At 43.4% G+C, this 55,279-nt stretch carries 62 protein-coding genes and 1 pseudogene (2 of these 63 only partly in view); 24 read left to right on the top strand and 39 right to left on the bottom strand.

The features are described from left to right. Positions 1 to 641 carry the 3' portion of a LytR/AlgR family response regulator transcription factor gene (locus tag Q3A68_RS17105; protein ID WP_302902336.1) on the top strand. The gene continues 55 nt to the left of window position 1, outside the view, so only the last 641 of its 696 coding nucleotides appear in the window; the start codon falls outside the window, past its left edge; the stop codon is at positions 639 to 641. 23 nt (positions 642 to 664) lie between these two features. Here Q3A68_RS17105 and Q3A68_RS17100 read toward each other — a convergent pair whose 3' ends face one another. After that, on the bottom strand, positions 665 to 1,261 hold the full coding sequence (locus Q3A68_RS17100; RefSeq protein ID WP_302902335.1) for a hypothetical protein: 597 nt from the start codon (positions 1,259 to 1,261) through the stop codon (positions 665 to 667). A 92-nt stretch (positions 1,262 to 1,353) separates the two neighbouring features. On the opposite strand from Q3A68_RS17100, the pseudogene Q3A68_RS17095 reads away from it, so the two are divergent. Then, positions 1,354 to 1,557 (top strand): annotated as a pseudogene (locus Q3A68_RS17095) (HigA family addiction module antitoxin); the annotation flags it as partial. A gap of 4 nt (positions 1,558 to 1,561) precedes the next feature. On the opposite strand, the gene Q3A68_RS17090 reads toward Q3A68_RS17095, so the two are convergent. From Q3A68_RS17090 to Q3A68_RS17080, 3 genes are all read right to left on the bottom strand, one after another. After that, positions 1,562 to 3,031 (bottom strand): rhamnogalacturonidase, encoded by a 1,470-nt coding sequence (locus Q3A68_RS17090; RefSeq protein ID WP_302902334.1) that lies wholly within the window; start codon positions 3,029 to 3,031, stop codon positions 1,562 to 1,564. A gap of 62 nt (positions 3,032 to 3,093) precedes the next feature. Further along, positions 3,094 to 3,423, bottom strand: a complete 330-nt coding sequence (locus tag Q3A68_RS17085; protein ID WP_302902333.1) for an MmcQ/YjbR family DNA-binding protein — start codon at positions 3,421 to 3,423, stop codon at positions 3,094 to 3,096. Positions 3,424 to 3,488: 65 nt separating this feature from the next. Then, positions 3,489 to 3,839 (bottom strand): response regulator, encoded by a 351-nt coding sequence (locus Q3A68_RS17080; protein WP_302902332.1) that lies wholly within the window; start codon positions 3,837 to 3,839, stop codon positions 3,489 to 3,491. A gap of 180 nt (positions 3,840 to 4,019) precedes the next feature. Here Q3A68_RS17080 and Q3A68_RS17075 point away from each other — a divergent pair, with 180 nt between their 5' ends. The 5 genes from Q3A68_RS17075 (at position 4,020) to Q3A68_RS17055 (ending at position 9,884) form a co-directional block, all read left to right on the top strand. Next, a complete protein-coding gene (locus tag Q3A68_RS17075) occupies positions 4,020 to 4,799 on the top strand; it encodes an enoyl-CoA hydratase/isomerase family protein (protein WP_302902331.1) in 780 nt (259 codons plus the stop codon). Positions 4,800 to 4,961: 162 nt separating this feature from the next. Beyond that, positions 4,962 to 7,238, top strand: a complete 2,277-nt coding sequence (locus tag Q3A68_RS17070; protein ID WP_302902330.1) for a PAS domain S-box protein — start codon at positions 4,962 to 4,964, stop codon at positions 7,236 to 7,238. A 123-nt stretch (positions 7,239 to 7,361) separates the two neighbouring features. Next, positions 7,362 to 7,808, top strand: a complete 447-nt coding sequence (locus Q3A68_RS17065; RefSeq protein ID WP_302902329.1) for a hypothetical protein — start codon at positions 7,362 to 7,364, stop codon at positions 7,806 to 7,808. Positions 7,809 to 8,446: 638 nt separating this feature from the next. Continuing rightward, positions 8,447 to 9,238, top strand: coding sequence for a sensor histidine kinase (locus tag Q3A68_RS17060; protein WP_302902328.1), 792 nt, complete (start codon positions 8,447 to 8,449; stop codon positions 9,236 to 9,238). Between the two features lie 4 nt (positions 9,239 to 9,242). Further along, a complete protein-coding gene (locus tag Q3A68_RS17055; RefSeq protein WP_302902327.1) occupies positions 9,243 to 9,884 on the top strand; it encodes a response regulator transcription factor in 642 nt (213 codons plus the stop codon). Here the strand turns inward: Q3A68_RS17055 and Q3A68_RS17050 are convergent. The 5 genes from Q3A68_RS17050 to Q3A68_RS23240 form a co-directional block, all read right to left on the bottom strand. Then, a complete protein-coding gene (locus Q3A68_RS17050; protein WP_302902326.1) occupies positions 9,874 to 10,959 on the bottom strand; it encodes a winged helix DNA-binding domain-containing protein in 1,086 nt (361 codons plus the stop codon). The genes Q3A68_RS17055 and Q3A68_RS17050 overlap by 11 nt on opposite strands. Positions 10,960 to 10,965: 6 nt before the next feature. After that, complete coding sequence (locus tag Q3A68_RS17045; RefSeq protein ID WP_302902325.1) at positions 10,966 to 11,262, bottom strand: chaperone modulator CbpM; 297 nt, start codon at positions 11,260 to 11,262, stop codon at positions 10,966 to 10,968. Between the two features lie 94 nt (positions 11,263 to 11,356). Further along, a complete protein-coding gene (locus Q3A68_RS17040) occupies positions 11,357 to 12,298 on the bottom strand; it encodes a DnaJ C-terminal domain-containing protein (RefSeq protein ID WP_302902324.1) in 942 nt (313 codons plus the stop codon). A gap of 416 nt (positions 12,299 to 12,714) precedes the next feature. Beyond that, entirely contained in the window at positions 12,715 to 13,431 is a 717-nt protein-coding gene (locus Q3A68_RS17035; protein WP_302902323.1) for a nucleotidyl transferase AbiEii/AbiGii toxin family protein, read from the bottom strand. Further along, a complete protein-coding gene (locus Q3A68_RS23240) occupies positions 13,386 to 13,703 on the bottom strand; it encodes a DUF6922 domain-containing protein (protein WP_489671736.1) in 318 nt (105 codons plus the stop codon). Before Q3A68_RS23240 ends, Q3A68_RS17035 begins: the two co-directional genes overlap by 46 nt. Before the next feature lie 229 nt (positions 13,704 to 13,932). On the opposite strand from Q3A68_RS23240, the gene Q3A68_RS17030 reads away from it, so the two are divergent. Continuing rightward, entirely contained in the window at positions 13,933 to 15,558 is a 1,626-nt protein-coding gene (locus Q3A68_RS17030) for a DUF3863 domain-containing protein (RefSeq protein WP_302902322.1), read from the top strand. On the opposite strand, the gene Q3A68_RS17025 is transcribed toward Q3A68_RS17030, so the two are convergent. Next, positions 15,555 to 15,923 carry a response regulator gene (locus Q3A68_RS17025; protein ID WP_302902321.1) on the bottom strand — a complete coding sequence of 123 codons (369 nt, stop codon included), beginning with the start codon at positions 15,921 to 15,923 and terminating at the stop codon, positions 15,555 to 15,557. The two genes, Q3A68_RS17030 and Q3A68_RS17025, sit on opposite strands and share 4 nt — an antisense overlap. A gap of 120 nt (positions 15,924 to 16,043) precedes the next feature. Here Q3A68_RS17025 and Q3A68_RS17020 point away from each other — a divergent pair, with 120 nt between their 5' ends. Further along, a complete protein-coding gene (locus Q3A68_RS17020; protein ID WP_302902320.1) occupies positions 16,044 to 16,226 on the top strand; it encodes a hypothetical protein in 183 nt (60 codons plus the stop codon). A 24-nt stretch (positions 16,227 to 16,250) separates the two neighbouring features. Next, the gene (locus Q3A68_RS17015; RefSeq protein WP_302902319.1) at positions 16,251 to 16,802 is read left to right on the top strand and encodes a PRC-barrel domain-containing protein; all 552 of its coding nucleotides are present in this window, start codon (positions 16,251 to 16,253) and stop codon (positions 16,800 to 16,802) included. 172 nt (positions 16,803 to 16,974) lie between these two features. Here the strand turns inward: Q3A68_RS17015 and Q3A68_RS17010 are convergent, their stop codons facing one another. From Q3A68_RS17010 to Q3A68_RS16980, 7 genes are all read right to left on the bottom strand, one after another. Further along, entirely contained in the window at positions 16,975 to 17,895 is a 921-nt protein-coding gene (locus Q3A68_RS17010) for an NADP-dependent oxidoreductase (RefSeq protein ID WP_302902318.1), read from the bottom strand. Positions 17,896 to 17,943: 48 nt separating this feature from the next. Continuing rightward, positions 17,944 to 18,444 carry a cupin domain-containing protein gene (locus Q3A68_RS17005; RefSeq protein WP_302902317.1) on the bottom strand — a complete coding sequence of 167 codons (501 nt, stop codon included), beginning with the start codon at positions 18,442 to 18,444 and terminating at the stop codon, positions 17,944 to 17,946. Between the two features lie 105 nt (positions 18,445 to 18,549). After that, a complete protein-coding gene (locus Q3A68_RS17000) occupies positions 18,550 to 19,239 on the bottom strand; it encodes a DUF2306 domain-containing protein (RefSeq protein ID WP_302902316.1) in 690 nt (229 codons plus the stop codon). 154 nt (positions 19,240 to 19,393) lie between these two features. Then, the gene (locus Q3A68_RS16995; protein ID WP_302902315.1) at positions 19,394 to 20,158 is read right to left on the bottom strand and encodes an SDR family NAD(P)-dependent oxidoreductase; all 765 of its coding nucleotides are present in this window, start codon (positions 20,156 to 20,158) and stop codon (positions 19,394 to 19,396) included. 101 nt (positions 20,159 to 20,259) lie between these two features. Continuing rightward, complete coding sequence (locus Q3A68_RS16990) at positions 20,260 to 21,165, bottom strand: helix-turn-helix domain-containing protein (RefSeq protein WP_302902314.1); 906 nt, start codon at positions 21,163 to 21,165, stop codon at positions 20,260 to 20,262. 95 nt (positions 21,166 to 21,260) lie between these two features. Next, positions 21,261 to 21,536, bottom strand: a complete 276-nt coding sequence (locus Q3A68_RS16985) for a DUF1905 domain-containing protein (protein ID WP_302902313.1) — start codon at positions 21,534 to 21,536, stop codon at positions 21,261 to 21,263. Between the two features lie 162 nt (positions 21,537 to 21,698). Next, on the bottom strand, positions 21,699 to 22,769 hold the full coding sequence (locus Q3A68_RS16980; protein ID WP_302902312.1) for a HAMP domain-containing protein: 1,071 nt from the start codon (positions 22,767 to 22,769) through the stop codon (positions 21,699 to 21,701). 361 nt (positions 22,770 to 23,130) lie between these two features. On the opposite strand from Q3A68_RS16980, the gene fabF reads away from it, so the two are divergent. From fabF to Q3A68_RS16960, 4 genes are all read left to right on the top strand, one after another. After that, on the top strand, positions 23,131 to 24,375 hold the full coding sequence (gene fabF, locus Q3A68_RS16975; RefSeq protein WP_302902311.1) for a beta-ketoacyl-ACP synthase II: 1,245 nt from the start codon (positions 23,131 to 23,133) through the stop codon (positions 24,373 to 24,375). A gap of 169 nt (positions 24,376 to 24,544) precedes the next feature. After that, positions 24,545 to 24,880, top strand: a complete 336-nt coding sequence (locus tag Q3A68_RS16970) for a cupin domain-containing protein (protein ID WP_302902310.1) — start codon at positions 24,545 to 24,547, stop codon at positions 24,878 to 24,880. A gap of 3 nt (positions 24,881 to 24,883) precedes the next feature. Continuing rightward, the gene (locus Q3A68_RS16965) at positions 24,884 to 25,528 is read left to right on the top strand and encodes a CPBP family intramembrane glutamic endopeptidase (RefSeq protein ID WP_302902309.1); all 645 of its coding nucleotides are present in this window, start codon (positions 24,884 to 24,886) and stop codon (positions 25,526 to 25,528) included. A gap of 43 nt (positions 25,529 to 25,571) precedes the next feature. Next, complete coding sequence (locus Q3A68_RS16960) at positions 25,572 to 26,447, top strand: AEC family transporter (protein WP_302902308.1); 876 nt, start codon at positions 25,572 to 25,574, stop codon at positions 26,445 to 26,447. Between the two features lie 2 nt (positions 26,448 to 26,449). On the opposite strand, the gene Q3A68_RS16955 is transcribed toward Q3A68_RS16960, so the two are convergent. Further along, positions 26,450 to 27,238: a LytR/AlgR family response regulator transcription factor gene (locus tag Q3A68_RS16955; RefSeq protein WP_302902307.1), complete on the bottom strand. Its 789-nt coding sequence runs from the start codon at positions 27,236 to 27,238 to the stop codon at positions 26,450 to 26,452. A gap of 210 nt (positions 27,239 to 27,448) precedes the next feature. Here Q3A68_RS16955 and Q3A68_RS16950 point away from each other — a divergent pair, with 210 nt between their 5' ends. Together Q3A68_RS16950 and Q3A68_RS16945 are read left to right on the top strand one after the other, a co-directional pair. Next, positions 27,449 to 28,072: a YceI family protein gene (locus Q3A68_RS16950; RefSeq protein WP_302902306.1), complete on the top strand. Its 624-nt coding sequence runs from the start codon at positions 27,449 to 27,451 to the stop codon at positions 28,070 to 28,072. 57 nt (positions 28,073 to 28,129) lie between these two features. Continuing rightward, positions 28,130 to 28,639 carry a GNAT family N-acetyltransferase gene (locus Q3A68_RS16945; protein ID WP_302902305.1) on the top strand — a complete coding sequence of 170 codons (510 nt, stop codon included), beginning with the start codon at positions 28,130 to 28,132 and terminating at the stop codon, positions 28,637 to 28,639. A 130-nt stretch (positions 28,640 to 28,769) separates the two neighbouring features. Here the strand turns inward: Q3A68_RS16945 and Q3A68_RS16940 are convergent, their stop codons facing one another. Beyond that, entirely contained in the window at positions 28,770 to 28,916 is a 147-nt protein-coding gene (locus Q3A68_RS16940) for a hypothetical protein (protein ID WP_302902304.1), read from the bottom strand. 295 nt (positions 28,917 to 29,211) lie between these two features. Beyond that, positions 29,212 to 29,910, bottom strand: coding sequence for an HAD family hydrolase (locus Q3A68_RS16935; RefSeq protein ID WP_302902303.1), 699 nt, complete (start codon positions 29,908 to 29,910; stop codon positions 29,212 to 29,214). Positions 29,911 to 30,060: 150 nt separating this feature from the next. Between Q3A68_RS16935 and Q3A68_RS16930 the strand changes: the two genes are divergently transcribed. Together Q3A68_RS16930 and Q3A68_RS16925 are read left to right on the top strand one after the other, a co-directional pair. Next, complete coding sequence (locus Q3A68_RS16930) at positions 30,061 to 31,314, top strand: hypothetical protein (protein WP_302902302.1); 1,254 nt, start codon at positions 30,061 to 30,063, stop codon at positions 31,312 to 31,314. A gap of 138 nt (positions 31,315 to 31,452) precedes the next feature. Continuing rightward, a complete protein-coding gene (locus Q3A68_RS16925) occupies positions 31,453 to 31,812 on the top strand; it encodes a DUF1493 family protein (RefSeq protein WP_302902301.1) in 360 nt (119 codons plus the stop codon). 107 nt (positions 31,813 to 31,919) lie between these two features. Here Q3A68_RS16925 and Q3A68_RS16920 read toward each other — a convergent pair whose 3' ends face one another. Then, positions 31,920 to 33,200, bottom strand: coding sequence for a hypothetical protein (locus Q3A68_RS16920; protein WP_302902300.1), 1,281 nt, complete (start codon positions 33,198 to 33,200; stop codon positions 31,920 to 31,922). A gap of 58 nt (positions 33,201 to 33,258) precedes the next feature. Then, the gene (locus Q3A68_RS16915) at positions 33,259 to 33,795 is read right to left on the bottom strand and encodes a GNAT family N-acetyltransferase (protein WP_302902299.1); all 537 of its coding nucleotides are present in this window, start codon (positions 33,793 to 33,795) and stop codon (positions 33,259 to 33,261) included. A gap of 126 nt (positions 33,796 to 33,921) precedes the next feature. On the opposite strand from Q3A68_RS16915, the gene Q3A68_RS16910 reads away from it, so the two are divergent. From Q3A68_RS16910 to Q3A68_RS16900, 3 genes are read left to right on the top strand one after another with little or no spacing between them, the layout of a single operon-like run. Continuing rightward, a complete protein-coding gene (locus Q3A68_RS16910; protein ID WP_302902298.1) occupies positions 33,922 to 34,848 on the top strand; it encodes a hypothetical protein in 927 nt (308 codons plus the stop codon). 4 nt (positions 34,849 to 34,852) lie between these two features. After that, on the top strand, positions 34,853 to 35,488 hold the full coding sequence (locus Q3A68_RS16905) for a LamG domain-containing protein (RefSeq protein ID WP_302902297.1): 636 nt from the start codon (positions 34,853 to 34,855) through the stop codon (positions 35,486 to 35,488). A gap of 12 nt (positions 35,489 to 35,500) precedes the next feature. Beyond that, positions 35,501 to 36,142 carry a hypothetical protein gene (locus Q3A68_RS16900; RefSeq protein ID WP_302902296.1) on the top strand — a complete coding sequence of 214 codons (642 nt, stop codon included), beginning with the start codon at positions 35,501 to 35,503 and terminating at the stop codon, positions 36,140 to 36,142. A 68-nt stretch (positions 36,143 to 36,210) separates the two neighbouring features. On the opposite strand, the gene Q3A68_RS16895 is transcribed toward Q3A68_RS16900, so the two are convergent. From Q3A68_RS16895 to Q3A68_RS16885, 3 genes are read right to left on the bottom strand one after another with little or no spacing between them, the layout of a single operon-like run. Next, positions 36,211 to 36,561, bottom strand: coding sequence for a YciI family protein (locus Q3A68_RS16895; protein ID WP_302902295.1), 351 nt, complete (start codon positions 36,559 to 36,561; stop codon positions 36,211 to 36,213). Positions 36,562 to 36,617: 56 nt separating this feature from the next. After that, positions 36,618 to 37,322, bottom strand: a complete 705-nt coding sequence (locus Q3A68_RS16890) for an endonuclease/exonuclease/phosphatase family protein (RefSeq protein ID WP_302902294.1) — start codon at positions 37,320 to 37,322, stop codon at positions 36,618 to 36,620. A 10-nt stretch (positions 37,323 to 37,332) separates the two neighbouring features. Next, positions 37,333 to 38,400, bottom strand: coding sequence for a Gfo/Idh/MocA family oxidoreductase (locus Q3A68_RS16885; protein WP_302902293.1), 1,068 nt, complete (start codon positions 38,398 to 38,400; stop codon positions 37,333 to 37,335). 105 nt (positions 38,401 to 38,505) lie between these two features. On the opposite strand from Q3A68_RS16885, the gene Q3A68_RS16880 reads away from it, so the two are divergent. Next, positions 38,506 to 39,489, top strand: coding sequence for an aldo/keto reductase (locus Q3A68_RS16880; protein ID WP_302902292.1), 984 nt, complete (start codon positions 38,506 to 38,508; stop codon positions 39,487 to 39,489). 102 nt (positions 39,490 to 39,591) lie between these two features. On the opposite strand, the gene Q3A68_RS16875 is transcribed toward Q3A68_RS16880, so the two are convergent. The 7 genes from Q3A68_RS16875 to Q3A68_RS16845 all read right to left on the bottom strand — a co-directional run bounded on the left by Q3A68_RS16875 (position 39,592) and on the right by Q3A68_RS16845 (position 48,234). Beyond that, positions 39,592 to 42,345, bottom strand: a complete 2,754-nt coding sequence (locus Q3A68_RS16875) for a DUF1080 domain-containing protein (RefSeq protein WP_302902291.1) — start codon at positions 42,343 to 42,345, stop codon at positions 39,592 to 39,594. Between the two features lie 21 nt (positions 42,346 to 42,366). Next, positions 42,367 to 43,635 carry a Gfo/Idh/MocA family oxidoreductase gene (locus Q3A68_RS16870; RefSeq protein WP_302902290.1) on the bottom strand — a complete coding sequence of 423 codons (1,269 nt, stop codon included), beginning with the start codon at positions 43,633 to 43,635 and terminating at the stop codon, positions 42,367 to 42,369. Positions 43,636 to 43,717: 82 nt separating this feature from the next. Further along, positions 43,718 to 44,434, bottom strand: coding sequence for a 3-keto-disaccharide hydrolase (locus Q3A68_RS16865; protein WP_302902289.1), 717 nt, complete (start codon positions 44,432 to 44,434; stop codon positions 43,718 to 43,720). Between the two features lie 97 nt (positions 44,435 to 44,531). Next, positions 44,532 to 46,721, bottom strand: coding sequence for a DUF5916 domain-containing protein (locus Q3A68_RS16860; protein WP_302902288.1), 2,190 nt, complete (start codon positions 46,719 to 46,721; stop codon positions 44,532 to 44,534). A 232-nt stretch (positions 46,722 to 46,953) separates the two neighbouring features. Continuing rightward, positions 46,954 to 47,181 carry a PspC domain-containing protein gene (locus tag Q3A68_RS16855; protein WP_302902287.1) on the bottom strand — a complete coding sequence of 76 codons (228 nt, stop codon included), beginning with the start codon at positions 47,179 to 47,181 and terminating at the stop codon, positions 46,954 to 46,956. 1 nt (position 47,182) lies between these two features. Next, positions 47,183 to 47,743, bottom strand: a complete 561-nt coding sequence (locus Q3A68_RS16850) for a DUF2851 family protein (protein WP_302902286.1) — start codon at positions 47,741 to 47,743, stop codon at positions 47,183 to 47,185. Beyond that, complete coding sequence (locus tag Q3A68_RS16845) at positions 47,740 to 48,234, bottom strand: DUF2851 family protein (protein ID WP_302902285.1); 495 nt, start codon at positions 48,232 to 48,234, stop codon at positions 47,740 to 47,742. The genes Q3A68_RS16850 and Q3A68_RS16845 overlap by 4 nt, the downstream gene beginning before the upstream one ends. A 181-nt stretch (positions 48,235 to 48,415) precedes the next feature. On the opposite strand from Q3A68_RS16845, the gene Q3A68_RS16840 reads away from it, so the two are divergent. Beyond that, on the top strand, positions 48,416 to 49,702 hold the full coding sequence (locus tag Q3A68_RS16840) for an MFS transporter (RefSeq protein ID WP_302902284.1): 1,287 nt from the start codon (positions 48,416 to 48,418) through the stop codon (positions 49,700 to 49,702). 1 nt (position 49,703) lies between these two features. Here Q3A68_RS16840 and Q3A68_RS16835 read toward each other — a convergent pair whose 3' ends face one another. The 7 genes from Q3A68_RS16835 to Q3A68_RS16805 form a co-directional block, all read right to left on the bottom strand. Beyond that, complete coding sequence (locus Q3A68_RS16835; protein ID WP_302902283.1) at positions 49,704 to 50,393, bottom strand: DUF1345 domain-containing protein; 690 nt, start codon at positions 50,391 to 50,393, stop codon at positions 49,704 to 49,706. 18 nt (positions 50,394 to 50,411) lie between these two features. Further along, a complete protein-coding gene (locus Q3A68_RS16830; protein WP_302902282.1) occupies positions 50,412 to 50,612 on the bottom strand; it encodes a YwbE family protein in 201 nt (66 codons plus the stop codon). Between the two features lie 25 nt (positions 50,613 to 50,637). Then, a complete protein-coding gene (locus Q3A68_RS16825; RefSeq protein WP_302902281.1) occupies positions 50,638 to 50,892 on the bottom strand; it encodes a hypothetical protein in 255 nt (84 codons plus the stop codon). A 4-nt stretch (positions 50,893 to 50,896) separates the two neighbouring features. Then, the gene (gene argH / locus Q3A68_RS16820; protein ID WP_302902280.1) at positions 50,897 to 52,234 is read right to left on the bottom strand and encodes an argininosuccinate lyase; all 1,338 of its coding nucleotides are present in this window, start codon (positions 52,232 to 52,234) and stop codon (positions 50,897 to 50,899) included. A 72-nt stretch (positions 52,235 to 52,306) separates the two neighbouring features. Further along, positions 52,307 to 52,846, bottom strand: coding sequence for a GNAT family N-acetyltransferase (locus Q3A68_RS16815; RefSeq protein WP_302902279.1), 540 nt, complete (start codon positions 52,844 to 52,846; stop codon positions 52,307 to 52,309). Further along, complete coding sequence (locus Q3A68_RS16810; protein ID WP_302902278.1) at positions 52,843 to 53,601, bottom strand: GNAT family N-acetyltransferase; 759 nt, start codon at positions 53,599 to 53,601, stop codon at positions 52,843 to 52,845. Before Q3A68_RS16810 ends, Q3A68_RS16815 begins: the two co-directional genes overlap by 4 nt. 29 nt (positions 53,602 to 53,630) lie before the next feature. Then, a complete protein-coding gene (locus Q3A68_RS16805; RefSeq protein ID WP_302902277.1) occupies positions 53,631 to 54,695 on the bottom strand; it encodes a M20 family metallo-hydrolase in 1,065 nt (354 codons plus the stop codon). A gap of 355 nt (positions 54,696 to 55,050) precedes the next feature. Between Q3A68_RS16805 and Q3A68_RS16800 the strand changes: the two genes are divergently transcribed. Further along, positions 55,051 to 55,279, top strand: partial view of an amidase gene (locus tag Q3A68_RS16800; RefSeq protein WP_302902276.1) — the 5' portion only. 1,391 nt of this gene lie beyond the right edge of the window; only the first 229 of its 1,620 coding nucleotides appear in the window; it begins with the start codon at positions 55,051 to 55,053; the stop codon falls past the right edge of the window.

Raw genomic sequence — 55,279 nt, 5'->3', positions numbered from 1 at the left:
GTTTGCAGGGTTATGTTGAAAAGATCGACTTCTTAGATCTGAAAGGTTCATGCGAAGATGCGTTGCAACTAAGCAATATGCTGCAGCAACAACCGGTTGATCTGCTATTCCTCGATATCCAGATGCCGCATATTACCGGAGTAGAGTTTTTAAGGGCATTACGCAATCCGCCTAAGGTAATATTTACTACGGCCTTTGAGCATTATGCTATCCAGGGCTTTGAGCTGGACGTGATGGATTACCTTTTAAAGCCGATCTCCTACGACCGTTTCCTGAAAGCGACCTGGAAAGCCAGGGATTATTTCGCATTGCGAGAACAGTCGACTAATAACGTTCCTTACCTGTTTGTCAAGTCGAACGGACGATTGGAGAAGATCGTCTTCAGCGATATACTGTTCATCGAGGGGATGGAAAACTATGTGGCCATCTATCTTGAAAATAAAAAGATCATCACACACTGCACTATCAAGGCGCTACTGGATAAATTGCCGTCAAAACAGTTTATTCAGAGCCACAGATCGTATGTGGTGGCTGTAGATAAAATCAGTTCGATTGAAGGAAATACGCTGCATGTTCAAACCTACCAGGTACCGGTAAGTAAGTATCTGCGCGAGGAAGTGTTGGGGCAGATTATCAGATAAGATCGATCTTTCCAGCGGCCATGTTATGCACTCGTTGTAAACAAGCGCAAGTTATTAGTTAACATTTGCCATGAAATATAAGCCAATGGAACGAGCATCATAAAATCAACCACATGGGCTATCCACTCAATTCTCGGAATTCGGGATGCAGGAAACAATGCCCCTGCAATAGCGATCAGGATTCCCACCCAAACCGGAACAGTACGGGTGCGTGCCAGTACGATGCCCAATATCAATAAGCTAATTGGGAATGCCGGTCCACCAATCCAGAAAATGATATTGGTAAGAACCGGGTATTGAGAAAGCGCAACCAACAGGGTATGATGAGGAATGTTGAACATCACTGTCAAAATATCCCGTAAAGCAAAAGCTACGCCGCCGCACAGACATCCATAAACGGCAAGTAAGAAGCCCCATGAAGCGTAATTGGGTGCCCGTTCGCGTAGCATATCAAATAATGCCAGGAATGCAGGTACCCAGAATATACTGCCGATGATCAGAAGCAAGCCAGACGTTGTGTCGTAAGTTCCATATTGACTTTGGGTTTTCCAAAAGAAGCTGGAAACTGCATAAAACAGCGGTGCCAGGAAGAGGGAAGCCGCGTTTAGTTTGATCCTCATCGTTTTAAGTTTGAGGATTTGACAACCGAAAATGAAAACAGGTTACATCCGTTTTATAGTATTGCCAAATCAAATGAAAATACTTATCTAAAGAGACAAGGATACCTCAGACCCGTATTTCTGAAATAGTAAAAGGAAAGCGTAGAATTGCAGCGGATACAGCCTTGAGATTAAGTCAGTTTTTTGGCAACACAGCAAAATTCTGGCTTGGGCTGCAAGATGATTTTGATATCGAAAATGAGATGATCGAAAAGCAAGGCGAATTTGAGCATATCAAACGTTTTGTTGCAGCATAGCTGATCAATGATCCGTATTTAAATATTCAATCTCCTGCACGCCCTTTACTGTTTGTCCTTTCACATTATGTGAATCCAGCCCCTTCACATCATCCATCACAAGAGCAGGACGAACCTCCTCATTCAGATAACTTACTTCGACATCACGTAACTTTAATCCATCCACATGGCGAATATAAAAGCCGTAGGCTGCTGTGGTGCCGAACATGGATGGCTCAGGATAATTCTTTTCCAGTTCGGGTACTTTTGCAGCATCCTGCACTTTGCCACCACCTTTAAAATAAATGCGGATATTATTCAGATCGAGGTCTTTGATAGGATGGCCAGGTATGCCGGTTATTATACAAGCTTGTTCCACATCCGCATTGTAAATGCGAACATTACTGATAGATACCCGACGGATTTCGCCAACCGGAGTCCCTTCCGGTCCGCGCATACGGGCACCGAGGCGTAAAAATATTGGTGCGTTCACGATGTCGCGCATCGTAATGTTGCTGATCTCCACATCTTCCAGCAAGGCTCCGTCTACGGCCTCCAGTGCCAGTCCACGGCAGTAGTCAAACACGCAGTTAGTAATGGCAATATTTTTAAAGCCACCGTTTGATTCAGTGCCGAACTTAATACGCCCTGTGGGATGCAAACCGTAATGTTGGTTTTCGGTGCGTTTATAGGTGCCCTCGAGAAAGCTGCCTTCGTCGTAACCACTAACCTGACAATTGGTTATCGTAACATTCTCGGTAGCCCGGGCAAAGCCCAATGCATAGGTGCTTTTCAGGCAAATACCGTCATCATAAGGTGAGTTGACACTGCAATTAGAGATACGTACATTGCGACAGCAATCAATATCCATTCCGTCGCGGTTGGTGTCCATTTTTAGATTATCGATGGTCAGATTATCAACTCCTGTTGCCAGAATAGCAAACCATCCTGCGTGCAGAAAAGTAACATCGCGGATGATGACATTCCGGCATTTATATAAAACCAGCGACTTGTTAGCCACCTTACTGTCTTTCTTATAATCATTTATTAGCCCTTTTCCCCAGATCATACCAGGCCCCAGGATAGAAACATCGTGCAGGCTCTCGCCCCAGATTAGGGAGTTGTGAAAATGACTATGCCCAAAATCCTGGTAGGTTGTGTTGACGGTTTGCTCCTCCTGGTCGTAAACCTCACCGGCGTTTTCACTGGTAGCAACAATAGTTGCACCCTGGTCGAGGTAAAGGGAAATATTACTTTTTAAATGGATCGACCCTGACAGATAATTTCCGGCAGGCAGATAAACCGTTCCGCCTCCCGCATCCGCCGCTACTTTGATTGCTTTATTGATGGCTTTTGAATCAAGATTGTTGCCATCTCCTTTAGCTCCGAACGATCTAACATTGTAAATTCCGTTTTGCCGCACAGGTTGGCTAAATACATTTGTGCAAACGACAGTTATTAATAAAGTCAATAAGAAAGCAGGCTTAGTATTCATATCAGGTTCATTAAGTAAACGGGGGTGACTTGCAGGCTTTGTACCGAAGATAGATTTAATATTTATCTTTTGGAAGTTTTTAAGCCAGCTGTTTCCCAGGCTGTGGTGATAACATCTTCAAGCATATCCAACCTCACTTTTGAAAGTTCGACATAAGTAGCGCCTTTCAATCCCCATTTATTGGGTATCGGATAAAATATATCAGGGTCAAATGAATGAAATACGGATTGATCTATTGGTGAAAGGATTGCCGTCATGCGATTATCAGCAGGCCATAATGTTACAAATGTCCGTTTGCTTTTAACCTTAAACGCCGGACGGCCAACATGAACATATTCTTCTACGTTTGGAAGCGATAATGCAATCTGTCGTGCGGTTTCAATATCAGCCATTTGCCTAAAAGATTTCAGTTAATAATAACTAAAATACATAACTGGTTTGAAAATAAAAGGAACTGTTATCTCACAAAATCTTTGATCAGCTGAATGACTGTTTCAATATTGAAAGGCTTTTCTAAGTAGGCGTCAGCAAGGCAATTTCGAGCTATTTCAGCAAGGTTAGGCATAGCTGACATCAGTATTACCGGGATATTTTTTGTGGTATTATCGTTTTTTAACCGGATACAAAGATCGCTTCCCCATACCGTCGCCAGTTTATCATCCAATAAAATAAGCTCAGGTTTGATCATGTCAAGATTGGTCAGCGAACTCCCGTCCAAACAAGAGATCATTTCGTGCCCCGCATCTTCCAAAACATAGCCTAATAATTCTTTGATATCGATATTATCCTCGACGACTAATATTTTCAAGATTAAATCTTAGTTAAATAATTAAATTAGTACAAAAATATTAGATTAGATGAAATTTAGATGAATTAGCTTGGGTTAGCAAAGTAAATTTATTTAATGGCGGTACTTCCGGCGAACCAGCGGATTGTTGTATAGTAACTAAAATGTGCCGACATTTACACGAATCTTTGAAATCCGACTATGCCTGAAACTCCAAACGGATATGTAACCGCCGATCTGAAAGACGGCATCAGTACGATTACTTTTTACCACCCTTCACAGAATTCGCTGCCCGCTGATCTTTTGAAACAACTTTGTACCGAAATAAAGAGTGCAGGAAAAAATCCGGAGACAAGAGTAATCCTATTGAAAAGCGAAGGCGACCGCACTTTCTGTGCCGGCGCCAGCTTTGCGGAACTTGTTCAAATAAAAGACAAAGACGCAGGTGCTGAATTTTTTTCGGGCTTTGCGCGGGTGATCAATGCCTGTCGAAAATCGCCAAAGATCATCATCGCAAGGATACAGGGCAAAGCGGTAGGCGGTGGGGTTGGACTGGCAGCAGCAGCTGATTATTGCCTGGCGACCGAAGCAGCTTCCATCAAGTTGAGTGAATTGGCAATCGGCATTGGCCCATTTGTCATATCGCCTGCTGTGATACGCAAAATAGGCTTACCTGCATTTTCACAGCTAACAGTTAGGGCGGTAGACTTTCAAACCGCCACCTGGGCAAAAGAAAAAGGCTTATATAATGATGTTTACCCCGATATCAGCACCCTGGATGCCGAAGTAGATGCACTAACGCAAAAACTCGCTTCCTATCACCCCGAAGCCTTACATGGTCTGAAGCAGATTCTGTGGGAAGGCACCGAAAACTGGGACGAATTACTCGCCGAGCGAGCGGCTATCAGCGGAGAATTGGTTTTATCGGAATTCACTCAGCAAACATTAAAAGGATTTTTAGAAGGTAAAAGAGCTATTTGACTACTTTATAACCAGTAGTTAACTTCAAGACTTAACTATAATCAGACCTCTGGAGAAATATCAAACGATTTTTCCTGCAGAATTATCAAAAATTACCCTATAGTTAAACCAAAGAACAAACCCTGACTTCGTTTCGAACGTATAATGATGTTCAGGTCTCTTATGGCTATCCTCGGGAAGAATAAAACAATTACGATAATCAGCTGCATTGCTATTGCAACAGGCATAGTTGTTATTCTTGGCTGGATATTAAATATATTGATTCTAAAGCGGATAATACCAGGTTTTGTAAATATGGTGTTTAACACGGCTTTGAGTTTTGTTTTATTAGGCGGAGCATTACTAACGACCCAGTACCCTCAGAGAAAATACCGGAATATACTCTATCTTTTTCTGTCGTTTGCCGGGACGCTTATCGGATTGGTCACCCTGTTGCAATTCATATTTCATTTTAATGCAGGCATTGACGAGTTATTTGTAAAGGATACAGAGAAAGTCTCTTCAAGCCATCTTTTTTTGGGTCGCATGGCCGTTAATTCTGCCATCTGTATCACCATTTTCGGGTCTGGTCTTTTGATGCTCGCTCTCAGAAAACGAGCATTTGATCTGGCGGCACAGTGGCTTTTTCACACCGTTACAATTTTTTCCGCTATTGCGTTGGTAGGGTATTTCTACGGGGTATCGTTGTTCTCCTCCATTTTGTATATCAGCTCTATGGCCACGCATACGGCAATTCTTTTCTTCGTTTTATCCATAGCTGCATCACTCTTGAATCCGGGAATGGGCATCACCTGGTTGTTTACAGGTAAGCTAATCGGCAACCAGATGGCTAAAAGGCTGTTTACCCTGATGTTCACTATGATAATTATTTTCGGATCAATCCGGGTACAAACCGATCAATACAAACTGTTCTCGTTAGAAATCTGGATATCCTTACTCGCTGTTTGCTTTTTGCTGGTGAGTCTTGTTGTGATTTGGAATACAGCAATATGGCTGAATAGGATTGATGCAAGCAGATCGGAAGCCGAGGCCGAAGTGAAACAAATGAATGCGGAATTGGAGAAAAGAGTGGAAGAACGTTCGGCTGAATATCAAAAGAGTGAAGAAAAATACCGGTCGCTGATCGAGCATGCGTCAGATGCGATTTATGTATTGGATAGCGACGGGTGCTTTACAGATGTTAACGCCAGTATGTGTAAAATGATGGGTTATACACGTAATGAATTGTTGCAATTAAAGGTAGAAGCAATTGTTGACCCAGAAGAATTGAAAATTGACCCGCTACCCAAGAGTATGAAAGGCGCCGAGTATTCAGAGTTTCGCGAGCGGCGATTTATGCGCAAAAGCGGAGATGTTTTCCCGGTAGAGATCAACGTGAAAAGGTTTATGGATGATCGTGTGCTGGTAATGGCCCGTGATATCACTTACCGTAAAGACATCGAAACCGAGTTAAGGTCCTCAGAGCAACAATATAAATTACTGTTTGAAAGTAATCCCCTGCCACTTTGGATGGTCGATAAGGCCACCATGCGGGTTATTGCAGCAAATGATGCGGCTGCTGATCAGTATGGATATGCAAAGGATGAACTGCCAAACATGGAAGTTACCGCTTTCAGGGTACCCGAGGACCGGGGGTTACAAATGCGGGAGTGGGGAAAAAATATGAATATTGGCACAGAAAGAAATATTGTACGCCATGTGAAAAAGAACGGGACGGTAATGTTTATTCAAGTGGTTGCCAATGATATTGTGTTTGAAGGCAGAGCGGTACGGCTTTCGCTCACTAATGATGTGACTGAAAGGCTCAAAGCAGAGGACTCGTTACGGAAATCAGAGGCTAACCTGCAAACAATATTGAGCACTACCGACACCGCTTATGCTTCTTTTGATACCAATTTCAGACTGCTCGCCTATAACCCTACTGCTTTTGATTTTATCAGGGAACAATACCGCCATATACCTAAAGAAGGCGATTATCTCGGCGATTTTATACCCGCGTATCGCTGGACAAAGGTCGTTGATTTAGCAAAACAGGTAACGGAGGGACGGCATATTAACTACGAAGTTGATTATCCTCAGGACGATGGCACATTGCGGTGGTATGATGTGAAGCTTTCACCCTTAACTGATGGGAGTGATCGCATATCCGGGATGCTGGTGGCGTTGTATGATATTACCGAAAGGAAAAATGCCGAGCAGAATCTGCAAACTGCATACGAGCGCATTCAGGACCATATCGACAGTATAAAAGGCATGGCCTGGAAACAATCCCACCTGATACGAAGTCCGCTGGCCAATCTGAAGGCCTTATCAGAAATGCTGAAAGGACAGCCCATGGATACAGAACTATTAAAGCATTTCCAAACTGAGTTGAACCGACTCGACGATATTATACATGAAATGGCCCGCGAAGCCGCGGGGCATGACATCGAAAATTAATTAACTTTCCGATAGGGTGTTTTTACGGTATAAAATAGGTGTAATAACGGATATAAAGTCCTGATTATTTGAGGAATTTAGTGTATAATTAATCAAATTATTTACATTTAAACCCTAACTGAAATGGAACCCCCAATTAAAAACGAAAATGCCGTGGCAGGCGACTTTGAGCAAAGAGATTTGTTGACAAATTCACAGGTGCAAGATTTATCCGATCATCTGTTCAGTTTGTTTCAGGTTTCTGAGAATGGTGCCCTTAGAAAAATGGACAGTTCAAACCCGCCCGATCCGGCCAAAAATGATACCAGGAGAGCTTATTTCTCTAAAGCCAAAATAGATGCACTTTTTAATGCCAATCCCGGCAGCGACGGTATATATATATACTTTGGGGCCTTTAGCCCGAACATTAACCTTGGTAATAGGGCCTATAATAACAAATTGACGTGCATGATGGTTACAGCCAAAGGAACGACAATAAATTTGCTCGATGCGGCTAGCGTAAGCGGTGCCACAGGAGCTGGCATGGCTTTAACCCCCATCAAGACTTGTCCGCCCGATATTTGCCCTTAAAAATAATGCCTTGCAATGTTAGTATATTCTTATTATGTTTTTTTTCAAATAGCAGCATTTTTAGTAGCGTTATACCAATATCCTAAAATAAAAGGCACGCAGTATAAATATTTTATACCCTACCTTTTATTTATAGTTATTTACGAGTTAGGGCAACTGAACAATTGGTTTGTTATTGACCATAAAAATTTATGGATAACGAACATTGCAATGACCATTTCCTCTCTTTTTTACAGTTTCTTTCTATTAAAGGTCATAAGAACATTAACTTTTAAAAAATGGATAAAAAGAGTGGTCTTTTTATCCATTTTATGTTCTTTAATTGATATCGTCTTTATACAGGGATTTTGGAATCTGGACACGATTGCCATCTTGCTGCAGTTGGGTATCTTGATTATGATAACCTGTCTCTATTTTTATGAATTATTGAATTATACCGAAGAAACACTGTCGATCATAAGACTTCCTGCATTTTGGCTGAATACCGGCCTGCTGTTTTATTGCCTGGTCAACTTTTTGTCGTTCTCGGCCTTTGCATATATGGCCTATACCGGGAACTATGAATATCATTTGTTATATGATTTAACAGCTAATATTGCTAACATTATATTGTATTCTTTTTTAATGATAACATTTATATGCTTCAACAGGATCACGTACTGATACTTGTGATAATTGCTGGTACAATCATCTTGTTGACGTTAGGGATTTTCATCATCGGGTTTCTGTTTTTTTACCAGCGGAAACACAATAAACATCTCACAGAAAAGCAAATATTGCAGTCTCATTTCCAACAGACGCTACTTCAGGCCCAGCTTGAGATCCGGGAGCAAACCATGCAAACCATCGGGGCCGATCTGCACGATAATATAGGGCAGTTGTTAAGTTTGACTTCACTAACGCTCAACTCAGTAAAACTGGAAGATGTTGAAAAGGCACAACAAAAAATTGATGCGGCACTCGATTTGACAGTCCGGTCGATAAAAGAGATGCGATTGCTGGGTAAGTTATTGCAAGGGGAGCAATTGATTGGCCTTGGACTAGGTGAAGCAATCCGGCACGAGATAAGCTGGATAGAAAAATCGGGGCAGTATACTGTAAATTACGAGATTGAAGGGGAGCAGCCTGTACAAAAGAACCCGGATAAAGACCTGATACTTTTTCGCGTATTGCAGGAAATACTAAATAATATCATCAAGCACTCAAAAGCAAGAGAAATTAGTATTAAACTTGGATATAGTGATGTGGGTATTACATTACAGGTAATTGATAACGGGACAGGGTTTGATGTGACCAATTTACCAGGGGATCAGAAAGGCATGGGGCTATTGAATATTCAAAAAAGGGCTGAGATAGTAGGGGGGACATTCTTTATACAATCGCAACCAGGTGAAGGGACCTGTATCGAAATTTTTATTCCTTATCCTTAAGAAAATGGCAACAGAAAAGATACTTATTGCAATTGTAGACGACCATACGCTGTTTAGAAACGGCGTAGCAGGCCTGATGAATGAATTCGACGAACTGGAAGTAGTTTTTGAGGCTGAAAATGGTCAGCAAATGCAATCCGCCTTAGCCAAAAATAAGTTGCCCAATGTGGTACTGATGGACATCAATATGCCGGTAATGGACGGCTATGATGCAACGGCCTGGCTAAAGAAAAGTTATCCGCAGATAAAGGTTTTGGCGCTTAGCATGTTTGAAGATGATAAGGCCGTAATAAAAATGATCAAATGCGGTGCGAGTGGCTATGTGCTAAAGGAATCAAAGCCCGGTGAACTACTGGAGGCTATAAAAACCATTCATACCAGAGGGGTTTATATTAATGAGATGGTTTCAGGCAAACTGATCCGTTCGCTGGCAGAGGATGAGGGCGGCATGGATTTTACAAAAAAAGAGCTGGAGTTTTTGCGGCTTTGCTGTTCCGAACTCACTTATAAAGAAATAGCTGATAAAATGTTTGTGAGTCCACGTACGGTGGATAATTATCGTGAGGCACTGTTCACGAAATTAAATCTCAAGTCACGAACGGGTTTGGTGTTATACGCCATACAGAACCAGATATTTACCTTTTAGTATTTATCGTAAAATCCTTTGATCCCAGAAAATTAGCATAACGCTTTGCTGCAGATGTAACAGCCGTTTGGTTTACCTTGCTTAATGGTGCAAAAGGGATCAGTTCAATGTCAATCCTGGTTTTCCCAATTGTGCGTTTCCAGATACCAATGACCTTACCATTTGCAATAATCGTATGATTGAAAATGGTTCCTCTCGGATCAGCTTTGTTAATATCGGATGCAGCGATGGTAGCGCTTCTGTCTTTATAGCTTACAATATATTCGTCGTAGTTCGGTAGCAGAAAAGCGCCCGGTGATTTGCTTTTTATCACGTTTTCCTGTTCAACGAACCAATAAGTATTGCCATCGGCTGATGTGCTCGTTAACTTATGTTTTACTGCTTCCAGACCTGCTTTAGCATCTGTTACAGTTAACCCGCTCCACCAAACATAGTCTTGCAAAGTAGCAGGCCCGTGCGAGATAAAATAACGTTCGGCTAACGCGATAAGAGACGCCAGCCTATCAAATGGCTTTGATAGGGGAACCCGTTCATCCAAAAGCGTATAAGTGAATTGCTTCCCTTGCCTGCCGCCGCTGCAAACCAGGCCAATAAGCTCCATTTGCATCATAATATGGATAAAACGCTGCTCATCTGTGGCCACGCCCGCCTGTTCCAATACCTGTGCGATTTCATCTCTCATTAATTGTTTGCCGCCTTGCATGGCTTGCAGAATGGCCTTTTCACTTTTTGAGAAAACAATATTATCGAGTTTATGCTGCCTGTGATGGGTCCCGGCGATTGTCATTATCCGGGGTGCGGTTAGCTGAATCATCCAGCGGATATCTTTAGGATGAACAAAGTGCCAGGTCGGGCGCATTACATGGGTGCGGATGATATCGCCCTTGGTAAAAGCATCTTCAATAGGCTTGTCGGTAACACCCTTAAGCCGCTGGGCAATTGCCCATTTGGCACCCGCATAGTCCTGCGATTGGATAGCACCCATGTAATAAAGAATATCGGCAGGCTGGGTAAAATGCGGTGAGGCCAGTTGCTGATTTAGCAGGCGTAGTTCGCGGATGTCAGTCGCTGTCATAGCTGATCAGTCGCGTTCATAAAGTCTAAGCCTGTTTTTTAAGAGCCTCATTTCCTGGTGCATGGCTTCCACCCGGTCCAATAAATGGGTAATAGCCTCAATACCGGCAAGGTTAATCTCGAGCTCGTGATGTAGGCGCACCATTTTTTCCAGGCGTTGCAGTTGAGTTTCATGGATAAACTCGTCTTGATCAATAAGCGTAATTTCGATCAATCCAGCTTCGCTCAGTGAGTGGATAAAAGTATGCTCAACCTGGTGCCAGGTGCAAAATTCAGTAGTAGATATCAGGGTTGCAGTAGACATAATCTTTAAAACTCTAAATTCTAATTTCTAAACTCTAGATAAAATCGAGTGCTGAACTTAATCAACTAAATCTAACTTAATCCAAGTCAATCAACTATTTCACCTTTTCGCTTTCAGCTAGTTGAGTAAACAATTCTCTTTGTTTTTCAGTAATATTGGTCGGCAACTGAACTTCGTAAGTTAGATACAGATCGCCAAACTCTCCATCTTTTTTATAAACCGGGAAGCCTTTGCCTTTCAGTTTTACTTTGGTGCCATTTTGGGTTCCTGCGGCTACCTTTAATTTTACCTTTCCTGTTAAAGTATCAATGGTAATCTCACCACCCAAAACAGCAGTGTAAAGGTCGGTCTTGATGTTAACATACAGATCGGCGCCTGAGCGCTTAAAATACGGATCATTTGCAATCGCGAAAGTGATGTACAGGTCGCCGGCTGGTCCTCCGTTGCTGCCCGGCCCGCCATGGCCTGCTATTTTTATTGTTTGCCCATTTTCAACACCTGCAGGAATGGTAATACGAATCTGCTTGCCGTTTACAGTCAGCGTTTGTTTATGGGTCTCTGCTGCTTCGCGGAGACTCAGGTGCAATTCGGCCGTAAAATCCTGTCCCCGGTATTTCGCTTGTCCGCGTGTACGACCACCGCTTCCGCCAAACATTTGCTGAAAGAAATCAGAGAAATCGCCGCCATCGCCGAAATTTTCAAAACTCTCAAAGCCTTGTCCGAAACCTCCGCCGAAGCCACTATACTGACCGCCGCCATACTGCTGCCGGTTTTGCTGCTGCTGACGTGCGTATTGTTCATGCTCCTCGCCATGTTGCCAGTGCTCGCCGTATTTGTCATACTTTTTGCGTTTTTCAGGATCACTTAATACCTCGTTGGCTTCGTTTATCTGCTGAAATTTTTTGTTGGCTTCAGGATCGTTGGGGATAAGGTCTGGATGGTATTGACGTGCCAGCTTGCGATAAGCAGCTTTTATATCCTTATCGGATGCATTTTTATCCAAGCCGAGTATTTTGTAATAATCAATAAAGGCCATAGTCAGGTATCTGTACAACCTAAACCTGTGAGTATAGGTTTAAGTTTTTATCGGTATAAAAATAGCACTTATTGGGGAAGAAGAAATATGATTAGCGTCATTTAAATAAATCTTTGCCGTAGTCCTGGGTTCGAGTCCCTGCAGGATCACAGAATTTCAAAAACCGTCTCTAATTGCGATAGAGGCAGTTTTCGTTTTTGGACTATTTTCGGATATTGTGTTTCTGCACTATAAAGCCGTTTTTTGAGTTCGAACCTTCGTGGGGTTAGCCAGAGTTTGCAAAGAATTAAATACTATCCCATTATAAATCCACCGACTCAAGCCACTATCCTGTGCCTATAGGTTGATTTCACACCAAGGTTCCAGCTAGATTTAAAAAAATACACCTGCGGAGTTAATTGTAATATTTATCTCGACTATCGATTGATCCCACCTCTTTTGCGCATGCGAGGTCTTTTACCCTGAGTTACCCTTAACTCTTGATGTAAATCAAAATCCGGAGATTCTTTAAATAACCTATGAGGCTCGGTAATCATCAATTTTAGACGACGTTCAATGTGCTTCCAATCGTAGTTAGAATTTATCATTACTACTCTTTCCTTGAAATTGATGTCGTCATGATAGTTGAGGGCTTTGATCACCATGGTAGGGTTTCTCGATTGGTATTTTACTTCATATGCATCTATCATACCGGCGAGCGGCATCGCGGAAGACAAATAAGCGACATCAATAAAATCCTTTAACCGCGTGCCTGTACCAGAAATCGCGTTGAGCTTCATTGCAGCAATATCTTCTGGCGCAGCCATTCGGACGCCTTCCAGTTCGATTAAAGGTTTGACCAAAGGATAATTGTGTGTGATCAGATCGACCTGCACTCCGGCGATCTTGCCTTTAAGTGTATTAGGGGCTTCGTAGGAAAGCTGGAACTTATAATTTCCCTCTAATGCCGGCAATAATGACTCTTTATCAAAACTGTTTTGTGAAAACAGATCAAGGTCTATACTGATCCTGTGGCCAATCTGAAGAGAGAGAGCAGTTCCGCCCACCAGAAAAAAATCTTTCAGGAGGCCATCCTGCATTAATTTCTTTAAGAGTTCCAATGTTGGTTCCCCAACTGTTTCTTTGCGAAGCATTTCATAGATTTTAATGGTATGTCGAATTGCTGGCTAACAAATTTCATATCTCGGTCATTCAGGTAGCCTATATTCTTGACGGATGCCTTAACCCCTTCGATTCCATACCTGTTCAACATAAAATACCAGTCATTCGGCCAGCCTCTTTGGATCACCCTTTCTACGACAATATCCCGCATGCCTTCATAGTCAAAATCAGCGAGATTATATTCCCATAATAACCCGAGGTCAAGATTAGCTTCTGGATGGTCTCGATAGTCGTCAAAATACATATAATAGTTTTTTTACTCATTACAAATTTACACAAATTGGCTTGCAAAGGCAATTCTTGATGAGTTAAGTGACTACCCGAAAAAAGAAGCTTATTCGTTGTTCTTCAGTGCAATTATTTTCATGACATCCTCCATAAAAGAGTTCGACATTTGTACTAGCGGGGTCACAATCTTTCATCATTTTATTTGCTATTTCATCAAATAGATGCTTAATTTAAGCGCGTCTAATATGAAAAAACTATTTATCTGCCTTGCTTTACTTCTGATTGGTTCCACCGTTTTCTGCCAGAAACCGAGAATTGTGAATATCGTCAACTTTATCCGTCTGCTCGAACCACGCGACCCTGCCATAACCGAAGATGTACTGTATGAAACCGTGGTGAAGCAAGTTGAACTGATGAAGAAATATCACCTCGGCGGGACGTTTCTGCTGCAATATGATGCATTGATGGATCCGCGCTATCAAAAATTGTTAAAACAGCTTCCGAAAAACAGTTTTGAGATAGGAGCATGGTGGGAAATACCCCAGCCCCTGGTAGAACACTCGGGAATGAAATGGCGCGGACGCTACCCCTGGGATTGGCGGGCTAATATTGGTTTCTCAACAGGCTATACGCAAACCGAACGCAGAAAGCTGATCGACACTTACATGCGCGATTTTAAGCACATATTTGGTTACTATCCAAAATCCATCGCCTCATGGTTTATCGATGCCTACAGCCTCAACTATATGTACACCAAATACCATATCGCCGCTTCGGCAAATTGCAAAGATCAGTACGGTACTGATGGTTACACGCTATGGGGAGGGTATTGGAACCAGGCTTATTACCCGAGCAAAATAAACGCTTATATGCCTGCGCAGCATGAGGCCGCCCAAATACCGGTTCCTATTTTCAGGATGCTGGGCAGCGACCCGATAAGGCAGTATGATAATGGCCTCGGCGGCGAAAGGCAGGGTGTGATTACCCTTGAGCCCGTGTATCCAAAAGCGGGCGGCGATTCTGTATGGGTGGATTGGTTTTTTAAGCAATTTGTAAACGGTCCTTCTATGGCTTTTGCCTACACCCAGGCCGGACAGGAGAATTCTTTCACCTGGAACGCAATGGAAAAAGGATTGACCATGCAGTTCCCGTTAATCGCAAAACTTCGTGACGAGAAAAAGATACGGGTAGAAACACTGGCTGCCTCGGGCGAATGGTTCAAATCGCATTTTAAGGTAACGCCGTCTACATCTGTATCAGCCACTGAAGACCTGCCCGGCGGCGACAAGAAAAGCATCTGGTTTGATAGCCGATTTTACCGGGCCAACCTGTATTGGGATGACAGTACATTACGATTCAGGGATATCCATCTTTTTGACGAGAAAATGGTATCAGGCTATGAAACCAAGCCTGTGACAAGCAACGAATGCAGATTCTTTACACTCCCATTGGTTGATGGTTATTTGTGGGGTACCAAAGAAATTTCTGCAGGACTGAAATTCAAAATGTCAGTCAACGGAAAGGATTTGCTGATCAAATTTGACGATCCGGCTGTTTCAGACCGGGAGCCGGGCAAACTGATTGTTAACTGGCCGGTAAAAAGTTTTAAGGGAACCCTTAGAATGGTTTTTACAGATCGGCAAATCGCAATGAGTATGATGGCGCCGGCTGGCACAAAATGGTTTCTTGACCTGGATGCCGCGAAAGATGCAAAACTGCCCTTTCAAAAGATATCTGCAAGGGGGGTAACGGCTCAGTCAGAAGGTGTATCTTATAAGGTTGAACTGGGCAAGGGAAAAATGGATTCGCGCAATACCTTCAGGTTGACACCTGACCGTAACCAGCTATTTATCGATTTAGGCACCCATTAAGCCAATGTTTCCACGTAGTGACTTACTTTCACCATAAAGTCGTCGATATTAAAAGGTTTGCGGATAATGTCATCGGCGTGGCACTCTTCTTTTATTTGGTCAATGTCGATATTTGCCGATACTAAAATAACAGGTATATCTTTTAGGTCGTCCTGCCCTTTTATGTATTCACAAAATTCCTGACCACCTTCACCCCGCAAATTAAGGTCCAGCAACACCAGATTTATTTCCTTACTATGCAGTTTGTCCCGGGCGCGACCTGTATCTGATAAGCTGATCACGTTCAATCCCTGTATCTCTAAAATAATGCCGATCATCTCAGCAATTATTGGTTCGTCTTCGATTACTAATACATTTTTTTCCATAACTAAATCGGTGGTTTGGTTAGAATATAAGTTGTACAAGAATGGTGCCTTTCTTTTTAAGAAAATATAAAAACTTATTGTAAAACGCTTGTTTATAATATATACCTATCTATTAAAAACATGGCACATTTAGAAGTAAAACCACGGAGCCGTAGTACCTGGTGGGTATGGCTCATTGTCTTCATCATTATCATTGCTGCAGCCTACTACTACTTTTATGTTTATAAAAGCGGAGGCAAGCCGATGGTAGAAAATCATCCATACATATCTATGGCGTTTGCAGCAATCGGAAATATTGTTTAGGAATTAACCCTCAAATAGAAAATTATGGCAACTGTAGAAAAAATAGATCATCACATGGAGGAACTCCACGATAGCAATTTTGAGATCGTCGACGGGGAACCGGACATTACAGGCTGGAAGATAAGGGCTCGCAGTGGCAAAAGAGTAGGAAAAGTGAAGGACTTGCTTTTTGATACCTATTCGCGCAAGGTACGGTATCTTATTGCCGATCTTGATGATAACGAACTTGGTATTCAGGACGACAGGCGTGTGCTTATCCCAATAGGGATGGCCGAATTGTATACCCGGGCTGACCGTCATAAACATGAACCCCGCGATCCGGCCTACAATTCGTACGACCCGACGCTGGACGAAAAAGTAGTGTATTTACACACCGTTACAGCCGAGCAACTGGACGAGCTTCCCTTATATGAAAAAGGACGCGTTTCGCGTCACATCGAAGTAGCTATCCGCAGGATATTGGAACCTCCGGAAAAGGATGATTATGTAAGAGACGAGTTTTATCATCACCGGCATTTTGATGATGATAATTTTTATCATCATCGTCACCGTAATCGTAATTATGACGATGAATAAAACTATTCAAAAGCGGGTTATACCGCCCGCTTTTTTATTTTTAAGTTGTTGCCAGCGTTTACGTTCACGGGAGGTGCACGCGTGTAACATCAGTTTGTTATTGCTAGTCAGCATGTTGTAATTTGTTGAGTGGTAGCAGCATGATTAACAATCTTATATTCGTGGTTTTGTGCTAATTAATCTCCAGCACTACCTTGCCATTCACTCCACCCGCAGAAACAAGGTCTTGTGCCTGTGCAGCATCTTCCAGTTTCACGATTTTGGCTACCTGCGTTTTGATTTTTCCTTCTTCAACCAACTTAGCGCCAAATCCGAGTTTTTTATGAGATGGGGTAGATGATATAAATTTGGCTGTGATGTGGTGCTGTTGCGCCAGTTCTTCGGATGGTGGCATAACGGCGCTCAATAATCTGCCGCCCTCCTTCACAACCTCAAATGATTTGGTTTGTGTTTCACCGCCTACCAGGTCAATCACCAAATCAACATCTTTTACCAGTTTGGTAAAATCCTGTGTTTTATAATCAATTACTTCGTCTGCACCCAGGGACTTTGCCAGTGCAAGCCCATCACCTGATGCTGTCCCGATTACATATGCGCCTAGCGCTTTCGCCATCTGTACCATAATGCTCCCCACACCGCCGGATGCGCCATGTATCAATACACGTTGCCCCGGCTTTAGCCCACCGCCCTCTATTAAAAATGAGTAGGAGGTAGCCAGCGGAACCGCCAGGGATGCGGCTTCATCAAAGCCTATATTATTGGGAATCAGCGCTGTTTGATCCTCTTTAAGCGCTACGTACTCCGCGTAAGTGCCGCCAAATGTACTGGCGAATACTTTATCCCCGACTTTTAAACGGGAAACCCCGCTTCCAACAGCCGCTACCGTGCCGCTAACGTCTGACCCGGGGATATAAGGTAAATTCACCGGCATTATTTTTTGCATGAATCCGGAGCGTACCTTCATGTCTATAGGGTTGACTGTGGTAGCCGCTATCTTAATTAAAACTTCATTCTCTTTAGGCTGTGGCTGATCAACCTGGTTTAATTGTATCACCCCGGAATCTCCGAAGACGGTGAATTGCATTGCTTTCATGTTTATATAGTTAAGATGTTGAAATAAAGGTTTGTGATGATTATTTCTTTAATCCAGATAATCCGGAGTGAAAACCTGCTGGCCGTATTTCTCAAGGATAGGGATTAGTTTTTTTATTGCTTCAGGATCCATTGGCGGTGGTGGAAGGAATTCACCTGCAGCAACAGGGTGACCTATTTCCAGGAACATTTCTTCCAGCCCCGATGGAACAACCGTGCAGAGTAAATGAGCAACCTGATCCGTTTTGTTTTTAAAACAATGCACCACTCCCCCCTTCGGCACAACTACATACGACCCTTTTTTAGCGATGTAAGTGCCCGTCTCGGATTTGACCTCTATCTCCCCATCTACAACATAAAAAGTTTCCTCAAAATCAGGATGGGCATGCGGACCGGGGCCGCCGCCCGGTGGTATCAGCATATCGATGGTAGCAAAGGCGTTGCCCGTTTGTTCCCCTGTAGCCAGGATACGGTAAGTATCACCTACCATGGATATGTTTTGTCCTTCTGGCGGGCCTACTGTCATAGGGGGCGGTTTTTGATTTTCCATAGTTGGTAAACATGGTTTGGTTGGTTTTGTTCTCAAGATAAATATAGAGGTTCTAGGTCCGAGTGAACTATTTTCCGCTTCATTTGGCGGAGTTTATTCAGTAAATTAAACCATCGGCATTGTCGGGATATCCGCATGGTGTTTTTTCCTGGTTTTTCTTATCCAATATTCGGCAAAGCTGATATGAATGATAAAAGCGAACCAGAAAGCTATCCCAAAGAATTGCTGAACAGTTAAGCCAGTCAGCCTGTTTGTTGCAAAAAATACGCCCATAACAGGTCGGGTTGTGGATACTGCCAGGGCAATAGCGAATACGCGAATCATCCATTCGCGGTGCTGGTCAAAGTCCTTTTTTAGGATATACAGGTAAGCACGCAACAGCGAAAAAAGAAATAATACGCCGAACGTGGTTACTGCCAGTGTTTCGGTCATGCCGCCGATGGCCATTACAGCGCCCATGATCAAGGCAGTGACGCCGATTATCAAACCGGAAACGAGAGCGACATAGCCGATACTACGATGCGTTTTGCGATAGTTGTTTCTTATCTGTTGGATGAATTGCAATGGGGCCAAAAGCACAAACACCAAACCCGCAGTGATATGGATAAGTGTTAACTGCGGGTGTGCCGCGAACCCCTCATCCGGTACAGCTGATTTGGTCGGGATATTGCTTCCCGACCTGTTCATGTGGCTGAGAAATATAAAGCGGCGTACAACAATAGCAATGCCTATCAGCACCAGGAAACTCGTGATTCCCCATAGCCAGCGCTCCGATTTGTTGCTGCCGTTGCTCATTGTTCCTCTCCTTAATTTATAGATGAACAGGAGGAGGAAATGTTACAAATAAATAGGGTGCCATGCTTGGCCTGGCGAAGCATGGTGGGTAAGGGGCCTTACCGCACCGCTCTTCGACAGGCTCAGGGTGACACCCGTCTAATAACAGTAATAATTATATATTCTGCCCACCAGACACTTCAATGCGCTGGGCATTGATCCAGCGGCCCTCTTCGGTACATAAAAATGCGACTACCCCACCGATATCATCGGGCACTCCTGCTCGGCCCAATGCAGTTGCGTCAGCGACCATCTTGTTCACATTTTCATTATCTCTGACGTGGCCACCGCCAAAATCGGTGGCAATAGCGCCGGGAGCCACTACATTCACCGCTATGCCGCGTGTACCTAACTCCTTAGCCATATAACGGCTCAAAACTTCGACGGCACCTTTCATTGAAGCATAAGCTGAATAGTTTGGATAGGCGAAACGTGCCAGGCCCGATGAGATATTAATAATACGGCCGCCGTCATTAATAATAGGCAGTGCTTTTTGAGTCAGGAAGAATACGCCTTTAAAGTGTACATTCAGCAGCTGGTCGAACTGATCTTCGGTAGTTTCTGGAAATGGGTTGTATGAACCAAAGCCTGCGTTGTTAATCAGGAAGTCGAAATGATCTGTATTAAAAATGTCTTTCAGCACAGTTTTCAACTGACTAAAGAATTTATCGAAGCTTTTTACATCACCTGCATTTAGTTGCAATGCTGCAGCTTTTAACCCTGCCTTTTCAATTTCGGACACTACTGCATCCGCTTCCTCTTTTTTGCTGTTATATGTAAGGATTACGTTGATGCCTTTTTCGGCTAATTTAAGCGCCATGTTTTTGCCCAGTCCGCGGCTGCCGCCGGTTACCAGGGCTATTTTGTTATTTGTTGCCATCTAATTTTTCTGATTATTTCGATAGAACAAAATTAGCCCGGAATGGTTAGTGGGTGTTTGCAAACTTCAATCTAATGTTTGCAAAAATCAAATATCAATTGTTAAGCACGAAAGGTTAGGGGAGCCAGTGAGGTTTGTTTTCTGAAAAAGTTGGAGAAATGTGCCACCTGTTCGAAACCCAAACTGTAGGCGATCTCCGAGATATTCCAGTTGGTTTGTTTGAGTAAAATCTTAGCTTCCTGGATAACGCGGCTACTGATGAAATCGGTAGTGGTTTTTCCGGTATTCTCTTTTAATACTTTATTCAGATGGTTAACGTGTACGGCAAGACGATCGGCATAATCTTTTGCTGTGCGAAGGCTCAATCGCTGATTAGGTGATTCGATCGGGAACTGCCGTTCAAGTAATTCCACAAATAAGGACGAAACGCGCGCCGAGGCATTATGCGCAGGATATAGCGAAGTAGCGGGTTGCAGTTTCTGTCCGTAGTGGATCAGCTCCAGCACATAATTACGTATCAAATCATATTTATAGGCATAATCGGAAGATAACTCATTATGCATTTTGACCAGGATAGCAGATATTTCCTCCGCCTGCGCATCCGAAACCTTAAAAATAGGATAGCCGCCGGGCTGGTAAATGGGCAGATCATCAAGCACTATTCCGCTTTTGGTTTGAACCAGGAACTCGGGTGTAAAAATGCAGAACAAGCCAGACTGGTTATCGTCCAGAGGGACATAATTGTATGGAATTTTAGGTGTGGCAAACAGCAGGGCATTCTTTTCAATATCGACCACCTTATCGGCGTACTCCGCCCTGTTGCGACCGCGTATCATGCTGATTTTGTAATAGGTACGGCGGTTGTATGGCATAACGCCCTTCTTTTTAGTATGGGCTATCATATCGTCAATCCGGGATACATTGAAGTGCCCGATCTCCTTGTTAATGCCCTCAGGAATAACGGAAGAAGTTTGCCGGTAGAAATCTTCGATTGTCGTTATCGTCATAGCCTTTGATTTGCAAAAATCAAATATATTGCAAAACCGGGCTATTAACATCAAGCTTCTGTAATTTTACCATCAACTTTATTGGGATTCTGGCATTAATTTGTCCGCTCCAATAAATTCACGGTCACTGTTTCTCCTGCTTCCTTTTTAATGAGTCCTCTTAGCTCAGCCTTTATAGGCAGTTTGTGTGTGCCATCGCCCAGGGCCATAAATGAACTATTAAATGGATGTCCATCAACCATGGCCTTTACTTTAACCAGCCCCCTTGTTTTAAAATATTCAACCGATTCGGGCCAGATTACAAAGGTCCACCCTCCTTTATTCGGGCTTTTCAGAAGTGTTGCTGTAAATTCTTTATTTAATGTTTTCATGATATTTATCATTTATACAACAAAGTTACAGGCAGGGGAAAACCAGCGTGAGTGTCGTAAACGACATTTGTGGTGGGGGAAAACGACAGTTAGATTAACAGGTGATTGGTTAACTAGTTAATCAGGAAATTCCAGATCATCGGTTAACTGATTAACGAATCACTAAATAGCATGGATCTCTGTCAGATTACGTAAAACGTATATTCTCCCGACAGGTACACGGGCAATATTTACTTCATCGGGCCTGATACTGGCAATATTCGGAATATAAAGCCTGACATTTTCCAACTGAAATATAGACTCCTTGCCATCGAGTTTTATTTTTAATGAACTGAGATCATCCTCTGTATCCAGAATGGTTTGGAACAGTTTATTATTTGCAGCGAACTGCTGGGCAGGTTTACCGCACATTCTGTGCTCGTGCAGGTCAAGCAGATTTTGGGCCTCCGTATTGATGTGTAGTATTTCGCGTTTTTCATTCAAAATAATCACAGCATCGCGCATTTGTTCAATGATCGCTTCTACACGTTGTTTTTGCGCAAATACCTCGCTGATGCTCTCGTGATCATGCTTTTTGAGGTTCGCGCCCATCTCATTAAAGGCATCTGACACAGCAGCAAACTCGTCACTCTTGGTAAAGTGAAGCCGGTAGTCGAAATTTTTCCGGCCAACCTCATCCAAACCATCAGAAAGAGCAATCAAAGGATCAGAGATAAAGCCGCTGATATTCACACTAAAGCTAAACAATGCCAGGAAGGTTAAACAACCAATTAGTCCCAGGATAATAGTGGCCTTATTTACAGAGTCTTGCGCTTTGGTATGTTTTTGAACTATGGCCTGCATATTCAATTGTTCTATAGTGCGCAAGTCAACACGGATCGCATGTAGGGCGGCTTGCTGTTGTGATGAGTTTGCACCAGCGCTTTGTAATTGGTTGAAATCTTTCCGTAAAGAAGCGGTAACAGCATCTTCGCCTTTTTCAGTTATGTTATGTTCCTGTTTTACAAGCGGTTTATCGAAGGCAGTCTTGGCGGCATCACTGAGCGGGATAGTGTTGTCATCAAGCACCGTTCTCATTTCACGGGCAAAAGTTAACGTTTCATAGTTATTCTTGAGAACAACCTTAGCACCTTCAGACAGTTCGTTAATATAAAATATCGACAACGATCCTGCTAAAAGGTTAGTGATAAAAATCAAGCCGAAGCCAACGCGTATCTTATGTTTTAGTTTCATAACCGTTCGTTTAAATGGTTAATACTAATGTGCCAGGAAGAAAAATCAGTTAGGGGAAGATAGCTATAATTGGTATGCGGATATATAAAGCTAACGGCGTATATATCTTGTTGTTATAAAGATACTAAAATATTTTCCGTCAATCCAACTCTGTTTGATCCTGAAAGCCGATTTTACTTTTTATTGCCTCCAAATTGCAATTTGGTGGAGAATTTGAATACGACCAAGCTCAATTAAGGGTGAGATAATTAAGAATAATGGTTTTTTTATTTTGTTACCTTTGCCGGCTTATAATAGTATTGACATATCGATTGCACAAAATACCGATCGGTATCATATATTTGCACGAATTTTAAAAGCTATGTTGAATAGGGTAGTGATAACAGGGTTAGGGGCGTTAACGCCGCTTGGTCTTAACGTAAAGGCGTTCTGGCAAAATATTGTGGATGGTAAAAGCGGTGCTGCCAGGATCACCAAATTTGATCCGTCATTGTTCAGGACACAATTTGCCTGCGAGCTGAAAGATTTTAATGTTGCCATTCACCTCGATCGTGCCGAAATAAAACGAACAGATCCCTTTACCCAGTATGCGTTGATCGCTACTGATGAAGCTATAAAAGATTCGGGTTTCGACCTGAGCACAATGGACCCATTCGATGTTGGCGTGATATGGGGCACCGGTCAGGGTGGTATGGAGACGTTCGAGCAGCAGGTAACCGAATATGCTTTGGGCGATGGACATCCGAGGTTTAGCCCATTCTTTGTGCCAAAGTTCCTGACCAATATGGCATCCGGCATGATCTCGATCCGTAATGGGTTTATGGGCGTTAACTACACACCTATATCGGCTTGCGCCACTTCCAACACGGCCATCATGGAGGCATTTAATCATATCCGTTTAGGGCACGCAAAAATTATAGTAAGTGGCGGTTCGGAAGCGCCGATCACTCCGGCATCATTTGGCGGATTCAGCTCGATGAAGGCTATGTCGGCACGGAATGACGACCCGCAGGGTGCCTCACGCCCTTTTGATGTGAATCGTGACGGTTTTGTGATGGCGGAAGGAGCGGGTGCTTTGATATTGGAAGAATACGAACACGCCGTGAAACGTGGCGCAAAAATCTACGCTGAAATAACAGGCGCGGCCATGACGGCAGATGCTTACCACATGACCGCCACACATCCTGAGGGCATTGGCGCAACGCGTGCCATGCAGAAGGCCTTGAAGGAATCAGGTATAAATGTAGCCGACGTTGACTATATGAATATGCATGCAACTTCAACCCATGTTGGTGATCTTTCAGAGACCAAAGCAATTTCAGCTTTAGGTAGCAGCGCAGAATTGAATATGAAGATCAGCGCTACCAAATCAATGACGGGCCACTTACTTGGCGCTGCCGGTGCGGTTGAGGCTATTATTTCAATATTGTCAATTCAAAACAGCATCATTCCGCCGACCATCAACACCGAAACACTTGATCCCGAAATTCCTTCAGATCTGAAAATCGTGTTAAAGGAATCCATAAACCACAAAGTAAAGGTGGCCATGAGCAATACCTTTGGCTTTGGCGGGCATAATGCGACGGTAGTGTTTAGAGGGGTGTAAGACAAAAGAGCGCTGTCATGCCGAGCTCAGTCGAAGCATTGGCGGGTAAGGCTTTGCACACCGCACTTCGAGGGCCTCAGTGTGACATCCTTTTATTTTATTTATTACCTGTTTATTCATTGTTTATTCATTGCAGTTGATTGTATCTTTAGCTTTTCAATCAACCGCAATGGATACATCTGTCTTCAAATACTTTTCCGATATCGCTACCAAGGAGGTGGCACCGGGATTTTTCTCAAAACTTATCCATACCGATACCAATACTATCAATTTTCTGGAGGTAAAGGCCGGTAGCTCAATACCACTGCACAAACATGTGCATCAGCAATGTTCGTTTGCGCTGGAAGGCAAATTTGAATTGACAGTGAATGGCGATACACGAATATTAGCGCCGGGAATTTTTGCTATTATCCCTTCCAATGTGGAACACGGCGGTACTGCTGTTACCGATTGCAAATTGGTGGATATATTCAGCCCGGTAAGAGAAGATTACAAGGCTTTGTAAGATATGCCTATCCACCGAAAAAACAAGGTATGGGTGGATTGCGTCATGATTGCATTTGTGATGCTGTTCCCGCATTATGCGCATCTGCCTATGTACGCCTATCCGTTTGTGGTGCTGGGGCTGATATGGATCTACCTTAACTTTAGTGGCGAAAGTTTTAATTCGATAGGTTTTCGTTTCTCCGATCTGAAGTTCAAAGCTTTTTATACCGGTGGTGCTCTCGGGCTGATTTATGCAGCCTTCCATTTCTGGATATTGGGGCCATTGATTACACATTTAGGTTTTAAAAGCGCTAATCTGTCCGACTTTAATTTTATCCGGCATCATCTGCTAAATTACCTGATGTTGATTTTGCTGGCTGGCGTTTTGGTGATCCCTTATGAAGAGATTGTATTTCGTGGGTTTATCTTTAACAGGATAAGAGCAGTGTTCGGCAAATCATTGCTGATCAGTGGAATAATTACAAGCATACTATTTGCCTTGTATCATTGGCAGGAGGGGCCAGGCGCGATGATTGGCATTTTTATTTTTGCATTAGTCATTACGTGGCTGTACAAGATATTCAAAGGCAATTTATGGTATCTTATATTCTTCCACCTGGCATATGATGTTTTTATGTTGGGGATGATTTGGATGGGAAAGATGTAATTTGATTCAAACCTTGATCAACTTTATACTCATAGGGGTTTGTATGATGGCGGGAGTACTTTTCCGGCTATCCAGACTATTGCCTGCCGAGGCACATAAAGGCATCAGCGCGTGGATCATCTACCTCGCTTTGCCTGCAGTGTCTTTCAAGTATCTTCCGCACATACATTGGAGTAGTCAGCTACTGCTCCCGGCTTTGATGCCGGTTATTGTATGGCTTGGTGGATGGGTGTTCATTAGGTTATACTCATCCAGGAGTAAATTGGGCAAACCAACCGAGGGGGCACTTAAACTGTCATCCGGCTTATCCAATACATCATTTGTGGGTTTCCCTCTGATCATGGCCTATTTCAGCGATAAAGAATTAGGCATTGGCGTGATCTGCGACCAGGTAACTTTCATGGTGCTCTCCACTGCAGGAGTATTGGTGGCGATCAATGCTTCGCAAAAACGGGAGTTGTCGCTAACGGCTATCCTCAAAAAGGTACTTCGTTTCCCGCCATTTTTGGGATGCGTCGGAGCATTGACCATTCCTCATTTAATTGATATTTCTCCATTAAACCCCATGTTTGACAAGCTGGCGCTGACAGTCGCTCCTCTGGCTTTATTTTCTATAGGTCTGCAACTAAAATTCGATGGCTGGAAGAACGATCTGAAACATGTCGGTGCATCAATGACATATAAGTTGCTGATAGCACCTGCTTTAGTATTAGGCGTTGCTTTGCTGATGGGTTTAAAAGGTATGATCCCTCAGATTGCCATTTTCGAAGCAGCCATGCCTACTTTGCTTACTTCGGGCGTTGTGGCCGAGGAATATAATGTCAACCCCAAATTATCCAGCCTGGTCATCGGCATAAGCATTCTTGTGGCCTTCGCAACTACTTCATTATGGTATCATATATTGCAAATTTTGCAGTAGCTTCAGGCAGATTGCAGGAAATGTTTGTAGCTACGGCCAATCGGAATGATTTCGTTATTGATCAACACTAACTTATTACCTTGCCAGTGTTTGATTTTACTTTCAGCCACCAGGTACGACTTATGAACCCGTAGAAATGATTTGGTCGGGAACAACTCTTCTGCCATTTTAAGGGACCCCTTAACAATGATCTTTCCTTCGTCGGTATAAATAATGGAGTAATCCTTTAGTCCCTGAATATAGTTGATGGAGCTTAGCGTAGTCTTTAATTTCCGTGTGCCCGACTTGAGAAAAACATATTCATTGTTGCTGTGCCCGTTTTGTAATACAGCGGCGTCACGTTCCAACTCTTCTTGTAAGCTTTTTATTTTGATACGTTGCCGGTACCAATCCAGGCTCAGTTCAAAAGCCACGGTAATGGTCAAATACCAGGCCGAGGTGAGGAAATTGTACGGGAATGAATACCAGAAACTGCGATAAGAAACAGCTCCGATAACAAAGCCATACAGGTAAATATCGTATAACCCTTGCAACCCAAGATACAAACAAAGCGAAAGCAGCAGCAGGGCGGTGTAAGTAAAATACCTTTTGGCAGAAAAATAACGGGGTATTAGCCAAAAGATGTTAAGGTAAGAGAGTGTGATGATGAGCGCGAGCCTGACGATTGCGCATTCAGCAAAATGACCTAAGCCTGCTTTTTGAATAAGGTAACGGCGCTCGAACAAAAACACGGTGGTAATGATAACCCAAAACAACAAGTGCAGCAGCTTTCTTGCGAGTGACCATTTCATATTCCCGCGCGTTTTAATTTATTTTCTGCAATGTCGGGCATAAAACAGATAAACGACCAATGGAGTAGACCAACACCAGATTTAGTAGACGAATGGCATGCAGTGAAATTATGATCTAATATACATCTATTAATTAAGTGTTTGGTCTACTTTATTTTAACTATAACAGATAGGTGGCTAATCTTGTGTTGAAATTAAAATCGAAACATCATGAAAAAACTCATTTTAGGATTACTGATACTGGTGGCATCCGGTTTCAGTATGGGCACAAAATCTTCAGACCTGGGCGGCTTTAGCGTTTTAACCATCGATCCGGCAAATAGTAACATCGTATGGAAAGCCGAAAAGCCGACGGGTACACATTTGGGGACTATAGCAATTGCCGGAGGCAGGCTCAATTTTACATGCCGGCAACTGTCAGGCGGTTCGGTTAATATCGATATGAAATCGATAAATGTAACTGACCTTTCCGCGCCTGATAAGCAGAAACTGGAAAATAATTTACGGGGTGATAACTTTTTTGATACGGAAAAATATCCTCAGGCAAGGCTCGATATTGTATCGGTCGATCATAAATCAGAGCCGAGCTATCACTTTGTAACGGTCAACGGTAACCTGACTATGCATGGCGTAACCAAACGGGTTGTTTTTACTGCGGACATTACTAAAAATGTTGTTGACCAATTTAATGCGCAGGCAGATATTGACATTGATCGCCGTGATTGGAACGTTGCGACAAGCAATATCAAATACAATACGCTTATCTATAAGACAGTTCACCTGCATGTTACGCTACAGGCGAATAAGCCGACAGAACGGATATCCGCTTTATAAACAACCATTTGTAGTATTGGCAGTAAAAAATTAGGTTTGTGGCTTTAGAAATCCAGGATGCAGATAACTAAAGCCACAATTGCCGACGTCAAAGAATTAACGCAACTGGTTAACAGCGGCTACCGCGGCGAATCCTCAAAAAAAGGGTGGACCACTGAAGCACACCTGCTCGATGGTATCCGTATTGACGAGAATACCATGATCAAATATTTTCGGGACCCTTATATCACCATCCTGAAATATGTGAATAATGAAGGTGAGATTATCGGTTGCGTTTATCTTGAAATAAAAGGTGAGCGCTTATATTTGGGTATGCTTACCGTATCACCGCTTTTGCAGGCGAATGGCGTCGGGCGTCAGTTACTTCACCAGGCCGAGATCGTGGCTACAGAATTAAATTGCAAATCTATTTATATGACGGTGATCAAAAGTCGTAAGGAGTTGATAGCCTGGTATGAACGCCGGGGTTATAACGCTACCGGCGAGATATTGCCGTTTCATGAGGGGACACGTTTTGGCGTTCCGAAAGAAGAGATTATGCTTGCCGTGTTTGAGAAAGAAGTGTAGAGCATCATTTGATATTTTGTCCGCTCAATTGCCGCGGAAGGCTCTTTTACTTTTTGCTTGATCAAAAAGTAACAAAAAATCAACTCAACAGACACTTGCTTCGTTGCCGCACAAGGCCCTTACCCTGCAATCAGCCAAAACCACGGCTGCAATACTTTGACCCACTATCGTTCACACGGCCCGGTTGTTCAGCAATGTTTGCTAATGCCTTTACACCGCACAAGCCACCATTGTTTTGTCTGATTCGCCCGAAGCTGGTCTGTTGAGGGAGGTTCATTTAATGTTTACTAACTCTATTAAATGAATCCAAAGGGGCACTGGGCTGACAGAAAAGCGGGGCCTGGCGTATAGCTTGAATGACGGTTTAGCTTTTGCAATGTGCGAAGCACGGATAAACGGTTAAGAACCGGCAGAGCCGGCTGAAGTTTTTTTCTGTCTTGAGGTATTCGCAGTTGTCTGTTTTTTTAAAAGGCACTCATGAGCTCGCTATGGCTCGGTTTTGGTTACTTTTCTAACAAGAGAAAGGTAACTAGGCCCCCGCGGCTATGAGCGGACTAATATCTCATTTAGCACTACATACTATTTTGTAGAATCAAACCCAACACTTCCCTCAGTCGCTCCACATGCCTGAAATTCGCGTGCTCTAAACTGGTTTCTACATGCTCATGCGCCCAGGTAGTATGGTATGGCACGTGAATGGCATGACCGCCTATATTCAGCACAGGAATTACATCTGATTTCAACGAGTTGCCGATCATCAAAAACTCTTCCGGCCCGATGTCCAGATGCCTGATCAATTTCAAATAATCATCTTCTTTCTTCTCAGACATAATCTCAATATGGTGGAAATAGTGACTCAGGCCTGATTTTTTTAGCTTACGTTCCTGGTCGAGCAGATCACCCTTGGTGGCAACCACAATCCGGTAATGTCCTTGCAGCGACTTGAGAACTTCTTCCACGTCATCTAACAATTCTATGGGTTCATTAAGCAAATCTTTACCATAACCTATGATCTTTTCAATTGCCTCGATCGGAATATTGTTGTCAGTAACTTTTAATGCGGCCTCGATCATTGAAAGAATATAGCCTTTGATGCCATAACCGTAAAGCGCCAGGTTTTCGATCTCGATCTTCAGAAGCTCACGCGATAAGGTATGCTGTGGCAGAAACTCCTCCAGCAAGGCGCAAAACTTCTTTTCGGTGTTCTGAAAATAGGGTTCGTTCACCCAAAGGGTATCGTCGGCATCGAACGCGATCACTTTTATATCCATCTACTCAAAATTTTGTGCAAGTATAAGTTATTGATATTGATTTACATTGCGCTATGTTTTGTTGCCGCTCGCCCCAATGCGATTTTAACGCCTTAGAAAAATTGCTACATTTGCCACGATAATTTAATTACCAACCTATTCACAATTAACATGAAACGCCTTGTTCCTTTTTTCCTATTAATCATCCACGTATCAGTTTTTGCACAATCAAATTATCGCCCGGGGTATGTCGTGCAAAGTAATGGCGATACATTAAAAGGATTTATTAATTATAGGGAATGGGACCGATGTCCTGAATCGATTGATTTTAAATTTAATCCTTCAGATAAACAACCCTCTCAGTTTACACCTGTGAATTCGAAAGGGTTCCGGGTTAATGGGTTGGATGCTTATTTAACTTACAATGGCCCATTAAGTTTAAACGAGACTGATCTTCATAACTTACCGGACCACCTGGACACCACAAAGAGGCAAGGGACTGTATTTTTAAAGCAGTTGGTGACTGGTAAATACATTACCCTTTATTATCATAACGACGAGATTAAAATAAGGTTTTTTATTGCAGAGGGAAACAACCCGCCCATTGAGCTTATGTATTATAAGTATTATACGGAGGCCGGGGGAATAAATCACCTGGATATATATAAAGGCCAGTTGAGTCTTCTGATAAGTAAACTTTATCCTGGAAATGCGAGGTTAACGAGGCGGGTAGAGAGCACAAATTATGAACTTTCTCAACTCGAATCGTTGGCCAATGAAATAAATGGTAATAAGCCTGGGAGTAACAGGTCCGCATCGAGGTTCTTTTTTGGAGTTGCATTTAACAGCACGAGGGTACAAATCAACAATGTCAACTATATCGATAACCCGCAATCTTTAACCTATTTATCGCCCAAAATCAATGCAGGGATTGATGTTTTTGGTAATAAGAATGTTCAAAAATACATCCTGAGAACTGAATTGTCGTTTTCGTATATCAAACCGCGTTTTAATTACAGCGAAGATCCTCATTTCAACATAAAAACCATTAGTGATATAGGATACTCATTTGATCAGTATACCATTACAGCAACGCCTCAATTGCTGGTCAATCTTTATAATAAAACTAACTTCAAATTCTATTTAGATGGAGGTATCGGGCTTAATTGTTCTGCCTATTCAAACCAGGTATTAAATATTAAATATACAAATGCTTTTAATACCGTTACCACCAGCAGCACTGCAGACCCTTATAAGCTTCAATCGTTTTGGCTAACATACCCTGTTCAAATTGGCGCAGTTTTCAATAAAGTAGAGGTACACTTAACGTATATCGCAAAAACGGACTATGCTCCCGGAGCAGGCTCTGGTAAGACTCAGGTGACTAACCAGGCTATAAATGTCGGTTTGAAATATCTATTATAATTCTGCGCGTCAATCCTTGGTCCGGGATAAAACCTCGCGCATCTAAATAAAATATTTTCAAATATTTTAAAAAAGGGTGCAACCGTTTTAAAAAAGTGTCGTCTTATAATCAAACGCTCACAAAAAAATTCATTTAAAATGGAAGAGGTACTGCCCGAATTAAAGGAATTTATTGCCGGATATTGCGACCGTTATAAAATACAAAAAGTGGATCCGGAAGCATTGACTGTTGACACCAGCATTGACCTCGACCTGGATATTTTTGATATCGAGATCGATCTGTTCCTTGCCGAGTTTACTGACAAATTTCGTATCGACAATTCAAAATTTACCTGGTATAAATACGGATACCCCAAAGGGTCATTTGGTGTGGAAATGATCAAAACCGTGTTTGGATACCGCTACCCCTGGGTAAAAAAAGTAGCCAATAAAATATATAAGCCAAAATTCAAAGTGCAAAACCTGCAGGAAGCCATGAAAACGGGCCGGTTGGTATAGGGAGAAAGGCATAATTGCAGGAAACGGAGTAGTTCCGGCTGGTGGGTCAGCTTTCAAATTCCAATGCCCTACTGGTCCGGGATTGCTCCATTTTCTGCAATTGTTTTTTAAAACGCTTCAAAAACAGTCCTATTGCCTTTGTCCAAACGGACATTTCTCACTTCACCCGTCCCCTGGAAATTATAACCAATGCCGATGATGTTTTCGTTATATAGTGGTCGCGGTGATTCGTAAACCAGTTTGTCGTTGATAAAGTATTGTATTTTGTTGCCAACGCTTTTGCAACCCACTTTGGTCCATTGCGAAAGATCAGTACCAAAGCCTGACAGGTCATTGTCCTTCCCTGAAATAAAATAGCCGCCGTTCAGCAGTCGAAGGTTTGATACGCATCCTTTGGCTGATACCTGCACAATAACAGGCGTATAATCAGTAAAGAGTATGATGCTGATGAATTGACATGCGGCGGCGCCCTCATGAAAATCATTTCTGATCTCGTTGCTGAAAGAAAATTCCTGCAGAGGCACCGGTTCAAAATTCCCAACATTATAGTATTCAACCCCTGGCGGTTGAGGGCCGAGAGGAACATTCTTTTTGTAAATAAGCGATGATGGAATCTTCATCCCTTCTTTGCTCATAAACTCGTTTTGCTCCAGGTAAACCGGAACCGGGTATTGCGAGATCATTCCGAGCCAGCCTGTAGTGGGGATCATCAATAGTTTTTCTTTCACCACTTTATTATTTACGCCCAGCTTGGCATGATAGAAGCCTGGACGATAATACACAGAAGTGAATTGATGCTTAGCCTTATCGACGATTACCCTGGTATCGGGATCCCAGGACTGCTGAATGAAAACAGAATCATGGGGATTGGTTTTTACATCGTAAGTGAAAATGACCGAATTGGGTAGTGATTTTGTAACAGGACGTGTATGAAATAAAATAGTGCCTTTTGGGAGAGCCGGTGTGCGTTTGCCATAAATGCCAAAGAGACTAACCACAACGGCCCCTGCAACGATCAATCCTGTTTTAAAAAGCCAACCAGTTTTTTTAGGGGATGTTTTTGTGGGTTGTTTAGTTATTTCTTCCGAGATTACTTCTTTTGATGCGGTAAGAACCAGCGTGTCTTTATTGCTACGGGTAAATGCCCGCCAGTTGTCGAACCCTGCAAAACGGGCCAGCGTATCCAAAGTCGTTCCACTGGGCAGGTGATTGTATTCAACCCGGCCCCATAGGCGGCGTAGTGTACTGGCACTTAGTGATACTTTGGTTTTCTCAAGAATGAGCTCATTGAGTATCTCAAAATCCTTTCCCAGCCAGGCAGAAGGATCGCCCCAGTCCAGTTGTTCCTCAATAATGGCCAGTAAACGTTTCAGGTCAGCGGCGCTCATTGTGCAATTTAATCAATTCAGCTGCATTTATCCGTTTGTTTAGACGCAGTGAAACGGATTATGTGACAGGGTTTTTTAATTGAAAATGATAAAAAGTGCGGTGTGCTACTTCAGTCGACTTCAACTCAAATCCGAGTTTTTTTAAAATATGCACCGAAGCTTCATTGCCCGCCTGTACATGCGCCACAATCCGCTTTAATTTTAGCTCGTTAAATCCAAATTCAATAAAGGCCTGGCCGGCTTCGGTTGCAAAGCCTTGACCCCAGTACGGTCTGGCAATGTAAAATGCCAAAGTACCTTCTTCCGGAACCGTGCTGCCATCATGATTAAAATGCGGATAAATGCCACAGCGCCCGATATATTGACTATCCTCTTTTAATACAGTTGCCCACATGCCTAATCGATCAGTGACTGGTTGTAGTGCACTTGTAAACCTTTGTTGCGCATCCTCCCTTGAGCGTGGTTGGCCACCGACATAACGTCTTACATCAGTATCCATTTCCATCGTACAGTAAGCGTTTATGTCTTCCGGGATATGCTGACGGAATAGCAGCCTGGAGGATGAGAGGATGATTGAAGTGCTATTGTAATTCATTTACATTCAAAAAGATATAACTTGAAAAAACTTGAACAGGATATGAATTGCCCGGGGCTTAACACTCCGGTAAGTTTGTGTAAAGCAATTAAAACCTTAGGCAATGCCAATTTAACTATTTAAAATATGAGCAAGTTATTTTTTACTATGATGGCTTTAAGTTTACTGATGGGCACATCGGTATATGCACAAAAAAGCATCTGGAAAACCAAAGACGCCTGCCTGGGACAAAAGCCGCCGGGCGATATCCCTGAAATATTTGGCGCAGGCATATTGGCAAAAGCCGACACTTTTGCGTTTGATCGTGTAGCCTTTTCGGATGATGGCACAGAGTTCTATTACCCGAGCAATAACAGTTGGTTTAGCAGCGCGAATGCCAAAGTTCGATATATGAAATTTAAGAACGGCAAATGGAACGGGCCTTTTGTTTTGAACGAACATTATTATGCGCCAACGTTTTCGGTAGATAACCAGACACTTTACTTTTTAGGCGGGCAGAGCGATGGTAAGCACTCTCTGGTATGGCAATCTCATCGAACTGCAACCGGTTGGACGGTGCCGGAAATATACTTGAAGAAAAGTTTCGGACTATACGACTTTATGCCTACTGCCGGCGGCAACTGTTATGTAGGCAGTAATGTGCATGCGGATAAGTTGAAGGATTATCAGGACTACGACATCAGCGAGCTAAAAATGACGGCGACAGACACTACTGTCCGCAGTCTGGGCGCACCTATCAATACACCAGGCTTTGACGGTGATTTTTTTGTATCGAGAGATGAGTCCTACATCATTGTCAGCGCTAAAGAAACCAAAGATTATGAATGTGAACTCTGGATCAGCTTCCACAAAAAAGATGGCAGCTGGACGGCACCTGTGAGTCTTGGCCCTAAGATCAACGACGGAGCTGCACATCGTTGGGGTGAATATGTCACTCCCGATGGCAAATATCTTATCTATTCAACAGGGCATAGTCCGAAGGATTGCCATTTGGCATGGGTAAGATTCGACAATTTGCTGGCAAGACTTAAAAAGGAAAATTTAAAGAATTAAGCCTATGAAACGATCAATTTTTATACTGGCTGCGCTGCTGATTAGTGTTGAAGCATTTTGTCAAAGTATCGATCTGAAACAAATGCTTGCCAATGGGAATTTGCTAACCCTGCCTTCAAGTCAAGCCAAGCCTTTTGATGAAGGGGACAAAAGGGGCATCACCTGTCGCGATAATGTTTGGCTACACGATGTTGATTTTTCTTACGGAACCATCGAATTGGATATCCGCGGCAGAAATGAGTTTCTGAAAAGTTTTCCGGGGGTTGCATTCTATGCAGCTGATACCTCCCGGAACTATGACGTAATTTATTTCAGACCATTTAATTTCCGGCATACCGACCCTGTGCGCAGAACCTGGTCCGTGCAATACATGAGTTTACCGCAATATGGGTATGATCGTCTCCGCAAAGAGAATACAGGTCAGTTTGAAAGCGAGATCATCCCCAACCCCAGGCCTGAAGATTGGATACATGCCCGTATAGTCATCGCCAAAGACAGTATTAAAGTATATGTGAACGGGATTGTCAAACCATCATTGGCAGTCAGGACACTCCAGGGTAGGGGTAAAGGTATGTTCGGCTTATGGACCGATGGAACTGTTGCGGAGTTTGCTAATCTGGTTATTAAAAAGGATCAATAAATCATAAGAACTATGAAAACTTTATCATTGATGATATTACTGGCAGTTGCAAGTGTTTCAGTAGCGCAGCAAAAAAGCAAAACACATTACTATAACCCTATAGAAACTGCACAATGGGTGCTTCCCAATTCGAATGGAGTGAGCAGCAGTATGCAAACCTACAAAGGTTCAAAAGCGCTGATCATAAAAAAGAGCTTTAATAACTACAAGTTCGGCGCTATAGCTTATCCTAAGGACTTAAACTTTACCGATGGCGAAATCGAACTGGATATGGCATCAAGTAATGGACAGGAATACCTGGGTCTTGCTTTTCACATACAGGACGCTCATCATTACCAGACGCTTTATTTCAGGCCGGCATCCACGGGTACCATCAATGCTATTCAGTATATGCCCGAAAAGAAAGAAGACTTTAATTGGTGGGATTACGAGGCCGAAAAATACCAGGCGAAAGCGACGCTCCCTGCCACAGACTGGTTTCATATAAAGGCGGTTGTGAAAGGTCGTGAATTGAAAGTGTATATGAACCATGCGGCCACACCATCAATGGTTTATAAAGACCTCGACCCAGACCTGAAACAAGGCTCCGTTGGCTATTGGTTTGGTAACAGCTTATCTTGTGCTTACAAAAACTTAACCATTAAAACTTACTGAAATCGGAGATTAACCAAAGCTAGTATCGAAAGCTGGCGCGAGACGGCCGCTTTTGACGCATCGGATTTTTAATGCGCTGAATATATCTTAAAGGGCCTCACCTCGGCATAACCATCAAACTCATATACCGGCAATTCGCGTGTAATCTCTACTGCATTATCCAGGTTTTCGGCCTGTATCAGCAAATAGCCGCCTACTATTTCGGTGCCAACTTTGTGGATGTCATCAATGACTTCGGCTTCGCAACCTTTCACCATTTTGCCGTAAAGCGATAAGGCATTTCCGCCAATTAAGTTCCCGGCTTTGGCATATTTGGCAAACCAGTTGTTCCATTTGTCACGGTGTTCGGCCATTTCCTGCGCTTCATGTTCGTCCAGGCGGCCGTCAGGTTCGCGCAGTATTACAATAAATTGTTCCATAGGGTTGAATGTTTACGACAAAAATATTGACTTATTGCAAATGAAAAGGAGGATTTTTAAAAATTGAAGTCGATTATCAGCGGCAAATGATCGCTGTACTTTTTCCAATTATCATGAGCGCCGATCTGCACGTCGGTTAGCTTTAACATAAGGTCTTCTGATACAAAGCAGTAATCAAGGTGGTAAGGCTTATCCGCGCTTTTGTATAAGTTGAATGTTGGATGTTGTTCTGCACCATGAGTTTGCCCGAAATGATGATGGTAGACGCTTTTGATTTGTTTTATACCAAGCTTATCAACCAGATGGGTGTGATTACCCACCCTTTTCGGTTTATCCCAAATACTGTTACTGTTAAAATCGCCAATCAATATGGTTCTTTCCGATTTGATGAGCTGTTCGTAATGATGGATGGCCTTCCATACTTGACCGACATATTGATAGCCCTTGTCCTGCGGATTATTGGCCCATATTGCAAACAAAGTAAAGTCGACATCGCCACCGGATACAACAATAGGAAGGATTGTTTTAAAGGAAGGCTCATGAACAGATAACAGTTCAAGCTTACAATTTCCAAATGAAAACACCCCGACTCCTTTATGCTGGTTATCTCCATACCAAATAATGCCGGTAGGAGTCACAGGAAAAATTATTTTATCCGAATGTTCACATTCCTGTATGATCAGCAGGTCAGGCTGGTATTGCAATAACAGATCAACTTTCTTGCGGAAAGCCATATTACAATTCCAGGTGATGATCTTCATGACTAATGATCTAATCCGAATATGGCACTGTTCTTTTTTCCTTACTGCTTTGAAAACACAGTTCAATAATGCGGATGGTATCTCTTGCCTGTTCAGGCTCGACGATCAGTTCTTTGCCTTCGGCAATGGCTTCGTATATATTTTGAAAGAGGTCTTCATAGTGGCCTTCTTCGCTTTTGATGGTTTCAGTGACGTCTTTACCATCCTGTTCGTAAGTGAGCTTGCCCCATATCGATTCCGGTTCGATACCCCAGTTAGGCGAATTATCCGGTCTGCCGCCTTTTTTTAACACAGCTTCCTGCACATCCATGCCATATTTAATAAACGTACCATGATCGCCGCATAGCACATATGTCGGTCCGGGAACCTTTACCAGCATGGCACCTTTCAATGTAATCTTTAGTCCGGCAGGATAGGTGAGTATAATCTCGAAATTATCCTCCACTTCCAGTCCCGGGCGTTGGGTAAGCATGATACAGGTAACTTCCTGCGGTTTGCCGAATAACTCCAGTGCTCCGTCAATCAGGTGAGCGCCAAGGTCATATAATATTCCCGAGCCCGGTAGTGGTATTTCGCGCCACGCATTCGGACGCAATTCCCTCCGGAAACGGTCGTAATGTACTTCGTATTCTACCAAACGACCCAGTTTTCCGCTGGCTATTACCTTTTTCACTGTGTTGTGCCCGCTATCAAACCGGCGGTTGTGGTGAACACTCAGTATCTTATTCTGTTGTTTTGCCAACGCAATCAGTTCGTCTGCGTCGGCGGCTGTAACCGTAAAAGGTTTCTCCACCAGCACATGCTTCCCCGCCAGCAACGCTTGTTTGCTCAACGGCAGATGCGATGTATTTGGCGTACCCACCAGAACCAAATCTATCGTCGGATCATTGATGATATTATCCGTATTATCGACGATCTCTACATTGGGATATAGCGACTTCGCTTTAGCTACACGAGCAAGATTAGTAGTGTATATTTTGTTGAGGTTAAAATTTGGATTCGAATCAATAAAAGGCGCAAAGAATGTCTCGCCCGAAAATCCGAAGCCGATAATAGCGGTGTTGAGTACTTTTGTCATGGTTCACCAAATGTAAAAAAGTATTCGGATTTAAATTTTTACAAACCAATTAAACGCGCTGATTCTTTTATCAGGATATTGCACCAAAATCATCCATCAACTATTATGAAATACAGAACCTTCGCTAAAAGCGAGCAATTATCAGCCGTTGGTTTGGGCTGCATGAGCATGAGCCATGCCTATGGCGCTCCCGACGACCCTGAATCATTAGAAACATTACACCTCGCACTTGATCTTGGCATCAACTTTTGGGATACAGCAGATGTGTATGGTAATGGCCGGAACGAAGAATTACTTTCCAATGTTCTCCGCGCTAATCGTGATAAAGTATTCATTGCTACCAAATTTGGCTTCAGGGCACATCCCGACGGTCGCCTGAGCACTTTCGATGGTAGCCCGGCATATATAAAACAAGCTGTCGAAGCCAGTTTAAAGCGATTAAAAATCAATACCATCGATTTATATTATGCACATCGTATCGACCCCAATGTACCTGTTGAAGAAATGGTTGGCGCTATGGCGGAATTGGTGAAAGAAGGAAAAGTGCGTTACCTGGGATTATCCGAGGCATCAGCCAACTCTATCCGCAGGGCGCACGCCGTGCATCCCATAAGCGCTTTGCAGAGCGAATATTCTTTACTGACCAGAGATGTGGAAGATGAGATATTGCCGCTGTGTAAAGAGTTGGGCATTACCTTTGTTCCGTTTAGCCCGCTGGCACGTGGGTTAATGACAAATACACTAAACCTAAACGAACTGGGTGATAACGATTTTCGTAAATCTTTGCCGCGCTATCAGAAAGATCACCAGGAAAATAACCAGAATCTTGCCTCCGGTTTTGCCGAAATAGCGCAGCAAAAGGGATGTAGCCCGGCACAACTGGCGCTGGCGTGGGTATTGGCTCAGGGCGAAAATATTATCCCGATCCCGGGTACCAAAAAGCGTAAGAACCTGAAAGATAATGCTGGCAGTGTCAATGTTATTTTGACCGCTGAAGATATTCAACAAATAGAATCGTTGCTGCTTAAATACCCAAATGTTGGTGATCGCTACAGCGAAGCGAATTGGAAGTTTGTGGATAAGAATTAAAAAAAATGTCATTGCGAGCGATAGCGCGGCAATCGCATGCTATACGGAGCGAAGAGCATGGTTCGCGATTGCCACACCGCGTTCGCAATGACAAAAAAGGTATTACTCCGGCAATTCCCTTAAATAGATATCTCTATAATAAATATGGTTGCCGTGAGCCTGTAATTCTATTTGTTCTTTAGGGAAGATAGGCAGTTTACGGTCCCAGTAATTGTCCATCACCACATTATCTACTACAAGTACCCCATTCAGGTAAACCGTTACTTTATCACCTTTCATGATGATGTGGAAGTTATTCCAATCGTTAATAGCATTGTCAGCAAGCTTAAGCGGTTTGCTTTCGTGTGCCTGGTTGTTGTACAGGCCACCTGAACCTACCTGTGCGCCAACATCTACACGTGAGGTATCCCATATCTGCACCTGCGGCGAACCCCGTAAGTAAACCCCGGCATCTCCTTTGGGTTCAATCTTCCAATCTACATATAACTCGAAATTGCGGTATTGCTTTATAGTACACAGGTTTTCACCTTCGCCACTGAAATTCAGGATGCCGTCTTTGACATACCAGCCCTTGTTCATGATGGAATCCGCCTTGTGCTGTTCTTTGGCTAGAGTGGCTGCATCCATCTTACTGCGGGTGATCGGGTTGCCCACCAAGCCTTTCCAACCAGTCAGATCCTTATTGTTGAATATTGGAGCAAGACCTGCATCAGATGGCATTTCAGCGATGAACTTGCGAATAGCCACTTTTTCGTAATCGCTATCTCCGCCTTTTTTCAGCTCTATAGATCTGTTCAGCCATGCTTTCACCACGTTGCCATAAAAATATTTATCGGAAACAGCTATGCCAGATACATATTCAGCAGCATCGCCTTGTAGTTGCGGATCATCTAAATATTTGCTGATAAATACCAGCGCAGGAAAGGTTTTGTTGTTCGACGCTTCACCCAGAATCAATTTCTTCTGTGGAACAGTCTGGGCAATTTCCATCGCATCACGCAGATAAATGATCTTTTCGTCAGCAGGGTAACTCGACTTGCTAATGGCAGCCACATAACCACGCAAAGCCCGATCCTTTAGCTTGGCATCGGTTGTTTCTTTGCTGATCACGTATAATTCGGGAGCAGCAGTTACATCAACCCACTGAGAAAGCGCTGTAACAGCCGCCTGTTTGGTGGCGTCATCGCCCTTAGCATAAGCTGAAGAGATAGCAGCTAACGACTTTTTATCACCTATGCTTGCCAGGATATTAAAGTACAAAGGCTTTTTATCAGCAGGTGCTTGTTCCATTTGCTCCAATACCTGTGCGCTTTGGTTCGATTTGTCTTTAGCCTGACCAAAAACGGCAATAATAGCAGCCTGAACATCTGTTGCTTCAGTCATTGAAGTTGATGATTTCAGCATTAAGAATAGGTGACTCAGATTATCCTGGCCGGCCAATTGTTTTAATGATGCGAAGGCAGCAGCACGTACATTGGCATCTTTGCTGTTTAGCAACGGCGTTACAATGTCGATCTTGCTATGAGCCTGGCGTGCAGCCAACACATTGATCAAAACCACCTTCCCATCTGCTGACATATCAGGCAATGCGGTGGCTACTTTAGTTACTACAGTCGGGCCTTTCATAATGAGCAACGCATTCTGTACAGCTTCGATTCTATTGGCATCGCCTGTTCGGAGTATATTGAATAGGTCAGTAATTGCTTTGTCCCCGCCGATCTTCACGACTGCATCAATTGCAGCGATCACTACCTCGGATTCCTGGCTATACAATTGTTTTTGCACAGCTGATAAGGCAGAAGCCGGCCTGGTAATCCCTAGCATTTTAATGATTGCAACTTTTTGAGTCCACCCTGTCTTCAATAATTCGTTTGTCCACAAAGCGGTCGTAGTAGGAGTGATAAAAGGTTCAGCAAATTTCAAAGCAGCATCGCGATATTGTGCATTATTGTTTCGGGCAGCTGCGATCAGCATAGGCGTGCTTTTGCTGCCCTGAAGATCAACCAGGATTTTTAAGGCGGCTGTTTGGGTTTGAACCTGGTTGGCTAAACCCGCTTTAGATTGTAATGCCTTTGCCAGCTTGGTTGCAGTCACTGCATTTTTTGCACCGAGGTTTCGGATGAACATCAGGTAGGCCGAAGTTGCATCGGTAACATCATAAGTATACTTAGCCTGGTCGGCAGCATTGGCCATCAGGTTGATGGATACCGGGTTCGCGATATTAGCCAGGGCGTACAGAGCCACTTTATCAGTCATTTTATCTTTGCCGATTTGGGCCGAAATACCATGCACAGCCAATGCATTCTTGCTATCACCCAAAGCTTCTATCAGGGTTATTTTGCATTTGCCCTGTGAGCCGCTCAAAGCCGATAACAAAGCAGTTTTTGCTGATGTTGTATTGATCTTCGCCAAGGCACGCGCAGCGGGATCGCACAGGCGTTCGTCGTTCAGATAGTTTTTTAAGGTTGATACAGCATCATCCTTGCCAATCATTTGCAGCTGACTGATAATAAAGGCTTGGTTGTACTTGTCGCTTACCCTTGGCAGGGCTGAGCAATAAGCCTTTACCGCGGTTGCACGCCATGGCTCTTTGGTCCTTTGTGTGATATAAAAAGAGAAGCCGCTTATAGCGTCGTAGATCTTTGTATTATCTGCCTGCCCAGGTGCCTGCAGCATTTCTAGCATTTTTACGATACCCTGCTCGCCCAAAGCCATTGTTTTTTCGGCATTGACATTGAGTTCTGCTTCCTTATTGGCGGGTTCCTTGTCCAGTATGGCGCTGATGCCGCTATCCTGCGCCTTTACAAGCGTGGCGAACAGGGACAGTACAGCAATTGATGTAAATATTTTTTTCATGATTGTGATATCAAACTTGAATTAAATGGTCCATGGTCCGCGAAGTGGCGGGAATATCAAACGGTTTGCACCTTCGTCATCAATAAACTCCTGTTTAACAGGGTCGAATTTCAATGAACGTCCTAAACGTAACGCTGCCAAACCCATATTGATGATGGTACAAGAGCGATAGCCATTCTGTTCATTTAGCGCAAACTTCTTTCGGTTCTTTACAGCATCGATAAAATCGGTTACCTGCGGTTCAGGATCAGGGAAAGCGGCCAATTTTCTTTCCAGGTCTGGTATGTCCGATTTAAAGCCGGGATATAATTTACCCTTCGGCCCTTCAATGTATGGCACACCTTCTACGCTGCCTTCACCATCCAGTATGATCTTGCAACCATCGGCATAGGTATAGGTGATTTTGCGCCAGGTGCCCACAGCATCCATGTTCTGTTGAGGTGCATCCAACTCAACGCTTATCGGACTGGTATCATCCTTGCCTAAAAAGTATTGAATCGGGTCAATATAATGCTGCCCCATATCGCTCAAACCACCACCATCATAATCCCAGTAACCCCGGAAGGTTTGGTGTACCCGGTGCGGATGGTAGGGTTTGTAAGGCGCAGGACCCAGCCATGTTTCGTAATCCAACTCGGGCGGAACGGGCATTTGTGGCAAATTGGTTTTGCCTACCCAGTAAAACTTCCAGTCGAATCCGGTATGTCTGCCAACTGTCACAGTCAAAGGCCAGCCAAGCAAACCGCTTTCCACCAGTTTTTTGATCGGTTTAACGGTGGTCCCCATGCCGTAGAAATTATCACTGAAACGGAACCAGGTGTTCAGCCTGAAAATACGGCCGTGCTGCTGCACAGCTTCCATTACCCTCTTACCTTCGCCAATAGTATGGGTCATCGGTTTTTCGCACCAGATGTCTTTTCCGGCGCGTGCTGCGTCAGCAGCCATAATACCGTGCCAGTGAGGCGGTGTAGCAATGTGTACAATGTCTACCTCGGGCAACTGTATCAGTTCGCGGTAATCAGAAAATGTCTTTGCGCCATTGTTCAGCATTGTTGATACTTCCTGCAGGTGGTTTTTATCCACATCGCAAATGGCCACTACTTTGGTGTTGCCGTAGGGGATATGGTTTTTACCCATGCCGCCCACACCGATGATGCCCTTGGTGAGCTGATCGCTCGGGGCAATGTATCCTTTACCCAAAACAAAACGGGGAACAATGGTAAAAGCCGCTGCCGCTATAGCCGACTTTTTGAGGAACTCCCGCCGGGTGTCTAATTTCTTTTCTTCCATGGATGATTGGTTGTAATGGTTGTAGAAGTTGTAATGGTTGAAGTGGTTGTATTAGTTGAAACTTATCAACAACTTAACCAAGCTATAATTCTCTGATAAAAATGTTCTTGTAGTATGCTTTATCGCCATGATCCTGTAAGGCTATCTCACCAGTTTTGGCTTTGCCGTAATCGGGATAATCTTTCCATTTGCCTTCGGTCCGTTTTTTGTTCCAGTCGTCGCTCCAGGCTTCAAACTCTACTATCTTCTTGCCGTTCAGCCAGTGCTCTACATGGCCTTTTCTGAAAACGATCCTGCTTGAGTTCCACTCACCTACAGGTTTCAGTACTTTCTGATCGTTTGCAGGTTGCATAGCATAGTCAGCACCGGCTTTTTGCCAGTCTTCCAGTTTTTCGGGGAAACCTATATCATCTATAATTTGGTACTCTGGTCCTGTTTCATAAGGGGCGTGCCATTTTGGGCCCTCAACCACATGATACATCACGCCGCTATTGCTGCCTTTTGATACTTTCCAGTCCCACTTCAATTCAAAATCGGTGTATTTCTTATCGGTTACAATATCGCCACCTGATGCACTTTTTGCCGCACCAAGGCATACAAGTGCGCCATCTTCCACCTCCCAGTTTTTAACCGGGCCGGTTTTGTTGTAGCCATGCCAGCCTTTTAAGGATTTGCCATCAAAAATGCTGATCCAGCCTGTGGCCTTGCTTACGATAGGTTTTTTAGGTTTTGGAAGGGTGAAAGCTAATGAGGCTGCACCGATCAAAAGAAATAACGGTAGTTTGAATTGGGTTTTCATTTGCGTTTTTGTTAATAATTGGTTTATAAGTAGAAACAGTTTTTTAAAAACTATCAGGGTAAATTTAAAATATTCGGGATAAATACTATCCCTTTAATTAAATATTTAGCCAATACGTCCATTTGATCACCAGTTGCCTGTTCTTAGGGGTATAAGGCGATGGTATCGAGTTTTCACCATATACAATAAACAAGTCCGATGCCGGCTTGTAACGCCACTGGAACCTGGTATTGATATTCATATTCCGCTGCTGGTCGCTGTATTGCACATAGGTTGTAAAATATAGGGTATTGGTAAATGTAATATCTACTTTAGGGCCGATCAGAGAGAACCGTGTATCGCCATAAGGTGCAGGCAAACGCAGATCGGTATAGTTGGCGTTAATAGCAATATTGACATAAGGCTGGAAACGATAGCCTACCGTTCCGCTAACGGTAAGCCTGTGACCGTTATCATAATATCCGCCAAAAATGCTTTCCAGCTGATAGGTAAATACACTCTGCGGTTTGGATACCACCAAAATATCCAGCGAATTGTAGTTATGTTGTGTCCCTATCGCAAGGGGTTGCTTACCTGTATTTGTCGGATCAAAAGGTTGCTGAAGTTTTACATAATCATTGATACCCGAAATGGTGATCGTACTACGGTTGCGGAAGGTAGTGATAAATGAAAGAGCGCTTTCGTTGTCAGTTCTGTCGAAGCTTTCGTTAAAAAAGTAGTTCGAGTTAGCCTGAATGCCGTAGCTCAGCACCGCAGTTTTCTTCGGGAAGAAGTTGCGCAATATCAGCGGGTTTAGCTTGATGTAGCCTACACGGGGCACATAGCCTACAGCTGCATTAAAGTTTTTGCCGACATACTCTTCCTGTAGGTATAACTGCCAGTATTTGCTGAAATATTGCAAATGATCGGCCAGTACCAAATCGTGCCCGTCCTTACCGGGTGTAAATGATTTTAACCCCAATAATTTGCCAGTCCACATATTGCTCCGTGATGCCAGATTAAACTCCACGCCGATATTCCTGTTGTAATCATTAGGGCCGATCACGCTGCCGTTGGGGGCTTCGGTTACTTGCTTGTTTACAAACATAAATCCGATATTGGAGCGATCGAGCACGCGGCGTTGCAGGGTAATTATACCATAGTTACCTGCATCAAGATCATTTGATTCAGAGGTTCCTGTCTGGACGTCCATCAAACCAATGCGCCAGTCTTTATTCAGCTTTCCGGTCATCCTTGCGCCAAAATCAATAGGCTGATTTAAACCGATGCGTCTTGAAAAAAATGGCCTGATATCCGAGTAACCGAAGTTGGCAAACAGATCGCCGTTTTCGAGAAAGAATTGCCTTTTCTCGGGGAAGAACAATTCATAGCGGCTCAGGTTGATCACCTGCTGATCCACATCTACCTGCGAGAAATCCGGGTTGACGGTCATGTCCAGGTTGAGGGATGGCGTTAAAGCTATCTTGGCATCGCCGCCAAACTCTTTTTTAAAGGCTGCCGAAGTGTTTGTCTGGTAATCTTTGGTAACGCCTGCCAATGCATAGGGGATGATAGAGACGTTGCTGCTTGATGTAGGCGGATCTTCGTCCCAAACCAACACGCCGGTATAGGCCAATGAAGCCGTAGGGAACTGGCGCGGTACAGGTGCCCATGAGGATTTTTCAGCACCTTTCAGGTCGTTTCTGCTAAAGTTGATGCCCCATTCTTTGATGCCTTTTTTATAACGGATACTCTTAAAAGGAATAGCAGCCTCAAACACCCATTTATCCGGATAGTTTTTTACTGCTGATGTCCATTTATTATCCCAGTTAAGGTCGACACTACCCCCGGCATACATGCTGCCATCCCATTGTCCGCCTGCTGCATTAGCTCCGAAAGTAAAACCATCGGTACGCGCATCAAACGGATCCATGAAGAAAATGAAGTTGTCGTTTTTTAAAAAACTGAAGTCGCGTTTCATTGATTCCACCATATACGGCCCATGAACGGGCGTATAACAAACGGCCAAAACATACAGGTTCTTATCATCATAAGCCATCTTCACCACGGTAGGTATTTTGGCCAAACTGGTGTCCATCGGCAACACCATGTGAAAGTCGACAGCCGAGTCCGCCCGCTGCCAGGCGGGGTCGGTATCAACGCCATCGATAGCAATATCAGCAGTTGCCCGTCGGATGTGGTATTTATAGGAAGCGTTCTTTTTCTGTGCGAAAGCACCGAAAGTCAGCAGACAGCCAAATAGTAGAAGGGGTATTTTAAAACGGGCAGAGTTGTAAAAGCCTTTCAATAGTGCGTTTTATAAGGGTTGAAAAAGTAGAATAATTGGAAGCCCTTAAGATAGTAGCAAAAATCGTTTTTTTAAAAAGATTGTGTATTTGATACAATTTTTTTACAAAGTAGGGGAAATTTATGTCATTGCGAGGATACGACGCAATCGCATGCTATACACGGCGAAGATGCAAACTTCGCGATTGCCACACTGCGTTCGCAATGACAAGATGATGGAAATCGACGGTCAATTACGGCAGCAGGTCCGTTACCTTAGAGTGTTTCCTCTTAAAATACCTACGGAAATCGAGCACGATACCGGCGAAGAAGTAAACGATCAGCGGAAAGCCGACAGCCAGAAATGACGAGTAAATAAAAAACAGGCGTATTTTATTGATAGATATATTAAAGCGCTCGCCGATGTAAGTACAAACGCCGAAAGAGTACCGTTCGAAAAATGTGATTATCCTTTGCAACATATCAAGCCATTCTAAGTATTTTATTTCCAACGCCGCATTGCAGGCATTTCTTATGGTCGCAATAATTATTTTTTAGCTCCAATAGCGCCTGCGAATCAAATGCGGTATTAACCTTTATACCAACAGAATCAAAATTAGTTACGATTTTGTTTTGCTCGGCAGGTAATTTTTCCAACAATTTCAGACTTCTGTTGATAAAGTATTCCTGCAGGGTATGTTTGCCGTAACTAAACAGGAACAATACAAAGGTATTCAATAATAAAATATCAATCGAAGATTGTCCAAGACTTTTTATTACCGGTTTCGATTCCACATCAAAACGGTAATGCGTTTCCCAGTATAGGTTGATGTCGAGGCGGGTAAACAGCTTTCGCAGTGCATCGGTATCCTTAATATCCAGCACTTTCGACAACAAGTGGTTTGATTTGACGATGAGTGCCGCGAATTGTGCCAGACGTATGGTCGGAAAGTTTTGAGGGCGTAGGCGCATAAACTTCCACAAATGTTTTTCGATAGGCTCCGGGCTGTAGTTCTTTTGCAGGAAAGTATACTCTTCTTTCAATTTCTGCGGGTATTCATCTTTGAGATCAATATACGGGTAAGCCAGTTACGCAGGTTGATATCATCAACATATCGGATGCTGCCCTCGCAGGGAATGAACTGCTGGTTGCCGTAGATGAGGTGGCGATAACGGCCGTACAATTCAGGCGATATACGGTTTTGCAGTTCCAGCGTCGGCAGCCGGCGACCATCGGGTAGGGTGATCGGTTCATCGTCGCGGCAAACCACATGCAGTATCACATTAGCGTACGCTTTATCGTGTGTACGGTGGTGCTTGTGCCAGTCGGACGAGTTGATATGGATCTCCACATTGCCGGCCCAGGTGGTATCGCCGATACGGATACGGGCGTTATGAAAATCAGGGCCCGAATCTTTATTTGGCAATCCCGCAGAAAATACTTCGACTCCTTCACCCGTAGTAGTTTGCAGGCTCTCGCGGTCAAACAGACGGAATTTCCAGATGTAAGTGATAAAGTCTTCGGTAAAAAACATAGAGACAAGATAGGGAAGATTCGTTTTAAAATCAATTGGTTTTACAAGGGATTAATTTACTTTTATGAACGAAGAAGAGGGTGCCACACTGAGGTACTCGAAGTGTGGTGCCTAAAGGCCTTTGTCCGCCATGCTTCGACGGGCTCAGCATGACATCCAACACAACTAATTAAATACCTAAATGCAGTCATCTGATACACCTGTTGAAATCCATCGCATCAAATCCATCATTGGTGGCTCGCTGGGTAACCTGGTGGAGTGGTACGATTGGTATATCTATTCGTTTTTCTCCCTGTATTTCGCGGCGACTTTCTTCCCGAAAGGAAATCAAACTGTACAACTGCTCAGCACAGCGGCAATATTCGCTATCGGCTTTTTAATGAGACCTATTGGCGGCTGGCTGATGGGGACTTTTGCGGATAAAAAGGGACGAAAAGCAGCGCTGACCTTTTCAGTATTGCTGATGAGCATCGGTTCGCTCATAATTGCGATTGTGCCGGGTTATCAGCAGATCGGCATAGCAGCCCCCATCGTTTTATTGCTGGCTCGAATTATTCAGGGACTCAGCGTAGGAGGAGAGTATGGCACCAGCGCCACTTACCTGAGTGAAATGGCCACCAAAAAACACCGCGGATTTTATTCCAGCTTTCAGTATGTCACGCTGATTATGGGACAGTTGGTCGCCTCGGGCTTTGTGGTTCTTTTACAGAAAGTATTTTTAACAGAAAAAGAATTGCACGAATGGGGCTGGCGTATTCCTTTTGTATTTGGAGCGATATTGGCTGTTACGGTGATGTACCTGCGCCGTAGCTTGCAGGAGTCAGCGCCCTTTCAGCAAGAGGATACCAAAGATGATAGAGGAACTATAAAAGCTTTATTGCATCACCCCAGAGCCGTATTAACTGTAATCGGACTCACTATTGGCGGCACTGTGGCGTTTTATACCTTCACCACCTATATGCAAAAATTTTTGGTAGATACAGCTAAGTTCAGCAATGCCGATGCATCTTTAATATCTACCCTGAGCCTGGTCGTGTTCATGTTATTACAACCACTGTTTGGTTTGCTGTCGGATAAGATAGGTCGTAAACCTTTACTTATTGGCTTTGGTATTGCAGGAGCTTTAACAACAGTACCTATCATGACGACTTTAAGCAGCACCAAAGAAGTTTGGTCCGCATTTCTACTCGTGATGTGTGCCTTGATAATTATCAGTGCCTATACCTCTATCAATGCAGTGGTTAAGGCCGAGCTTTTCCCGGCGAAGATCAGGGCTTTGGGTGTAGGGTTTCCTTACGCCATAGCGGTGTCGCTGTTTGGTGGTACGGCGGAGACTTTGGCCCTCACTTTTAAGCAAAATCATCATGCCGATTATTTCTACTGGTACGTGACGGGGTGTATCCTTATCTCGCTGGTAGTTTATGTTGCGATGGGCGATACACGGAAATATTCGAAGATAGAAAACTAGCTTATTGCGCTACCAAACCTGAGATCACGTTAATGCTTAATGCAACTATCGTGGTATTAAAAGCAAAAGAAATTAAACTATGCACTAAGGCATGACGCCGTATTAATCGTGAGGATATTTCGACATCGGATACCTGGAAGGTCATTCCGATAACAAATGAAAAATAGGCAAAATCAAGATAATCAGGTTCTAACTCATCCGGAAATTGCAAGCCACCTCCTTTGCGCGGCGTACCATCATCTTTATTAGTGTCATAGTACAAATGTGCATAACGCATAGTGAATATAGTATGTACCAATGTCCATGAAACGATAACCGCAGCCATAGCCAATAATACGTGACTGGCAACTCCAGATGCATGGCCCTTGGACGATTTTAACAAAAAGACAATTGCCACCAGGCTAACAATGGAGGCGATAATGACGAAAAGAAATAGTACATATCGACTGGAGTCTTGCAGTTTGGCAATTTTTCGTACCTCCAGCGGATGCGACCAGAAGATGGCCGTCCAGTCTAATATAATAATCGTCAGCGCGAATACTATCCAGATAGTTAATACTTGTGCGGGCCACGAGGCAGCCTTAGGAAATAAAAAGTAAGCTATGCCGCCGAATACAAGTGCGATCAATAAGCGGTATTGCGCATCCATACGGAATATGAGGGCGCGGTTGGCAGTAATTTTCCGGGGCATATAAATGCTAATTTACAATTAATCTTGGTCAATTATTTCAACAACGCGACCAATCTGTCCGTCTTCCAGCCGCACTTTTATCCCTCGTGAATGATAGGCAGAACTGGTGAGCAGGTCTTTCACAATCCCCCTGGTCCTTTTTCCGCTGCGCTGATCTTTTTTCAGGATAATATCCACTTCCAGTCCGGGATAAATATCACTTCTGTTTTGACCGTTCATGCTAATTCCACTTTCTCGTTTTAATTCAAATATCTAATCTCAGGTCTGACGGTTTTATCCAAAGTGAATTTGGAATAGGATTGTGGTTAGCAACCTCAAACTCGTCTAAATGTTTCTCAAACAACACCAAAATTCTTTTATTTTGAATGGCATCATCTATTACTTTGCCTTTCTGGCCAATCAACCTCCAAAAATTGTTTTCAGTGCCTCTCGCTTTTCGCGGTTTTAAAGTCCCTAAGAAAGTTCTTAATTTGACCTGATCGCCCTTTGCAAATGGCATAGTCTTATGGCTTAAGTAATTCTTTGATTGCGCTTGTTACCTTATCAAAATTGAAATTGGCCAGCAATTTATCCATTGAAGCGGTGATCTCGGCGTTATTCAAATTGCCGATGCTGCCTTCATGTGTATGGTTTACTTTCTTATCCGGATTGAAATTACCTTGTTCAATAGCTAAACCAACTTGCTTGTACGCATCACGGAATGGAGTGCCATCCAGTACCATGCGGTTAACTTCCTCCACACTGAACAGATAAGCGTATTTCGGATCGTTCAGAATATCTGTTTTTACCTCGATGTGCTGCAGCATAAAGGTGGCCATATGCAGGCAGTTCTTCAGATCAGCAAAAGCAGGGAATACCAGTTCCTTTAATAGTTGTAGTTCACGATGATAGCCTGATGGCAGGTTGGTGGTCATCATCGCCACATCATTTGGCAACGCCTGTAAACGGTTGCATTTGCCGCGCATGATTTCCCAAACATCAGGATTCTTTTTGTGCGGCATAATGCTGCTGCCGGTGGTTAATGTATCCGGATAACTTACAAAAGCAAAGTTCTGACTTAGGTATAGTGCCTGGTCCATAGCCATCTTAGCCAGGGTAGCGGCAACGTTCGCAATGGCCTGCGCAATGATACGTTCGGTTTTGCCGCGTCCCATTTGTGCATATACTACATTGTAGTTGAGATTATCGAAACCTAAAAGCTCGGTAGTCATGGTACGGTTCAGCGGGAACGATGAGCCATATCCTGCCGCCGAACCCAGTGGGTTTTTATTGGTGATTTTATAAGCCGCTAAAACGGTTTCCAAATCATCTGCCAAACTTTCGGCATAAGCACCGAACCATAAACCGAATGAGGATGGCATAGCTACCTGCAAATGCGTATATCCGGGTAAAAGTACGTCTTTGTGTTTTTCGCTAAGGGCAATAAGTAAGCGGAACAAAGTATAAACTTCCTCTACCGCCTCCTGTAACTGGCTGCGGAAGAACAGTTTCAGATCCACTAGTACCTGGTCGTTGCGAGATCGTCCGCTATGTATTTTTTTACCGGCATCGCCTATGCGTTGGGTAAGCAGCAATTCAACCTGCGAGTGCACATCTTCCACGCCTTCACCAATGCTGAAATTACCAGCCTGAATGTCGTTATAAATGGTTTTTAATTCGTTCTGAACAAGACTCAGATCAGCCTCATCCATCAATCCGATACTTTGCAACATGCGGGTATGAGCAAGTGATCCAAGCACATCAAAAGCGGCCATTTGTTCGTCGAACTCGCGATCGCGACCAACGGTGAAGTTTTCAACCAGTTCGTTTACATTCGCGGTTTTTTGCCAAAGCTTACTCATGGTGCAAATATGGGATTAATCACAATTAATTTATAGCGGAAGATTAATCAATAAGAAGTAAAATAGAAATTGTCATCCTTCACTATCGCAGAATGACAAAAAGGGAGAGCGAAGTTCATATATCAAATATCGATCATTCGCAACTCCTGTCTGTTGAAACCCACATTTCTGCAATGCATTTATCGATCTCAAATTATCCACTCTTGCTTCAGCAACAATATTTTTCAGTTCCATCGTTTCAAATCCAAACCGGATTACTTCTGTCAGCGCTTCTCGCATAATGCCTTGCCCAAAATATTCAGGCAGCATTTCGTAGCCCAACTCAGCTTTGTCCTGTTCCTTAACAATGTGCCAATAAAGCACTGTGCCAATCAGCTTAGGGTCATTTTTCAGGGTGATGACCCACATTATCGAGTCTTTATTGTTCTGTGCTTTCAGAATATTATTGATGAACTTCAAACTGTCATTAACCGATTTTGTGGGCCCGCGATCAAGAAAAGCATTCACTCTCGAATCTGTACGTATCCGGAAAATTTGTTCAGCATCGCCTGCCTGCAACTCGCGAAGAATAAGACGATCGGTGATGAGATTGGTAAAAGGCGGGAAGATCATAGATATTGCGCTTTAATTTCTCCTGTCAACATATAACCGGCAATTTTTAAACCACCTTTCATTAGCGTGGCTTTTGACGCCTTATTGGTAATATTGCAACGGGCCGCCGGCACCCTGTCCGCATCAAAACAGGCTTTTCTCAGTTCCTGGATCATCAGGCTGCCATATCCTTTTTTACGCTGATCTTCCCGCACTTCCATGTACAAATCGGCAAATGGAAAATTGTAATGCAGTAAAAATCCTCCGGTAGCAGTTATCTCACCATTTGCTTCGATTACGTAATCGCCATCTGGTTCACTTTTATGATCAAATGATACGTCCCTTGGTTCTTTTTTCCGAAAAGTAGCACCCGGAACATTCAAAAATGCAAACTGATCATCCTCGAAAAGAATAACATCCGAGGTGATATGACTTGAAAATTCGAAGATCATTGATGCCAACAGGTGTTCGTTACTCTGACACTCAATATACTTTACCCCTGAAGACTTGATCAGCATTTCAAAAGCTGAATTGGAGTATTTCCGGTTTTTAGGTGTAAGGTAAAATTCAAAAATAGCGTCACGAAGCGAAAGGTCATCCTTGCCTTTTACGGAGCCATAGCCTACGTTCCCTCCATCGATGGAGATTAAATAGGAGTCGGTCCATCCACGGGCATGACAGGCGTCGTATCGTATTTGGAAATTATTTTCCTTAAGAAATAACTCCCTTAACGGAAGTATCTCTTTTAGGGCGACTTTGCTGATTTTCAGGTCCATGTGAGACCTAATCTACCATTTCTTTTCGACTAAATGATGCTTTCGAGCATTTTGATATACAGGTCGATCCCCTCTTTGATCTCGTCTACATAAATAAACTCATCAGCAGTATGCGAGCGTGCCGAGTCGCCAGGGCCAACTTTAAGTGATGGAATATCCAATAAAGATTGATCAGACGTGGTAGGGGAGCCATAGGTAGTTCTGCCTAAGGCTATACCAGCCTGAACGATCGGGTGGTTCTTATCTATTTTGGATGGCTTTAAACGGATAGACCTTGGCGTTACATCGCTGCTTACATGCTGACGAATGATCTCTAACACCTCTTCGTTACGATAGGCATCTGTAACCCGTACATCAACGGTATAGGAACAGCTTGCAGGCACCACGTTGTGCTGGGATCCCGCATTGATAATGGTAACAGACATTTTAACCGGACCGAATTCTTCCGACTCTTTAGGAAAACGGAAAGTGCGGAACCATTCGATATCCTTCATTGCGTTGTAAATCGCATTTTCGCCCTCCTCACGTGCGGCATGACCGGCTTTGCCATGTGCTAGGCAGTCCAATACCATCAAACCGCGTTCGGCAACGGCTAGTTGCATTAATGTAGGTTCGCCCACAATGCCGAAATTCAGGTCACCTAGTTCAGGAATGATCAACTCCAGACCGTTTATTCCTGATATCTCTTCCTCGGCAGTGGTAGCCAGGCAGAAATTGTATTTCAAGCCTTCTTTGTCGTAGAAATATAGAAATACATGGATCAACGATACCAAACAGCCACCTGCATCATTACTGCCCAGACCATAAAGCTTACCGTCTTCAATTTTAGCATCGAAAGGGTCGCGGGTATAGCCAGAGTTGGGTTTTACTGTATCGTGATGCGAGTTAAGCAGGATGGTCGGTTTTGAGGCATCAAAATGTTTGTTCCACGCCCAGATATTATTCATTTTCCGGTGCGTTTGGATACCTTTTCCTTTCAGGAATTTTTCGATCACATCAGCCGTCAGGTTTTCTTCACGACTAAAAGATGGTATGGCTATCAGCTGTTGCAGTAATTGTACAGCCTGGGTATGCAGTTCGTTTGTTGGGGTCATAGATACAGGGAAAAATCCCGCAGCAAAAGTAAAGCTTTTTAGTTAAGTAGGAATATGCTACTGATTGTTGATAGCAATTTTACAATGCTATTTGAATGGGGAATTTGTGTTTGCCGCAGTCCGTTGATATAAACTTTTCAGCATGAGTCAAGGTGTTACATGAAACAGGTGTAATATTTATAGATTTTTAACCCTCCAAAACTGACAACCCAAAAACGTACAAGACCGAATGTAACACCCGCAATAGTTAATTTATTTAACTTTTAATACGGTGACAAAATCATTTCTGCTAACTGATCCCCCTTTGATTATTCTTCAAATTTCCGTTACTTGTAGCTGCTTATCTACACTTATCATGCACAGGAGAAATTTTTTAAAAACAACTTCAGTAGTCGGGGTAACTGCGCTGGTAGCAGGCGCCTGTAATACCGTATCGACCGATAAAAAGGAAGATCGGAAAGACGAGCGCTTTCACGATGATTTTGAACTGAACGAGATGACAATTGATATCCTTCAGCAAAAAATGAAGAACAAGGAGTATACGTCTCGTTCCATCACAGAACTTTATCTGAAACGGATTGATG

Source organism: Mucilaginibacter tolerans, from assembly GCF_030519375.1.
In the GTDB taxonomy this organism is placed as follows: domain Bacteria; phylum Bacteroidota; class Bacteroidia; order Sphingobacteriales; family Sphingobacteriaceae; genus Mucilaginibacter.
This window is presented reverse-complemented; position numbering and strand designations above follow the sequence as displayed.

What these genes read in the sequence shown, in the direction of transcription:
- Q3A68_RS17100 (WP_302902335.1), bottom strand. Translation starts at nt 1,261, where the DNA reads ATGAGGATCAAACTAAACGCGGCTTCCCTCTTCCTGGCACCGCTGTTT.
- Q3A68_RS17090 (WP_302902334.1), bottom strand. Translation starts at nt 3,031, where the DNA reads ATGAATACTAAGCCTGCTTTCTTATTGACTTTATTAATAACTGTCGTT.
- Q3A68_RS17085 (WP_302902333.1), bottom strand. Translation starts at nt 3,423, where the DNA reads ATGGCTGATATTGAAACCGCACGACAGATTGCATTATCGCTTCCAAAC.
- Q3A68_RS17075 (WP_302902331.1), top strand. Translation starts at nt 4,020, where the DNA reads ATGCCTGAAACTCCAAACGGATATGTAACCGCCGATCTGAAAGACGGC.
- Q3A68_RS17070 (WP_302902330.1), top strand. Translation starts at nt 4,962, where the DNA reads ATGGCTATCCTCGGGAAGAATAAAACAATTACGATAATCAGCTGCATT.
- Q3A68_RS17065 (WP_302902329.1), top strand. Translation starts at nt 7,362, where the DNA reads ATGGAACCCCCAATTAAAAACGAAAATGCCGTGGCAGGCGACTTTGAG.
- Q3A68_RS17060 (WP_302902328.1), top strand. Translation starts at nt 8,447, where the DNA reads ATGCTTCAACAGGATCACGTACTGATACTTGTGATAATTGCTGGTACA.
- Q3A68_RS17055 (WP_302902327.1), top strand. Translation starts at nt 9,243, where the DNA reads ATGGCAACAGAAAAGATACTTATTGCAATTGTAGACGACCATACGCTG.
- Q3A68_RS17050 (WP_302902326.1), bottom strand. Translation starts at nt 10,959, where the DNA reads ATGACAGCGACTGACATCCGCGAACTACGCCTGCTAAATCAGCAACTG.
- Q3A68_RS17045 (WP_302902325.1), bottom strand. Translation starts at nt 11,262, where the DNA reads ATGTCTACTGCAACCCTGATATCTACTACTGAATTTTGCACCTGGCAC.
- Q3A68_RS17040 (WP_302902324.1), bottom strand. Translation starts at nt 12,298, where the DNA reads ATGGCCTTTATTGATTATTACAAAATACTCGGCTTGGATAAAAATGCA.
- Q3A68_RS17035 (WP_302902323.1), bottom strand. Translation starts at nt 13,431, where the DNA reads ATGCTTCGCAAAGAAACAGTTGGGGAACCAACATTGGAACTCTTAAAG.
- Q3A68_RS23240 (WP_489671736.1), bottom strand. Translation starts at nt 13,703, where the DNA reads ATGTATTTTGACGACTATCGAGACCATCCAGAAGCTAATCTTGACCTC.
- Q3A68_RS17030 (WP_302902322.1), top strand. Translation starts at nt 13,933, where the DNA reads ATGAAAAAACTATTTATCTGCCTTGCTTTACTTCTGATTGGTTCCACC.
- Q3A68_RS17025 (WP_302902321.1), bottom strand. Translation starts at nt 15,923, where the DNA reads ATGGAAAAAAATGTATTAGTAATCGAAGACGAACCAATAATTGCTGAG.
- Q3A68_RS17020 (WP_302902320.1), top strand. Translation starts at nt 16,044, where the DNA reads ATGGCACATTTAGAAGTAAAACCACGGAGCCGTAGTACCTGGTGGGTA.
- Q3A68_RS17015 (WP_302902319.1), top strand. Translation starts at nt 16,251, where the DNA reads ATGGCAACTGTAGAAAAAATAGATCATCACATGGAGGAACTCCACGAT.
- Q3A68_RS17010 (WP_302902318.1), bottom strand. Translation starts at nt 17,895, where the DNA reads ATGAAAGCAATGCAATTCACCGTCTTCGGAGATTCCGGGGTGATACAA.
- Q3A68_RS17005 (WP_302902317.1), bottom strand. Translation starts at nt 18,444, where the DNA reads ATGGAAAATCAAAAACCGCCCCCTATGACAGTAGGCCCGCCAGAAGGA.
- Q3A68_RS17000 (WP_302902316.1), bottom strand. Translation starts at nt 19,239, where the DNA reads ATGAGCAACGGCAGCAACAAATCGGAGCGCTGGCTATGGGGAATCACG.
- Q3A68_RS16995 (WP_302902315.1), bottom strand. Translation starts at nt 20,158, where the DNA reads ATGGCAACAAATAACAAAATAGCCCTGGTAACCGGCGGCAGCCGCGGA.
- Q3A68_RS16990 (WP_302902314.1), bottom strand. Translation starts at nt 21,165, where the DNA reads ATGACGATAACGACAATCGAAGATTTCTACCGGCAAACTTCTTCCGTT.
- Q3A68_RS16985 (WP_302902313.1), bottom strand. Translation starts at nt 21,536, where the DNA reads ATGAAAACATTAAATAAAGAATTTACAGCAACACTTCTGAAAAGCCCG.
- Q3A68_RS16980 (WP_302902312.1), bottom strand. Translation starts at nt 22,769, where the DNA reads ATGAAACTAAAACATAAGATACGCGTTGGCTTCGGCTTGATTTTTATC.
- fabF (WP_302902311.1), top strand. Translation starts at nt 23,131, where the DNA reads ATGTTGAATAGGGTAGTGATAACAGGGTTAGGGGCGTTAACGCCGCTT.
- Q3A68_RS16970 (WP_302902310.1), top strand. Translation starts at nt 24,545, where the DNA reads ATGGATACATCTGTCTTCAAATACTTTTCCGATATCGCTACCAAGGAG.
- Q3A68_RS16965 (WP_302902309.1), top strand. Translation starts at nt 24,884, where the DNA reads ATGCCTATCCACCGAAAAAACAAGGTATGGGTGGATTGCGTCATGATT.
- Q3A68_RS16960 (WP_302902308.1), top strand. Translation starts at nt 25,572, where the DNA reads ATGATGGCGGGAGTACTTTTCCGGCTATCCAGACTATTGCCTGCCGAG.
- Q3A68_RS16955 (WP_302902307.1), bottom strand. Translation starts at nt 27,238, where the DNA reads ATGAAATGGTCACTCGCAAGAAAGCTGCTGCACTTGTTGTTTTGGGTT.
- Q3A68_RS16950 (WP_302902306.1), top strand. Translation starts at nt 27,449, where the DNA reads ATGAAAAAACTCATTTTAGGATTACTGATACTGGTGGCATCCGGTTTC.
- Q3A68_RS16945 (WP_302902305.1), top strand. Translation starts at nt 28,130, where the DNA reads ATGCAGATAACTAAAGCCACAATTGCCGACGTCAAAGAATTAACGCAA.
- Q3A68_RS16940 (WP_302902304.1), bottom strand. Translation starts at nt 28,916, where the DNA reads ATGAACCTCCCTCAACAGACCAGCTTCGGGCGAATCAGACAAAACAAT.
- Q3A68_RS16935 (WP_302902303.1), bottom strand. Translation starts at nt 29,910, where the DNA reads ATGGATATAAAAGTGATCGCGTTCGATGCCGACGATACCCTTTGGGTG.
- Q3A68_RS16930 (WP_302902302.1), top strand. Translation starts at nt 30,061, where the DNA reads ATGAAACGCCTTGTTCCTTTTTTCCTATTAATCATCCACGTATCAGTT.
- Q3A68_RS16925 (WP_302902301.1), top strand. Translation starts at nt 31,453, where the DNA reads ATGGAAGAGGTACTGCCCGAATTAAAGGAATTTATTGCCGGATATTGC.
- Q3A68_RS16920 (WP_302902300.1), bottom strand. Translation starts at nt 33,200, where the DNA reads ATGAGCGCCGCTGACCTGAAACGTTTACTGGCCATTATTGAGGAACAA.
- Q3A68_RS16915 (WP_302902299.1), bottom strand. Translation starts at nt 33,795, where the DNA reads ATGAATTACAATAGCACTTCAATCATCCTCTCATCCTCCAGGCTGCTA.
- Q3A68_RS16910 (WP_302902298.1), top strand. Translation starts at nt 33,922, where the DNA reads ATGAGCAAGTTATTTTTTACTATGATGGCTTTAAGTTTACTGATGGGC.
- Q3A68_RS16905 (WP_302902297.1), top strand. Translation starts at nt 34,853, where the DNA reads ATGAAACGATCAATTTTTATACTGGCTGCGCTGCTGATTAGTGTTGAA.
- Q3A68_RS16900 (WP_302902296.1), top strand. Translation starts at nt 35,501, where the DNA reads ATGAAAACTTTATCATTGATGATATTACTGGCAGTTGCAAGTGTTTCA.
- Q3A68_RS16895 (WP_302902295.1), bottom strand. Translation starts at nt 36,561, where the DNA reads ATGGAACAATTTATTGTAATACTGCGCGAACCTGACGGCCGCCTGGAC.
- Q3A68_RS16890 (WP_302902294.1), bottom strand. Translation starts at nt 37,322, where the DNA reads ATGAAGATCATCACCTGGAATTGTAATATGGCTTTCCGCAAGAAAGTT.
- Q3A68_RS16885 (WP_302902293.1), bottom strand. Translation starts at nt 38,400, where the DNA reads ATGACAAAAGTACTCAACACCGCTATTATCGGCTTCGGATTTTCGGGC.
- Q3A68_RS16880 (WP_302902292.1), top strand. Translation starts at nt 38,506, where the DNA reads ATGAAATACAGAACCTTCGCTAAAAGCGAGCAATTATCAGCCGTTGGT.
- Q3A68_RS16875 (WP_302902291.1), bottom strand. Translation starts at nt 42,345, where the DNA reads ATGAAAAAAATATTTACATCAATTGCTGTACTGTCCCTGTTCGCCACG.
- Q3A68_RS16870 (WP_302902290.1), bottom strand. Translation starts at nt 43,635, where the DNA reads ATGGAAGAAAAGAAATTAGACACCCGGCGGGAGTTCCTCAAAAAGTCG.
- Q3A68_RS16865 (WP_302902289.1), bottom strand. Translation starts at nt 44,434, where the DNA reads ATGAAAACCCAATTCAAACTACCGTTATTTCTTTTGATCGGTGCAGCC.
- Q3A68_RS16855 (WP_302902287.1), bottom strand. Translation starts at nt 47,181, where the DNA reads ATGTTGCAAAGGATAATCACATTTTTCGAACGGTACTCTTTCGGCGTT.
- Q3A68_RS16845 (WP_302902285.1), bottom strand. Translation starts at nt 48,234, where the DNA reads ATGTTTTTTACCGAAGACTTTATCACTTACATCTGGAAATTCCGTCTG.
- Q3A68_RS16840 (WP_302902284.1), top strand. Translation starts at nt 48,416, where the DNA reads ATGCAGTCATCTGATACACCTGTTGAAATCCATCGCATCAAATCCATC.
- Q3A68_RS16835 (WP_302902283.1), bottom strand. Translation starts at nt 50,393, where the DNA reads ATGCCCCGGAAAATTACTGCCAACCGCGCCCTCATATTCCGTATGGAT.
- Q3A68_RS16830 (WP_302902282.1), bottom strand. Translation starts at nt 50,612, where the DNA reads ATGAACGGTCAAAACAGAAGTGATATTTATCCCGGACTGGAAGTGGAT.
- Q3A68_RS16825 (WP_302902281.1), bottom strand. Translation starts at nt 50,892, where the DNA reads ATGCCATTTGCAAAGGGCGATCAGGTCAAATTAAGAACTTTCTTAGGG.
- argH (WP_302902280.1), bottom strand. Translation starts at nt 52,234, where the DNA reads ATGAGTAAGCTTTGGCAAAAAACCGCGAATGTAAACGAACTGGTTGAA.
- Q3A68_RS16815 (WP_302902279.1), bottom strand. Translation starts at nt 52,846, where the DNA reads ATGATCTTCCCGCCTTTTACCAATCTCATCACCGATCGTCTTATTCTT.
- Q3A68_RS16810 (WP_302902278.1), bottom strand. Translation starts at nt 53,601, where the DNA reads ATGGACCTGAAAATCAGCAAAGTCGCCCTAAAAGAGATACTTCCGTTA.
- Q3A68_RS16805 (WP_302902277.1), bottom strand. Translation starts at nt 54,695, where the DNA reads ATGACCCCAACAAACGAACTGCATACCCAGGCTGTACAATTACTGCAA.